Source organism: Clostridium pacaense, assembly GCF_020709765.2.
Lineage (GTDB): Bacteria > Bacillota > Clostridia > Lachnospirales > Lachnospiraceae > Enterocloster > Enterocloster hominis.
The window spans coordinates 57,672-115,342 of sequence record NZ_JAJFEB020000012.1 but is presented as its reverse complement, the minus strand read 5'-3'; the positions used below and the strand labels follow the sequence as shown (position 1 = coordinate 115,342).

General features: G+C 52.2%; 49 protein-coding genes and 3 pseudogenes (2 of these 52 cut by a window edge). 6 read left to right on the top strand and 46 right to left on the bottom strand.

Annotated elements, in window-relative coordinates; translation table 11 throughout:
- Together LK536_RS48460 and LK536_RS48455 are read left to right on the top strand one after the other, a co-directional pair.
- Positions 1 to 3,423 carry the 3' portion of a leucine-rich repeat domain-containing protein gene (locus LK536_RS48460; RefSeq protein WP_506092191.1) on the top strand. 672 nt of this gene lie to the left of the window's left edge, so 3,423 of the gene's 4,095 nt are visible here — the last part of the coding sequence; its start codon lies off the left edge, out of view; the stop codon is at positions 3,421 to 3,423.
- A 412-nt stretch (positions 3,424 to 3,835) separates the two neighbouring features.
- The gene (locus LK536_RS48455; RefSeq protein ID WP_227796407.1) at positions 3,836 to 4,705 is read left to right on the top strand and encodes a helix-turn-helix domain-containing protein; all 870 of its coding nucleotides are present in this window, start codon (positions 3,836 to 3,838) and stop codon (positions 4,703 to 4,705) included.
- A 17-nt stretch (positions 4,706 to 4,722) separates the two neighbouring features.
- On the opposite strand, the gene LK536_RS48450 is transcribed toward LK536_RS48455, so the two are convergent.
- From LK536_RS48450 to LK536_RS48385, 14 genes are all read right to left on the bottom strand, one after another.
- The gene (locus LK536_RS48450) at positions 4,723 to 5,577 is read right to left on the bottom strand and encodes a PhzF family protein (RefSeq protein ID WP_025482612.1); all 855 of its coding nucleotides are present in this window, start codon (positions 5,575 to 5,577) and stop codon (positions 4,723 to 4,725) included.
- A gap of 203 nt (positions 5,578 to 5,780) precedes the next feature.
- A complete protein-coding gene (locus tag LK536_RS48445) occupies positions 5,781 to 7,157 on the bottom strand; it encodes an RNA polymerase factor sigma-54 (protein ID WP_227796408.1) in 1,377 nt (458 codons plus the stop codon).
- A gap of 43 nt (positions 7,158 to 7,200) precedes the next feature.
- Positions 7,201 to 7,389, bottom strand: coding sequence for a hypothetical protein (locus LK536_RS48440; protein WP_227796464.1), 189 nt, complete (start codon positions 7,387 to 7,389; stop codon positions 7,201 to 7,203).
- On the bottom strand, positions 7,379 to 9,304 hold the full coding sequence (locus tag LK536_RS48435; protein ID WP_227796409.1) for an oxidoreductase: 1,926 nt from the start codon (positions 9,302 to 9,304) through the stop codon (positions 7,379 to 7,381). Before LK536_RS48435 ends, LK536_RS48440 begins: the two co-directional genes overlap by 11 nt.
- A 21-nt stretch (positions 9,305 to 9,325) precedes the next feature.
- Complete coding sequence (locus LK536_RS48430) at positions 9,326 to 10,333, bottom strand: electron transfer flavoprotein subunit alpha/FixB family protein (RefSeq protein ID WP_008722883.1); 1,008 nt, start codon at positions 10,331 to 10,333, stop codon at positions 9,326 to 9,328.
- A 14-nt stretch (positions 10,334 to 10,347) separates the two neighbouring features.
- The gene (locus tag LK536_RS48425; RefSeq protein WP_008722878.1) at positions 10,348 to 11,151 is read right to left on the bottom strand and encodes an electron transfer flavoprotein subunit beta/FixA family protein; all 804 of its coding nucleotides are present in this window, start codon (positions 11,149 to 11,151) and stop codon (positions 10,348 to 10,350) included.
- Between the two features lie 29 nt (positions 11,152 to 11,180).
- The gene (locus tag LK536_RS48420; RefSeq protein ID WP_227796410.1) at positions 11,181 to 12,080 is read right to left on the bottom strand and encodes an MBL fold metallo-hydrolase; all 900 of its coding nucleotides are present in this window, start codon (positions 12,078 to 12,080) and stop codon (positions 11,181 to 11,183) included.
- Complete coding sequence (locus LK536_RS48415; RefSeq protein WP_227796411.1) at positions 12,067 to 13,725, bottom strand: class I adenylate-forming enzyme family protein; 1,659 nt, start codon at positions 13,723 to 13,725, stop codon at positions 12,067 to 12,069. Before LK536_RS48415 ends, LK536_RS48420 begins: the two co-directional genes overlap by 14 nt.
- Positions 13,726 to 13,757: 32 nt before the next feature.
- Positions 13,758 to 15,029: a GntP family permease gene (locus LK536_RS48410; RefSeq protein WP_227796412.1), complete on the bottom strand. Its 1,272-nt coding sequence runs from the start codon at positions 15,027 to 15,029 to the stop codon at positions 13,758 to 13,760.
- A 62-nt stretch (positions 15,030 to 15,091) separates the two neighbouring features.
- Positions 15,092 to 16,306: an L-lactate MFS transporter gene (locus tag LK536_RS48405; RefSeq protein ID WP_227796413.1), complete on the bottom strand. Its 1,215-nt coding sequence runs from the start codon at positions 16,304 to 16,306 to the stop codon at positions 15,092 to 15,094.
- A gap of 14 nt (positions 16,307 to 16,320) precedes the next feature.
- The gene (locus tag LK536_RS48400; protein ID WP_227796414.1) at positions 16,321 to 17,619 is read right to left on the bottom strand and encodes an acetyl-CoA hydrolase/transferase family protein; all 1,299 of its coding nucleotides are present in this window, start codon (positions 17,617 to 17,619) and stop codon (positions 16,321 to 16,323) included.
- 20 nt (positions 17,620 to 17,639) lie between these two features.
- Positions 17,640 to 18,392 (bottom strand): SDR family NAD(P)-dependent oxidoreductase, encoded by a 753-nt coding sequence (locus tag LK536_RS48395; RefSeq protein ID WP_227796415.1) that lies wholly within the window; start codon positions 18,390 to 18,392, stop codon positions 17,640 to 17,642.
- 13 nt (positions 18,393 to 18,405) lie between these two features.
- Positions 18,406 to 18,873: a MaoC/PaaZ C-terminal domain-containing protein gene (locus LK536_RS48390; RefSeq protein ID WP_008722851.1), complete on the bottom strand. Its 468-nt coding sequence runs from the start codon at positions 18,871 to 18,873 to the stop codon at positions 18,406 to 18,408.
- Between the two features lie 44 nt (positions 18,874 to 18,917).
- Positions 18,918 to 20,069 (bottom strand): acyl-CoA dehydrogenase family protein, encoded by a 1,152-nt coding sequence (locus LK536_RS48385; protein ID WP_008722849.1) that lies wholly within the window; start codon positions 20,067 to 20,069, stop codon positions 18,918 to 18,920.
- 520 nt (positions 20,070 to 20,589) lie between these two features.
- Here LK536_RS48385 and LK536_RS48380 point away from each other — a divergent pair.
- Positions 20,590 to 21,999, top strand: coding sequence for a sigma 54-interacting transcriptional regulator (locus LK536_RS48380; RefSeq protein ID WP_025482623.1), 1,410 nt, complete (start codon positions 20,590 to 20,592; stop codon positions 21,997 to 21,999).
- Positions 22,000 to 22,036: 37 nt separating this feature from the next.
- On the opposite strand, the pseudogene LK536_RS48375 reads toward LK536_RS48380, so the two are convergent.
- Positions 22,037 to 22,126, bottom strand: a pseudogene (locus LK536_RS48375) (DUF6783 domain-containing protein); the annotation flags it as partial.
- Here LK536_RS48375 and LK536_RS48370 point away from each other — a divergent pair.
- Positions 22,118 to 23,080, top strand: coding sequence for a sigma-54 interaction domain-containing protein (locus LK536_RS48370; protein ID WP_227796416.1), 963 nt, complete (start codon positions 22,118 to 22,120; stop codon positions 23,078 to 23,080). The pseudogene LK536_RS48375 and the gene LK536_RS48370 sit on opposite strands and share 9 nt — an antisense overlap.
- Before the next feature lie 133 nt (positions 23,081 to 23,213).
- Here the strand turns inward: LK536_RS48370 and htpG are convergent, their stop codons facing one another.
- The 15 genes and pseudogenes from htpG to LK536_RS48295 all read right to left on the bottom strand — a co-directional run bounded on the left by htpG (position 23,214) and on the right by LK536_RS48295 (position 38,123).
- A complete protein-coding gene (gene htpG, locus LK536_RS48365) occupies positions 23,214 to 25,226 on the bottom strand; it encodes a molecular chaperone HtpG (protein WP_025482625.1) in 2,013 nt (670 codons plus the stop codon).
- A gap of 173 nt (positions 25,227 to 25,399) precedes the next feature.
- The gene (locus LK536_RS48360) at positions 25,400 to 26,629 is read right to left on the bottom strand and encodes a sigma-70 family RNA polymerase sigma factor (RefSeq protein WP_008722836.1); all 1,230 of its coding nucleotides are present in this window, start codon (positions 26,627 to 26,629) and stop codon (positions 25,400 to 25,402) included.
- 37 nt (positions 26,630 to 26,666) lie between these two features.
- Positions 26,667 to 27,158: a DUF5721 family protein gene (locus tag LK536_RS48355; RefSeq protein WP_025482628.1), complete on the bottom strand. Its 492-nt coding sequence runs from the start codon at positions 27,156 to 27,158 to the stop codon at positions 26,667 to 26,669.
- Positions 27,159 to 27,317: 159 nt separating this feature from the next.
- On the bottom strand, positions 27,318 to 28,202 hold the full coding sequence (locus LK536_RS48350; RefSeq protein ID WP_227796417.1) for an Rpn family recombination-promoting nuclease/putative transposase: 885 nt from the start codon (positions 28,200 to 28,202) through the stop codon (positions 27,318 to 27,320).
- Between the two features lie 274 nt (positions 28,203 to 28,476).
- Complete coding sequence (locus tag LK536_RS48345) at positions 28,477 to 29,421, bottom strand: ROK family protein (RefSeq protein WP_227796418.1); 945 nt, start codon at positions 29,419 to 29,421, stop codon at positions 28,477 to 28,479.
- Positions 29,414 to 29,878, bottom strand: coding sequence for a ribose 5-phosphate isomerase B (gene rpiB / locus LK536_RS48340; protein ID WP_120058522.1), 465 nt, complete (start codon positions 29,876 to 29,878; stop codon positions 29,414 to 29,416). The genes LK536_RS48345 and rpiB overlap by 8 nt, the downstream gene beginning before the upstream one ends.
- Before the next feature lie 85 nt (positions 29,879 to 29,963).
- Positions 29,964 to 31,034 carry a D-allose transporter substrate-binding protein gene (alsB, locus tag LK536_RS48335; protein ID WP_025482633.1) on the bottom strand — a complete coding sequence of 357 codons (1,071 nt, stop codon included), beginning with the start codon at positions 31,032 to 31,034 and terminating at the stop codon, positions 29,964 to 29,966.
- Between the two features lie 109 nt (positions 31,035 to 31,143).
- Positions 31,144 to 32,055: an allose kinase gene (gene alsK / locus LK536_RS48330; protein WP_025482634.1), complete on the bottom strand. Its 912-nt coding sequence runs from the start codon at positions 32,053 to 32,055 to the stop codon at positions 31,144 to 31,146.
- Positions 32,056 to 32,067: 12 nt separating this feature from the next.
- The gene (gene alsE / locus LK536_RS48325; RefSeq protein ID WP_008722827.1) at positions 32,068 to 32,745 is read right to left on the bottom strand and encodes a D-allulose 6-phosphate 3-epimerase; all 678 of its coding nucleotides are present in this window, start codon (positions 32,743 to 32,745) and stop codon (positions 32,068 to 32,070) included.
- Between the two features lie 16 nt (positions 32,746 to 32,761).
- Complete coding sequence (alsC, locus tag LK536_RS48320) at positions 32,762 to 33,730, bottom strand: D-allose ABC transporter permease (RefSeq protein WP_008722826.1); 969 nt, start codon at positions 33,728 to 33,730, stop codon at positions 32,762 to 32,764.
- Positions 33,731 to 33,747: 17 nt separating this feature from the next.
- Entirely contained in the window at positions 33,748 to 35,268 is a 1,521-nt protein-coding gene (locus tag LK536_RS48315; RefSeq protein WP_008722825.1) for a sugar ABC transporter ATP-binding protein, read from the bottom strand.
- 84 nt (positions 35,269 to 35,352) lie between these two features.
- Positions 35,353 to 36,351, bottom strand: a complete 999-nt coding sequence (locus tag LK536_RS48310; RefSeq protein WP_008722824.1) for a LacI family DNA-binding transcriptional regulator — start codon at positions 36,349 to 36,351, stop codon at positions 35,353 to 35,355.
- A gap of 297 nt (positions 36,352 to 36,648) precedes the next feature.
- Positions 36,649 to 37,647, bottom strand: a complete 999-nt coding sequence (locus LK536_RS48305; protein ID WP_008722823.1) for a LacI family DNA-binding transcriptional regulator — start codon at positions 37,645 to 37,647, stop codon at positions 36,649 to 36,651.
- A 109-nt stretch (positions 37,648 to 37,756) separates the two neighbouring features.
- A complete protein-coding gene (locus LK536_RS48300) occupies positions 37,757 to 37,963 on the bottom strand; it encodes a hypothetical protein (protein WP_040381563.1) in 207 nt (68 codons plus the stop codon).
- Positions 37,964 to 37,976: 13 nt separating this feature from the next.
- Positions 37,977 to 38,123, bottom strand: a pseudogene (locus LK536_RS48295) (DUF6783 domain-containing protein).
- On the opposite strand from LK536_RS48295, the pseudogene LK536_RS48290 reads away from it, so the two are divergent.
- Positions 38,061 to 38,219, top strand: a pseudogene (locus LK536_RS48290) (DUF6783 domain-containing protein); the annotation flags it as partial. The pseudogenes LK536_RS48295 and LK536_RS48290 sit on opposite strands and share 63 nt — an antisense overlap.
- Here LK536_RS48290 and LK536_RS48285 read toward each other — a convergent pair.
- Together LK536_RS48285 and gltB are read right to left on the bottom strand one after the other, a co-directional pair.
- Positions 38,152 to 39,639: a glutamate synthase subunit beta gene (locus LK536_RS48285; protein ID WP_025482638.1), complete on the bottom strand. Its 1,488-nt coding sequence runs from the start codon at positions 39,637 to 39,639 to the stop codon at positions 38,152 to 38,154. The pseudogene LK536_RS48290 and the gene LK536_RS48285 overlap by 68 nt on opposite strands.
- A gap of 14 nt (positions 39,640 to 39,653) precedes the next feature.
- Positions 39,654 to 44,195, bottom strand: coding sequence for a glutamate synthase large subunit (gene gltB, locus LK536_RS48280; RefSeq protein WP_227796419.1), 4,542 nt, complete (start codon positions 44,193 to 44,195; stop codon positions 39,654 to 39,656).
- A 367-nt stretch (positions 44,196 to 44,562) separates the two neighbouring features.
- On the opposite strand from gltB, the gene LK536_RS48275 reads away from it, so the two are divergent.
- Positions 44,563 to 45,108: an AAA family ATPase gene (locus LK536_RS48275; RefSeq protein ID WP_227796420.1), complete on the top strand. Its 546-nt coding sequence runs from the start codon at positions 44,563 to 44,565 to the stop codon at positions 45,106 to 45,108.
- A gap of 91 nt (positions 45,109 to 45,199) precedes the next feature.
- Here LK536_RS48275 and LK536_RS48270 read toward each other — a convergent pair whose 3' ends face one another.
- The 14 genes from LK536_RS48270 to LK536_RS48205 all read right to left on the bottom strand — a co-directional run.
- Positions 45,200 to 46,318, bottom strand: coding sequence for a mandelate racemase/muconate lactonizing enzyme family protein (locus LK536_RS48270; protein ID WP_227796421.1), 1,119 nt, complete (start codon positions 46,316 to 46,318; stop codon positions 45,200 to 45,202).
- Positions 46,319 to 46,357: 39 nt separating this feature from the next.
- Positions 46,358 to 47,317, bottom strand: coding sequence for a tripartite tricarboxylate transporter substrate binding protein (locus LK536_RS48265; protein ID WP_227796422.1), 960 nt, complete (start codon positions 47,315 to 47,317; stop codon positions 46,358 to 46,360).
- A 28-nt stretch (positions 47,318 to 47,345) separates the two neighbouring features.
- Positions 47,346 to 48,836 (bottom strand): tripartite tricarboxylate transporter permease, encoded by a 1,491-nt coding sequence (locus tag LK536_RS48260; RefSeq protein WP_227796462.1) that lies wholly within the window; start codon positions 48,834 to 48,836, stop codon positions 47,346 to 47,348.
- Positions 48,837 to 48,853: 17 nt separating this feature from the next.
- Positions 48,854 to 49,366 (bottom strand): tripartite tricarboxylate transporter TctB family protein, encoded by a 513-nt coding sequence (locus tag LK536_RS48255; protein ID WP_227796423.1) that lies wholly within the window; start codon positions 49,364 to 49,366, stop codon positions 48,854 to 48,856.
- A 210-nt stretch (positions 49,367 to 49,576) separates the two neighbouring features.
- Entirely contained in the window at positions 49,577 to 50,299 is a 723-nt protein-coding gene (locus tag LK536_RS48250; protein WP_227796424.1) for a GntR family transcriptional regulator, read from the bottom strand.
- A 157-nt stretch (positions 50,300 to 50,456) separates the two neighbouring features.
- The gene (locus LK536_RS48245; protein ID WP_008722810.1) at positions 50,457 to 50,723 is read right to left on the bottom strand and encodes an HPr family phosphocarrier protein; all 267 of its coding nucleotides are present in this window, start codon (positions 50,721 to 50,723) and stop codon (positions 50,457 to 50,459) included.
- Positions 50,724 to 50,928: 205 nt separating this feature from the next.
- On the bottom strand, positions 50,929 to 51,594 hold the full coding sequence (locus tag LK536_RS48240; RefSeq protein WP_227796425.1) for an epoxyqueuosine reductase QueH: 666 nt from the start codon (positions 51,592 to 51,594) through the stop codon (positions 50,929 to 50,931).
- A 130-nt stretch (positions 51,595 to 51,724) separates the two neighbouring features.
- Complete coding sequence (gene rpoD / locus LK536_RS48235; RefSeq protein ID WP_007870074.1) at positions 51,725 to 52,870, bottom strand: RNA polymerase sigma factor RpoD; 1,146 nt, start codon at positions 52,868 to 52,870, stop codon at positions 51,725 to 51,727.
- Positions 52,871 to 52,969: 99 nt separating this feature from the next.
- The gene (locus LK536_RS48230) at positions 52,970 to 53,860 is read right to left on the bottom strand and encodes a diacylglycerol/lipid kinase family protein (RefSeq protein ID WP_008722807.1); all 891 of its coding nucleotides are present in this window, start codon (positions 53,858 to 53,860) and stop codon (positions 52,970 to 52,972) included.
- Between the two features lie 40 nt (positions 53,861 to 53,900).
- On the bottom strand, positions 53,901 to 55,076 hold the full coding sequence (gene mutY, locus LK536_RS48225; RefSeq protein WP_227796426.1) for an A/G-specific adenine glycosylase: 1,176 nt from the start codon (positions 55,074 to 55,076) through the stop codon (positions 53,901 to 53,903).
- A complete protein-coding gene (locus LK536_RS48220; RefSeq protein ID WP_227796427.1) occupies positions 55,063 to 56,043 on the bottom strand; it encodes a biotin--[acetyl-CoA-carboxylase] ligase in 981 nt (326 codons plus the stop codon). The genes mutY and LK536_RS48220 overlap by 14 nt, the downstream gene beginning before the upstream one ends.
- Positions 56,044 to 56,081: 38 nt before the next feature.
- The gene (locus LK536_RS48215; RefSeq protein ID WP_008722804.1) at positions 56,082 to 56,384 is read right to left on the bottom strand and encodes a DUF6637 family protein; all 303 of its coding nucleotides are present in this window, start codon (positions 56,382 to 56,384) and stop codon (positions 56,082 to 56,084) included.
- A gap of 5 nt (positions 56,385 to 56,389) precedes the next feature.
- Positions 56,390 to 57,379, bottom strand: a complete 990-nt coding sequence (gene argF, locus LK536_RS48210) for an ornithine carbamoyltransferase (protein ID WP_227796428.1) — start codon at positions 57,377 to 57,379, stop codon at positions 56,390 to 56,392.
- 72 nt (positions 57,380 to 57,451) lie between these two features.
- Positions 57,452 to 57,671, bottom strand: the 3' end of a protein-coding gene (locus tag LK536_RS48205; RefSeq protein WP_040381556.1) for a patatin-like phospholipase family protein. 1,004 nt of this gene lie beyond the right edge of the window; only the last 220 of its 1,224 coding nucleotides appear in the window; its start codon lies off the right edge, out of view; its stop codon occupies positions 57,452 to 57,454.

Below are 57,671 nucleotides of genomic sequence, written 5' to 3'. Positions count from 1 at the left end.
GGCTATACCTTCACCCCTGTTCTTCCAGCCGGTTACACCTGCGCGGGGGACATGGCGCTGCCGGAAATCTATGTGCGGATTGGGGCGGCAAACGTCACTTTGGCAAATGATAGTAACGACTACAATACCGGCGACATGGCGGCTTTTCAGGCTATCCTTGTTGCGCACCCCTCTTTAGTGAGTGGCGACGTAAAAAAAGAGGACCCGGCCAGCTGGACGGGGCTGGTGATATGGGACGAAAACAGCACCCCAAAAAGAATTACCCGCCTTGAATTGTCCAGCAAGGGCCTTTCCGGGAAGCTGGACGTATCCGGCCTGACGGCCCTGGCCTATCTGGACTGCTCCCTTAACCAGCTAACGGAGCTGAACGTGACCGGGACGGCCCTGGCCTCTCTGTACTGCTTCAAGAACCAGCTGAAAACGCTTCCCAAGCTGGACGGCCTGACGAAACTGGTCACTCTGAACTGCGCCAAGAACCAGCTAACGGCGCTGAACGTGGCCGGGACGGCCCTGACCCATCTGAACTGCCAAGGGAACAATCTGGAAACGCTGGACGGGCTGGGCAGCCTGACGAAACTGGTCACTCTGAACTGCTCCGAGAACCAGCTAACGGCGCTGAACGTGGGCAACCTGACGGGGCTGACCTATCTGGACTGCTTTGATAACCAGCTGACGGCGCTGGACGTGTCAAAGAATACGAGCCTGACCTATCTGTACTGCTACGATAACCCCTTCGCCTCATTCAAGACAAAGGCCGGCTATACCCTGACCGTCAACCAGACGGCGGGCGGCACGGTTTGGACGACTGCATTTGATTCCAGCAACAACGCAATAACCTTGATGGCAAAGCCCGGCACCGGCTATTCCTTTCAGTCATGGACAACCCCTCCCGCCGGAGCTTCACAGAGCGGATATGAGATTAGCTTTGATCTGACCAGCGACACGACCATACAAGCGGCCTTTGTTAACAACAATGACGTGAACAACGACGGCTACCATGACGGCGACGTGGCGGCGATTAACGCCATCATTAAAAACAACGGCCTGTCGTCGATCTCCAAGGACGACCCGGCAAACTGGACTGGCAAGGGAATAGTATGGGACACCAGCAGCCCGAAAAGAATTATCAAACTGACCATAAACAGCAAGGGCCTTTCCGGGAAGCTGGACGTGTCCGCCCTGACGGGGCTGACCTCTCTGAACTGCGCCAATAACAATCTGACGGGGACGCTGGATGTGGGCAACCTGACGCTACTGACCTTTCTGTCCTGCTCCGGGAACCAGCTGACGGGGACGCTGGACGTGGGCAATCTAACGCTACTGACCCATCTGGACTGCTTTGATAACCAGCTGACGGGGACGCTGGACGTGGGCAACCTGACGGGGCTGACCTCTCTGTCCTGCTTTGATAACCAGCTGACGGGGACGCTGGACGTGGGTAATCTAACGCTACTGACCTATCTGGACTGCTCCGGGAACCAGCTGACGGGGACGCTGGACGTGGGCAACCTGACACGACTGATCTCTCTGTACTGCTTTGATAACCAGCTGATGGCGCTGGACTTGTCTGGCCTGACAAGCTTGACCTATCTGTACTGCGGCAACACGCCGCTCAGCTCTTTTACCGCCCCGGACGGAAAAACGCTGACCATTCAACCCGCCAGCGGCGGCAAAGTCATATTCGGAAGCAACGACCCCAATGTCTATCCTAATCCGGGCTATGATCTTGCCACAAAGCAAACGACCCTGACCGCCGTTCCAGACAGCGGCAAGCAGCTGGACGGCTGGACGCGCGACGGCGCGGGCGCGGGCAGCGCCAACCCGCTTGTGTTTGCGCTTTCGGGAGACGGCACGGTAACAGCTGCCTTTAAGGACAGCGGCAGCGCGCCCAGCGGCGGGGGCGATCATTCAAACTCCGACGACAGCCGTTCCTCTGTGACGATCACGACCCCGCAGCCGCCCCAGCCGGACAGCCCCGTGCTGGCCGTGGTGGAAACGCCCGTCACCGTGAAAGACGGCACGGCCACCGGGACGGCAAACGACGGCAGCACGTCGGAGGCGATTACCAAGGCCCTGAACGCCGCCAAGCAAAAGGGCCGGGAGAAATACGGTATCGCCGTCCAGTACGACGCGACCACGGCGGTGGCCTACGACGGCTTTTCCATCACCGTCAGGCGGGCAACCCTCGACCGCCTCCTTGGCCCGAATAACGGCGTGAAATACCTGACCCTCCATACGTCCATTGTGGATATGACGTTCGGGCCGGCCGAGCTGACCGAGATTGCCCGCCAGACCAGCGGCGACGTGACTTTCACGGCGGCCAAAGCGCCCGGCCTGACCGGTGACGCGCTTTCCGCTATCGGCACCCGCCCGGCCTACGACCTGAAAATCAGCTACCAGAAAGACGGCAAGCCGGTCTACCTGTCCAGCGTGGGCAGCGTGTCCGTGGGCCTTGTCTACACCCCCGCCGAAACTGAGCAGGCCGGGGGCCTCTACCTCGTCTACGCGGACGGCAAGGGCGGCGCACAATGGCTCTACCGTTCCAGCTACGACGGCAGCGGCAGCGTGATCGGCTCTGTGGAGCATTTCAGCGTCTACGGCGTGGGCTACAAGCCCGCCCCGGTTTTCACGGACACAGTGAACCATTGGGCGAAAAGCGATATTGATTTTGTCGCCAGCCGGGGCCTGCTGACCGGCACCAGCGACGCCACCTTTAGCCCAAACAGCACCATCACACGGGGCATGTTCGTGACGGCGCTGGGGCGGTTGGCCGGTATCGACCCGGCGGCCTATGCTTCTTCCAGCCGGTTTTCCGACGTTCCCGCCACGGCCTACTACGCCCCCTTCGTGGAGTGGGCGGCCTCCAAGGGCATTGTCAACGGCACCGGCGCGAATACCTTTGAACCCGACCGGCCCGTGACCCGAGAGGAAATGGCGGCCATCATGCAGAGGTACGCCGAAAAGCTGGGGTACGTCCTGCCGAAAGAGCGGGAAGCGGAAATATTCGTGGACGACAACCAAATCACCGGCAGCATGAAAGACGCGGTACAGGCCATGCAGCAGGCGGGCGTGATGAACGGCAGGGGCGGCCACCTGTTCGCCCCGAAAGACACCGCCACTCGCGCCGAGGCCGCCGCCGTCCTGCGGCGTTTCGTGGAGGTCGTGATTGACCGTGATACCGCCGAGGGCTGGACGCAAAACGAGGCCGGGGGCCGGTCATACTACGAGAACCACAAGCCCGTCACCGGCTGGAAACAGATTGACGGCAAGTGGTACTACTTTGACGCTGCGGGCCTCATGCAAGCGGACGGCTGGCGGCAGATTGGCGGCAGCTGGTATTACTTCTACCCGGACGGCGGCATGGCGGCCAATACCACAATCGGCGGCTATGAAGTCGGGCCGGACGGCAAACGAAAAGAATAAGCAATAAGCAAGGAAGCAGCAAAGCGGGGAGCGAATGATCTAACGTCATTCGCTCCCCGCTTTGCCATAGTGATGGCTTATAACCGCACAACCCCTTGCAGCTTTTTATAGCCGTCCGTGGAATGTGGGCGGCATGTGGGCGGCATTTCACTAATTTTTACAGAAAAAAACAAGCGAAACGCCGGGCTGAAATAGCCCGCAAACCTAGTATTCATGCGGCTTTCCGGCGCTCCACCGATTGCATAAATCCTTTTAAGGCTGGCTCATAAGTTACTATTTTTTATTATATCGTATCGAATGAGCCTGATAAGGTTGAAAGGGCAAGGATATGACAGACCCAGCACAAAATGTGAAACATAACCATTCCGGATGTATTATAATAATATCATCGAATCATACAGGAGGATGAAGTATGAAAACGAATATACAGATCATCCAGGAAGTGGTTGATTACATTGACAGCCATCTGGAGGACAGGCTGGACTCAGAAAGCATTTCCCGGCAAGCCGGGTATTCCAGATACCATCTTAGCCGGATGTTCACATCCATTACCGGGCTTTCCCTGCACACCTATATCCAGAGGCGGCGGCTGACCGAGGCTGCAAGGCAGCTGGTGTTCACGGACCGGCCTGTCATGGACATCGCCCTGTCCGCAGGGTATGGCAGCCAGCAAGCTTTTACAGTGGGGTTCAGGGCGCTGTTCAGAACCAGTCCCAGGGCATTCAGGAAAAAGGGGGACTTCCATCCCCTGCAGCTTAAGTTTACCGCAGACGGGACAGATGCACTGAGGGGAGACAGGATAATGGATATACACACAATGGAAAGCGGCCCCATATACCTGGCTGGATATAAGAAAAACACACGCCTTGGCTTCTTTGTCATAGGACAGTGCTGGCGCAGGCTCCACGCCGCAAAGCACACAATCCCCAACCGGAAGGATCCTGATTTCCTGGTTGGCCTTAATGATTACACGAAATGGGATGCGGATGCGGACAGACAGCCTGCCTTTGACTACTATGCCGCATCAGAACAGACTCAGCCCGGCAGGCTTCCCCCGGGAATGGAGGCAAAGGAACTTCCTGCCGGAAAATATGTCATCTTCCGTTTCAGGGCCAGGAGCACGGACAGCTTACAGCCGGTGGCAGATTATATCTACAAGACATGGTTTCCACAGTCCACCTGCCGTCTGAACGGGCATGCGCCATATGATTTCGCACGATATGGCGAGGAGATGGACGCGGATGGGAAAAGCCTGATTGAATATTGGCTTCCTATTATATAGGGATTCCGCCGTTGTCCCTAAACCTCAACGTTCTTCCTGCCATCCACATATCCGTATCCGCCCACACGGACTCCTGAGACAGCATGGCTGTCACCTTCCACATGGACATATATCCTGGAAATGCTGTTTAAATTATGTCCTTGTTCAAACACATACCGGGACTGCCTCAAACCGTATTGGTACAGGTAGCAGGCCAGGGCACAGTTGGAGGTGCCGGTTGCGGATTCCTCATTGATTCCATAGAGAGGGGCAAAATTCCTGCATACCGCGGTCAACTCCCCCGCCTCCTTCATAAGCGAAAAGGCATGGACACCCACGCAGTCCTTTTCCCGGCTCAGCCTGGAAACCTCCGCAAAATCAGGGATCATATCCCCTAAAGCCGCCGGACTGCTTATGGGGACCAGTATATCCTTTAATCCGGTAGAGACAATCTGGACAGGCATGTCATCCGCAATGATGTCCGGACAGAAGCACCTTTGTAAATCAACCTTATCCAGCGTTTCATAAAAACGCGGGGCATTCTGTTCCATGAGGATCAGGCCGTCCTCACCGGCAGTGACCCGCAGGATGCCTGATTTCGTCTCGATGGTGTAACACGGTTTATCTAACATATGTAAATGCCTCAGCACAACAAACGTGCCCACGGTTGCATGACCGCACAAGGGGACTTCCCCTGTGGGTGTAAAATATTCCAGTTTCAGGTCAGCACGCCCTGACTCCGACACAAAGGCTGTCTCCGGATACCCTAACTGATATGCTATCCCGGTTTTTTCCGCCTCATTCAGATCCGGCCCCGCAAGCACCACGCCTGCGCGGTTTCCACCCATATCATCTTTACTGAATGCACTTGCAACATAAACATTTACGTTCATAATCATATCCTCTCCCACTGCCCGGTTCTCATGGATGTCTGTGATAATCCGGGGTCCGCCTATCCTTTTTCACATTTCATCATTTTCTCATGCGGTTAATATAATGTCAAGGATATCTTATATGGCATATGCTCCACCCAAAATCAGCCCACGCAAAAAGCGGGAAAACCATAAACCAGTTTTTCCCGCCCTTCTATCCTTCCCTACACCTTCCGCTCATACACGCTCCGTATCCCGGCTTCCTCCCGGTAATTGGAAACGGTCCTCCTGGAAATCCTCAGGCCATATTCCTTTTTGAGCATATCAGCCAGCTTCCCGTCACTGTAGGGCCTGTCTCCCGGTTCCTTTTCAATGAGGAATGCAATCAGTTCCCTGACACTGGATTTCCCCATGGTGCCTGTGACGCGGCCCTGACCATCCACCACGTCCACGCCCTTGCTGAAGAAATACTTAAGGGGCAGGATGCCCTGGGGACATGACACATATTTGTTGGAAACAATGCGGCATACCGTGGATTCATGGACTTCCAGTTCATCCGCAAACATCTTATATGTCATCCCGGTAAGGAATCCGCCTCTGAAAAAGCTGCCCTGGACCTTCAGCAGGTATTCCCCCATCCTGCAGATGGTCCGGTTGCGCCTGCTCACTGCCAGATATATCTGCCTGGCCCTCAATAGCTTCCTGTCCATATATTCCTGCAGTTCTTCATTATCCTCATCCTTCATGGTCCTGCGGTAAAAATCGCTGACACAGTACTGGCGCATGTAATAATCATTAACCCTGACCTCCAGTCCACCGCCCCTGGGTACGACCAATATATCGGGAATCACGGTTTCCACAGCACAGCCTTCCCCGGAATCCCGGATTGGATACGGCTTAAGCGTACCCAGGACCCGTACCCACCGCTTGACCTCCTGAAAGGAGGCGTGGATCATATGCGCAATCTGGACAAAGGTCATCTCTGTTATATCTTCCAGATGGTTCATGCAGAGGTCCCGGAAGGCGTCCGGCACATGGATTCCTTTTTTCATAAGCTGGAACAGGAAATACTCCCCCATGGAAACGCATCCGATTCCCTCAGGCTCCAGCTCCATCAGCTGTTTCCTGAGAACGCGGTACTGCTTGACCGGTATCTTTAACAGCCTGCTTCCTTCCCGCTCAGAAAAGGCCAGGAAGCCATGGTCATCCAGAAGAAGGATCATCTGTTCCAACAGGCGCCGCCGGTTCTCCGGTGTGCGGCCATCATAAAGCTGTTCCTTGATATCCATCCTCCAGTCGCACCCGGATGTACCATACTCCTTTCCACTGTCCCCGTCCGCATCCCCGGCTTCCGGTCCGCTGCCATTCCCTGGAATTGTCCTGGTTTCCTTTACATTGGCCTTATAATATTCCAGCCACTGGTACTCTTCTCCCGAGAACCCCTCCCTCTGTTCAATGAAGGGATTCTCCAGATATTCTTTTTTCAGCAGTTCGCCTACCTGGGCATTGCCCAGATGAAGGATATGAAGGGACTGGTACTGGTACGCGGACAGCGTCTGCTTCTGTTTCAGTTCCTGGCTCATGACCAGACCATTTTCCACGCAACCCCCTCCTCTTATTAACAGAAGCCATATCCACAGGAATTCATGCCATACACCGGAACCCATGCCGTACACCGGAACCATGCCGTACACCGGAACCCATGCTGCACACCGGAACCCATGCCGCACACCGGAACCCACGCCGCACACCGGAACCCATGCCGCACACCGGAACCCATGCCGTACACCGGGCCTCAATGGGACACTGCCATCCGGCAGGTTCAGATATCACAGGCTGCCGCAAATGCCTCCTGCACATTGGAAAACCCGTTTTTCACCGAGGCCGCATCCCCGATGGGCCTTACCTCCAGCCCCGTGTCAGCCAGCATTTCCCTAAGTCCCTGTGATGGACGCATCCCCACTGCCAGGATGATCTGGTCAATGCCTTCCACACGCATTTCCCTGCCATCCTTTTCCAGGACAACGGTTGTTCCTTCCACACGCTTCACGGTTGTCATGGTGTACATGGACACGCCCAGCTCCCTCAATGCCTTCAGAAGGAAATACTTCGGGCCAGGCTCGCAGTCAATGGCAATGGCCTCCCGCATCTCCACCAGCTCCACCGGAACCTGATAGCCTGCAATGAACTCCGCGGTTTCCGCACCCGCAAGCCCTCCGCCTATGATCAGCGGATGATTGCCGAACGGTTTCTTCCCTGTAAGGACTTCCTGGGCAAATGCAGTTCCCGCGGTTTCGATTCCGGGAACAGGCACCATCACAGGCGTGCTTCCCGTTGCGTCAAGCACCAGATCCGGCGCCATCTTAAGAAGGAACTCCCGGTCCGCTTCCTGGTTCAGAAGCACGGTCACTCCCAGGCGTAAAAGCATATGCTTCTGCCAGCTCACAAAGGAAGGAAAATCCGCCTTGCTGCATGGGATGCCGGCCGCAATCCACTGGCCTCCCAGCCGTGCTTCCCGCTCCGCCAGGATTACCTGATGGCCCCGCATGGCCGCCACAATGGCTGCCTCACAGCCGCTGATGCCGCCTCCGGCAACCACTATCTTCTTAATATGTCCTGCCCTGTCCTCCGGCGAATATGTGGTTTCCTTGCCTGCAAATGGATTCACAAGGCAGGTAAGTGTCTTTTTCCTTAACGTGCTCCCAAGGCATCCCTGGCAGCATCCGATGCAGGTGAGTATGGACTGCGTATCCCCTGATTGGAGCTTAGCGGGCAGGTACGGGTCTGCCACGGAAGCCCGCCCCATGGCCACCAGGTCTGCCTTGCCGGACAGGATTACCTCCTCCGCCAGCTGCGGGCTGTTAATCCTCCCCACCGTTGCAACCGGGATGCCCACAACCTTCCTTATCTCATCTGCCAGTTCCACAAACGCGCCGCTTTGCACATAGAAGCTGGGAACCGTATTGTAAAATGTGGCCGGCCCTGACTGGGAACAGTTGATGGCATCCGCCCCGGCCTGTTCCACCAGCCGGCAGATGGCCTTTGCCTGCTCCACATTCATGCCCTGGTCAATGAACTCCGTGGCTGAAATCCGCAGCAGCACAGGATAATCCCATCCCGCCCTTTCCTTCACCGCCTTCACTGTCTCCACTGCAAACCTGGCACGGTTCTCCAGCGTGCCTCCGTACTCATCCACCCTCCGGTTGGAGAACGGGGACAGGAACTGGGCAATCAGGTATCCATGGGCGCCGTGAAGCTCCACTGCGTCAAATCCGGCCTTCCTGGCCCGCAGCGCCGCATCCGCGAATTTTTCCTCAATAGCCTTAATTTCCCCAACCGTCAGTTCATGGGGCACCTCCCGGTTGGAAGGGTCGCAGATGGGGGACGGACCCACGTTATGGATGCCTGTGATGCCGCTGTGCGTATTCCTTCCCGCATGGTAAATCTGGGCGCAGATTTTCCCGCCTGCAGCGTGGATCCGGTCCGTGCACTTCTTATAACCTTCAATCTGCCCGTCATCCCAAAGTCCCGGCAGTTCCTTCTTAACGCCCACTCCCTCGTCAATCAGGAAATCTTCCGTGATGATCAGCGCCCAGCCGCCCTTTGCCCTGGTTTCATGGTAGGCAATGAACTGCTCCGTGGCCCTGCCGTCCTCCCCCACAAAACGGGTGGACATGGCCGGCACAATCAGGCGGTTCTTCAGCTTCATGGTGCCAATGTGGTTTTCTTCAAATAAACATTCATACATGGGAAAATGACTTCCTTTCGTCTAAGCGCGGCTCTTCTTGATTTCCTGGATCAGTACGGGGATTACCAGCTTTAAATCCCCTACCACGCTGTAATCAGCAATATGAAAGATTGGGGCTTCCGGATCCTTGTTGATTGCTATGATGGTGCCGGAACCGCTCATTCCTGCCACATGCTGGATGGCCCCGGATATGCCGCAGGCAATATACACCTTGGGTCCAACGGTCTTGCCGGTCTGTCCCACCTGATGGGCATGGGCAATCCAGCCGGAATCCACTGCGGCACGGGACGCCCCCACAACACCGCCTACCAGGTCAGCCAGTTCCTTTAAGGGTGCAAAGCCTTCAGGCCCTCCAACCCCGCGGCCGCCGGACACGATGATTTCAGCGCCCTCCAGATCCACGTTCTCAGCCCCCATCTCATGGATGACCTCCACCAGGCGGGTGCGTATCCTGTCAGCCGTGATGTGGATATCCTCATGGATGACCTCTGCCTGCCTTGCATCATCCCTTTCACCCTTTTTGAACACGCCCGGACGGACCGTGCCAATCTGTGGGCGGTGGTTGGGGCAGAGGATGGTTGCCATCAGGTTTCCTCCAAAGGCAGGACGTGTCCATGCCATGTTGCCGCTCTCCTCATCAATATCAAGGCCCGTACAGTCCGCTGTCAGTCCTGTCCTCAGACGGCAGGAAATACGCGGCCCCATGTCCCGGCCCTCATTGGTTGCGCCGATCAGCATGGTGGTAGGCCCGTATTTTTCAACCAGGGCGCAGACCGCGTCCGTGTAAGCGTCGGTGGTGTAATGTTTATATTCTTCCCCGTCCACGGCGATTACCTTGTCAGCCCCGTATGCAACGGCTGCCTTCACAGCCTCCCCGATGCCGCATCCGATTACCACGCCTATCAGTTCCCCGCCCTGCTTATCAGCCAGGCGCCTTCCCGGATTCAGAAGCTCCAGGCCCACGTTCCTGGCCTTTCCTTCCTCATCCGTTTCTATAAATACCCATAAATCCTTATTCTTAGCCTCCATGTCAGTTCCTCCCTCTATCCAATGATATTTGCATCGCTTAACATGGCGAATAACTTCCTGGCCGATGCCTCGCTGCTGTCCTCAGAAATCTTGATCCCACCCTGCTTCTGGGGAGGAGTAAAGCTTTTCTTAACCTTGGTAGGGGAACCTTTTAAACCGATGCTTTCCCTGTCCACAGGCAGGTCGTCCGCTGTCAGGGTCGGTATCTGCGCACGCCCTGCTGCCAGCTTGGACTTGATGGTAGGGAACCTTGGGTCAAAGTAGGGCTTTGTAACCGTGACAACACACGGCATGCTGGCTGCCAGCACCTCAAAGCCGTCCCCTGTCTCACGTTTTACCAGGACCTCCCCGCCTTCCACCCTGGCTTCCACCGCGTAGGTGACCTGGGGATAATCAAGATGCTCCGCAATCTCAGGTCCGACCTGGGCCGTATCGCCGTCAATGGCCTGTTTGCCGCAGAAAATGATATCAAATTTACCTTCCGTCTCCTCCAGCTTTTCAATGGCTGTCTTAAGGGTATAGCTGGTAGCCAGGGTATCGGCTCCGCCAAAGGCCCTGTCGCTGACCAGGTACGCCTTGTCACCGCCCACGGCCAGGCACTCCTTTAAAGCCGCCTTGGCCTGCTCCGGTCCCATGGATAAAAGCGTTATCTTTGTTCCTGGTGTCACATCCTTAATCCGGGCGGCAATCTCCAGAGCATATGCGTCAAAGGGATTGACGATGCTTGGAACGCCTGCACGGATCAATGTATTGGTTACCGGATCGATTTTAATTTCGGTTGTATCCGGTACCTGTTTGATACAAACTAATATATTCATATATCATCCACCTCTTATTTTCATTGTTGTCAGTGTGTCCGGGTATATACAATCACACCGTCCTTTATCCCTATATCCAGTCCGCCTGTCTCAGCCATATATTCCAGGATGGAACGCACCACCCGCTCCATGAGCCGGGCCTTGGGCAGGCTCTTTACCAGGATTCCCATATGCCCTATCATCCCTTTCACCATGTCCTCCAGATAAAACTCCTCCGGCATGATGTCCCGGATGCGCCCTTCCATCTCTTCAAATGCCTGGATATTGGCTTCCAGCACAGGCTTCATGTCCCTGTATACCCCATAATGGGACAGGATGCAGGGAGAGCCGTCAAAACGCCCTGCCGCCATCCTCATGGTATCAAGTGCTGTCTTCCAGTTGAGCATATAGATTACCTTTTCCTGCCGGGCCTCAGAAGGTCCCAGCAGGCAGTCGCCCAGATACGCCACCTGATCCGGCGTCACGAACCCCACCTGGCTGGCCGCATGGCCCGGCAGCCCAATTACCTTAAACCGGACGCCGGACACCAGGATTTCCTTTGCCCCGTCTTCTATCAGCCTGTCAGCCCTGCACACCATATCAGAAAAATTCTTCCTGATTTCCGTTTCCGTGCAGGAATAAAAACAGGACTTTAAGGCCACCGTGTCATGGAGCGCCCCTGCGTCAAAGGCCGTCATAACACATTCACATCCGAACATTTCCTGAAGCACGGCATGGTTCCCCACATGGTCATAATGGGCATGGCTGGTGAGCACTGCTTTTATATTGATTGTATGTTCCTTCAGATAATGGATTAACTCATCCCGGTCAAAGCGTGAGCCGGAATCCATGATGATCCATTCCTTTTCGGTCATGCAGTACACAGGGATACAGTTTCCCTTAAGACTCAGGCAGCCCGTGTTGCCCGCCACATGTTCAAACCTGGCCATCCTCTTCCTCCATCCGTTTCCTTGCAATCTCCCGAAGCTTGAATTTCTGTACCTTGCCAGTGGTTGTGTGGGGCCAGGTACAGCTGTCCGTAAAGAAAAAATATCTGGGCACCTGGTATGGCGCCAGGTTGGCTTTACAGTAATCCACAATGGATTCCTTTGTCTCCTGGTCCGGGTTGTCCGCATCCACGAACGCAGCGCCGATATACCCCAGCTTCTCATCCGGCACGCCTACCGTCTCCACCGTTACCACGTGTTCACACTTGGATATGATTTTATCCAGGTACTGGGGCGAGACATTTTCCCCGTTAATCTTATACATATCATTGCAGCGGCCCAGGAACTTGAGGTACCCCTTTTCATCAAAATACCCCACATCCCCTGTTTTCAGCCATCCTTCCTGATCCACGGCCAGGGCGGTTGCCTCCCCGTCCCGGTAATATCCCCTGGTCACGATCGGTCCCCTGCACAGCAGCTGGCCGCAGCCTCCTAAAGGCAGTTCCTCACCGTTTTCGTCAATCACCTTGTACTCGATTATATTTCCATTCAGGCGCTCATCCCCTGCCGGGCCTCCATAGAGGATTTTCCCAACACGTCCGGCCAGGACCTCATCATCATCCTCAGGATCTGTCTGCATGGATGCCCCGCACACCTCGGTCATCCCGTATCCTGTGATCACTTCCTGTACCCTGAGTCTTTCCCGTATCGCCTTCCACACCCATCTTGGACAGATGGAGGCGGAACAGTAGACTGCGTGGAGTTCCTTCAGCGGGTATTGTCCCAGCTCAGGATATTGGAGCAGTTTCATCATGATGGACGGCACGCTTAAGATATCATTGGCACCGCAGCGTTCCATGGCATCCAGTGCCTTTTTCACGTCAAATTTGCCTCTGGTGATCAGGATGCTCCCGCCTACCAGGATTGCCGCCAGCAGCCCTTCCACATAACCGTATACATGGAACAGGGGAAGGGGTACATATATCCTGCGCCCCGTCTCATATCCCCTGTTCACGCAGCTGGCAAATGCGCTGCGCCACAGCATGTCATGTGAAAGCATCACTCCTTTCGGCCGCCCTGTGCTTCCCGAAGTATAAATGATGTCGGAAATGCTGTCCGCATCCGGCCAGGGCATCTCCATGGCCGGGGCCTTCCCCTTTTCCAGAAATTCCTCCCATGAAAGGTACCGCCCGCCCACCCCTGCGGTGCCATCCAGGCAGATGATATGGCACAATCCGGGACAGGCAGACTTATCTTCAGCCTCCACAGGTCTTTCCGTAATCAGGAACCTGGCCCCGGTCTGTTCCAGGATATACTCCATTTCCCTCAGGCTTGCATTGCGGTTCACAGGCACCTTCACCGCCCCGGCTTTCGCCAGGGCAAATGTGACCGTGACAAATTCAATCCGGTTACTCAGGGCAACGGCCACACAGCCGCCCTTTGTAAGTCCCATGGACCATAAGGCCGCGCTTATGCGGTCCGCCTCCCCAAGGACTTCCCCGTAGGTAAATTCCCTTCCCTCTACCAGCAAAAACACACGCTCCGGACCTTCGGCCGCCTTTGACGCCAGACCTTGGTAAAGCGTCATTTTCTTCCATACAGGAAAACGGGCCAGCAGGTCCTTCCGGCGTTCCTCTAAAGATTTCATGTCATCTTCCTTTTTGAAAGGTATTTTTATGATTAATACAACATAAGGCCAAGGCCAACACACAGGCAAAGGTTAACAAAGGCCAGCACAACCGTAATCATGAACAGGTGCTTATATGCTTCCTTATGGGTCAGGTCACAGGCCGCCATGGTTGTAATCATTACACCATTCCACGGCAGGGAGTCCAGGACGATACATGCACAGCTTGCAATACGGTGCAGGATTTCAGGATTAACACCCATGGCCAGATACTTATCTGCCAGTGTGGAACATGCCAGTGCCACGCCTCCCGAACCGGAACCGCAGGCGCCGGATATGACGGTTACTGCCACTGCCCAGGAAACCAGCGGTGATCCGCTGAAGTTGGATACCCAGTTCACCAGGCTGGTAAATGTTGATGTAATCTTCGCCACACCGCCGATACCAACAGCCGTTGATGTGTTCATGATGGAGCCGATTGCGTTCTGGGCGCCCACCACCAGGGTGTCCATCTTGTCATTGATATTTTTCCAAAACAGGATATAGCCTGCAATCACGCCGCATAACATGGCGATATTCACATCCATGTTGAACCCGTTCAGGACAATGATGATAACTGCAATGGGGACCAGGCCTACAACCGGGTTGATGGCCTTCTTCTCAGCACTTTCCTTTAAAAGCTTAGAAATCTTCTCTGTCGGTATGAAGCACTCTCCCTTTTTCTGTATACGCCTGTTCTCATAAATCAGGTAGGCATTGGCGCTGAGATAGAAGAAAATGGAGCAGATAACGCTTACAAGGGGAGCTGCCTTAACCGTGGTGCCCAGGTATGTAGTAGGGATGACATTACAAAGTCCAGGTGAACCCCATAAAATATTGGGGGCGGTAAATGCCCCTGCCGCAATTGCCCCTGGAATCAGCTTACGGCTGATGTTCGCTTCCTTGAACAGCACCAATGCAATCGGATAGATTGCGAATACAAGCACGAAACAGGATACGCCGCCATAGGTCAGCACAAAGGCTGCAACGCTTACGCCCCAGATTGCATATCTCGCCCCCAGCCGGGATCCCAGCCAGTTGCCAATGGAATACGCTGCGCCGGATACGTCCATGATACGTCCGAAAATCGCACATATTAAGAACAGTATGAAGTAAGATTTGATAAATCCGACCATGGCATCCATATAATCCCCGGTCAGCGTACTTAACACATTAAGCCCGGACAGAAGCGCCATCAATGCCGCGCACACCGGCGCCGCAACAAGAATCGGAACCTTTTTATACATTAATATTACAAGAAGAGCAAACGCTAACAATACACCCATATTATTTCTCCCTCTGCTATTTTACAGTACTCATCCACAACTATCATCACCGCGGACTTTCCTTACTTTTTCTTAGCCATACGATAGATTACGAATACCAGCACAAATGCCGCCGCCGCAAATATCCCCGCTATGATGAATGCCATGTTATAGGAACCGCTGGAATTCTTGACCGCGGATGCCGTCATGGGACCAATCAGGGCTGCGATTCCATAGGCAGTGAACACGATTCCGTAATTGATTCCCATGTTCTTAAGCCCAAAGTTCTCAGACACGATATTGGGGAACACGCTCAGCACGCCGCCAAAGCAGACGCACAGCAGGATAAGCGCTGTTACGAATATCCCGAATCCCTTTGCCTGGGACAACACGACCATTCCCACGGTACTGGCTGCCAGGGATATGAGGATTGTCTGGTAGCGGCCGATTTTATCGGACAGGGCGCCCATCAGCATACGGCCCAAGAAATTGGCCACTGCCATGATTCCCACCAGGAGCGCTGCTTCGCCGCTGCTTATGCCGGCAACCTCTTTTCCGATGGTGGATGCGTGCCCAATCAGCATAAGGCCGGACACGCAGCCCCCTAAAAATGCCAGCCATATCAGGTAAAAACGCCTGTCCCCAAACATTTCCTTCCATGTGAAATCCTTTACCGTGCTGGCGCCCGATGTCTTTCCCCCGGCGTCACAGCCTTCTGGCGCCCATCCAGGTTCAGGTGTATCCGTCAAAAGGCTTGCGCAGAACATGAGGAGCAGGAATGCAGCCCCCACAATCCGGAATGCCACGGATACATTATACCGCTCCAACAGCATATTCGCCACCGGGGCAACCACCAGCGAGGACAGGCCCGTGGCTCCCGTTATAAGCCCTGAGGCAAAGCCCTTTTTGTCCGGATACCACCGGACCGCTGTGGTGATGCTGGGATTGTACGCCAGGCCGGACCCCACTGCCGTCATGATGCCAAACACCAGATAGAGCTGCCAGAGCTGTCCCACGCATCCTGTCAGGAACCACCCTCCGCCCCACATGACGCTGGCCGCAAGCATCAGCTTTTTAGGCCCGAACCGGTCCAGTATCTTGCCGCCCGCAATCCCGAAAAACGAGAGCATCAGCGACATCAGCGAATATGCCAGCGTCACCTGGCCGTAGTCCCAGTTACGGTACTCTGCCAGGGAACCGGAGAACACGCTCCACGCATACACGCCTCCGCAGCAGAATGCATTGACAAACAGCGCGCTCAGGATGATACGCCTGTTCTTTTGTTTTGTTATGGTCATTGCACATCTCCTAATTACAGAATTCCCATTTCCGCTGCCTTAAACTTAAGCTCGTCGCGGAACTTGGGATGGGCGATGGATATAAGGGCAAGGGCCCTCTGGCGCTCTGTTTTGTACTTAAGGTCCGCAACGCCATATTCCGTCACGATGTAGTGGACATCATACCTGGATATGGTGGTTACATTCCCCGGCGCAAAATATGGCACGATTTTGGAAATAGTGTCCTGCCTGGCCGTGGAGTTAAGGGCCAGGATGGACTTGCCGCCCTCTGACAGCTGGGCGCCCCGCACGTGGTCCAGCTGTCCGCCGATGCCGCTGTACTGGCGTCCGCCCACGGTCTCGGAATTCACCTGTCCTTTCAGGTCCACCTCCATGCAGGAGTTGATGGAGGTCTGCTTATAGTTCTGCCCCACCACATATGGGTCGTTGACGTAATCCACCGGATATACGGCAAACAGCGGATGGTGGTCAATGAACTCATAGAACTTCTCGGAACCGGCTGCCTGGGCGCCTATGCATATGCCCGGGTTCAGGGTCTTTTTACTATTGTTGATGACCCCGGCCTGCACCAGTTCCATCATGGCTTCGGTCAGCGTTTCAGAGTGTACGCCCAAGTCCTTCTTGCCCATCAGGTTCCTTGCAATGGCATCCGGCAATGCCCCGATCCCCAGCTGTATGGTGGCCCCGTCCTCCACCAGTTCCGCCACATAATCGGCAATGGTCTGGGTCCTGGCATCTATCTCCGCCCGTCCTATGGTATAAAGACCGGATTCAGCCGGTACAATATAATCAATCTTATCCAGGGAAATCTTCTTTCCCCCCAGCGTAGGCATCTTGGGATTAATCTGCGCAATGATGCGGTCCGCCGTCCTGGCGGCAGGTTCCGAGAAGCAGCACGCATTGCCAAAGCTGCACATCCCCTCCTCATCCGGTTCTGAAACCTGGATGAACGCCCAGTGTGGATTTAAGTCCGGGTTCTTTGCGAACAGGTCCGGCCAGCGGCTGAAGGTGGTGCCGCCGATGTAATCAATCCGTTTCTCCGCATAGGCTTTCCTGGTCTTAGGTCCGATGAACAGGGACGTGTGATGGAAAATACCCTCGTATTCCGGAGCCACATAAGCATTGGGTCCCGGGCTCATTCCGTGTATGATTTCCACTCCGTTAAGTTCATCCGCCCGGTTTACCAGCGCTTCCACCAATGCGGGCGGCTCGCTGACCCAGTCCCCAAAGATGATCTTTTCCCCTGATTTAACATGGGAGACCGCTTCTGCCGCCGTATAAATCTTATCTGCATATTTTTCTTTCCAACTCATATCCATATCTCAACCTTTCCCTAGAATAGTGAGAACCCGCCGTCCTCCAGCAATGTGACGCCAGTGATGTAGCTGGCATCCTCGCTGCCCAGATACAGGGCTGCCGCCGCTGCCTCCTCAGGCTCCCCATACCGGCCCATAGGTATATTGCGCAGGAATTTCTCATTCCTCTCCGGGTTAAAACGCGTGCCCTCGGTTATCCTGGTAACGCTGGTTCCCGGCCCGATTGCATTGACGCGGATTCCGTGAGGCGCCATCTCAAGGGCAGCCCATTTGGTAAACTGGGTAACCCCTCCCTTGCTGGCGCTGTAGGCGCCTGTGTTGGTGGATACGGTTGCGGAGGCAATGGAGCTGGTATTGACCACTGCTCCTTTTATTCCTTTTTCCACCATGGAGCGCAGCACTGCCTGGTTCACGAAGAACATGCCGTTTAAGTTGATGTCAATTACCTTGCGCCATGTCTCCTCGGTCGTATCCAGAAGGCTCTGGCGCCCGATGATCCCCGCATTGCTGAACAGCACGTCAATCCTTCCATAGTGCCCTAACACCTTTGCGATGGCCTCGTCCACGCTCTTTTTTTCCGATACGTCACAGTAAACCTTAAAAATGTCTTCCTCCTGGCCCGCATATTCCTTTTCCATTGTTTCGGTATCAATATCCAGGGCAGCCACCCTGGCCCCCTCTTCCACCAGCCGCTTTACCATGCTAAGCCCGATTCCATTGGCAGCGCCCGTTACAACCGCGATTTTTTCATCATATCTTCTGATTTCCATATGTAATTCCTCCTCATTCCTTTTCTTTTGGCGGCGCCCAGTACAGCATGGTTGCCATGCTTCCCACCTGGCAGACCTGATTGTCCTGGTTCAGGATGGTATACTGGATATTCAGCACGCCCCGGTCCGGCTTGGATTTAGATTGCTTGGCTTCCAGCACCTCCACCTCACAGTGGATGGTATCCCCTATCTTGATGGCGCCTACGAACTTCCACTCCGTGCTCAGCGCCGCAATGGCGGAACCGTCCACCAGGCCCATGCGGCCCCACAGGCCGGTGGCAATGCCTGCGCCCAGAAGGCCATGGGCAATCCTGCTCTTAAACGGCAGGCTTTCCGCATAAGTCCTGTCCGTGTGGATTGGGTTGTTATCCCCCGTTATCCCCGCAAACAGCACCACATCCGTCTCCGTGACGGTTCTTGACAGCGTGGTGAACGTATCACCCACATGGAACTCACTCAGGTACAAAAATGAACGTTTCATCTAAAACCCCTCCTGTATCCCGGATCCTGTCCGGTTATTGATTTTTAGTATTCCTTCAGCACATGCCTTCCGACCACCATGCGGCAGATTTCAGACGTCCCTTCCCCAATGGTCAGAAGCTTTGCATCCCGGTAGAAACGCTCCACCTCATACTCATTGCACAGGCCATAGCCGCCCATGATCTGAAGGCCCATATCACATACCCTCACGCACATCTCGGAGCAGAACATCTTACACATGGTTGCTTCCTTGCTGAAGGGAACCCCGTTGTCGCTCATGCGTGCCGTGTTGTACAGCATGGCCCTTGCCACCTCAATCTCAGTTGCCATCTCGGCCAGCTTGAACGCAATGGCCTGGTTCTCACAGATGGGATGGCCAAAGGTCACACGCTCCTTGGAATATTTGGCCGCACGCTCCAGGACTCCCTGTGCCATGCCCACCGCCACTGCGGAGATTGCCACACGGCCGTCATCCACACACTTCATGAAGATTGGGAACCCGCGGTTCAGCTCACCTACCAGGTTCTCCTTCGGGATGCGCACATCGGTAAAGGACAATGGGCAGGAATAGGAACTGCGGTTACTCATCTTCTCCTCAGGCTTGCCCACCTCAAATCCCGGAAGGCCTGCAGGAACAATGAAAATGGAAATACCGCGGCTGCCCTTTGCCTCCAGATCTGTTTTTGCAGCCACCAGGAATGTGGATGCATAAGTACTGTTGGTGATGAATGCCTTGGAGCCGTTGATTACCCACTCATCCCCGTCCAGGACAGCGGTCGTACGGATCTGGGCCGCATCAGAACCTGACTGCGGTTCGGTCAGTGCAAAGGCGCACAGTGTCTCCCCGGTTGCTGCCGGAGCCAGATATTTCTGTTTCTGCTCTTCAGAACCCGCCATGAGGATAGGCATGCTTCCAAGGGATGCATGGGCATCGATGATGGAGGCCAGGGAAGAGGAATGGCGCGCAAGCTGTTCCATGACCAGGACGTCACTTAAATGGTCCAGTCCTGCGCCGCCGTACTCTTCCGGCACACAGACCCCTAAAAATCCCATCTCCGCGCACTGTTTCACCTCTGCCATTGGGAATTCATGCTTCTCGTCCAGTTCCGTTACCGTTGCCGCCACTACCTCGTCGGCAAACTTTTTTGCCAGTTCCTGAATCATCAGCTGGTCCTCAGTTAAAAAATATTTGTTCATAAGCCCCTCCTTAAAATAAGTCTTTGATTTGTAAAAAAATTAACAATCCATGGTTGAAATGACTCTGGTGTTATTTTTTTACCCTCTGCCCTGATATATAGCAATTTTCTTTCCTGTTTTTTTGGATATCGGCTTTTTTGCACTGATAAAAAGAGGGAACAGACAAAAGAAATGTAGAAAATACCTTGTAAATACAGTGATAATAAAAAACAAAAAAAAATATTATTTATTTTTTTGCTTGAATTAAAACTATTGTCGGAAAAAATAAATCAACTAAGATGTTGATTTTTTTCAAAATTCCTGCTATGTTTTTAACATGGATTATGATTTTTTTCAAGATCAGGCACCGACATATTGCACAAATATCATTCTTGTTTTTATCGTTGTCAGGAATAATCATCCAAACAGTGTTTGACAAAAAATTAATGATGTTCTATTCTTAATAACAGGAGCTGGCCGCTGAACAGGGCATTGCTTAATCGGGTTACCATCAGTGATGATAAGAGAATGGAGATTGACCGTGGAGAACAGTGAAACAAAAGAACTTGATATTCAGACATTGTACTGCCTTTTAGACCATTGCAAGCTGGGAATCATCATTGCGGACGCAAAGGGTATGATATTATGGGGCAATGATTACTACAGCGCCATGGCGGGCTTTAACGTAAAAGATTTTATCGGCCAGGATATACGGATCATATCCCGCAGGAACCTGGTCACTTTGTCCGGTCCCGTAATGGCGGACCAGGTGCTGGAAACAGGCGAGGAGCTCACCGACATCGTAACCTATCCCAATGAGGACTTCATTGCCACGACCCTGACCCCTGTGCGGGACAGCGGCGGTGTTATCAGGTACCTGATTTACTCGGTCACCAACTGCAGCGAATCCATCCGCATGCAGTCAGAGTTAAACCAGTTAAATGCCAGGAACCTGGCCCTGGAATCCCAGTTGAATGAGCTGCTGACCTCCTCCCTTTTATCCAAGGACATCATTGTCTCAGATATACGGATGAAGCAGATTTATAAAATAGCCACCAGGCTTGCCTCAGTCACCACCTCGGTGATGATCCTGGGCGAGTCCGGGGTGGGCAAGGATGTGTATGCCAAATTCATCCACTCCATCAGCAACCGTAAAAACAGGAATTTCATCCATGTTAACCTTGGGGCCATTCCAAAAAGCCTGTTTGAAAGCGAGCTGTTCGGATACGAGGCCGGAGCATTTACAGGTGCATCCAAGACCGGTAAGACCGGCCTTATTGAACTGGCCGACGGGGGCACCCTGTTCTTAGATGAAATCGGTGAGCTTGGCCTCGACATACAGGCAAAGCTCTTACAGGTGGTCCAGGAGCGGAGCGTACGGCGTATCGGGTCGGCCAGGACCGTGCCTTTGGATATCCGCATCATCGCCGCCACCAACCGCAATCTGGAACAGATGGTTAAGGACGGACAATTCCGTCTGGATTTATATTACAGGCTGAACGTTGTGACAGTGGAGATTCCGCCGCTGCGTGAGCGGACAGTGGAAATCCCCCTTTTAGTAAATGCATTCCTGAACCGCTTCAACAAAAAATACTCCACCCACAAAACCATGGGCGCTTCCGCCATGGATGTCCTTATGCGCCATGACTGGCCGGGCAATATCCGTGAACTGATGCACATAATCGAAAGCCTGGTGGTAATCGGCACCAATGACGTGATTACCCCTGCAGAGCTTCCATCCTCCCTTACGGTACCGGGAGGGGAAAGTATCCTTGGAATGATTTCAGACCTGGATTCCCCGGACCTGAACCTTAAGGATGCCACCGTCCTTTTGGAAAAACGTCTGATCTGTGAAGCCCTGAAACGCCACAAGACCACCACCGCGGCAGCGGAAGCCATGGGGGTGGATATTTCCACACTTTCCAAAAAGCGCAAGAAATACGGCATTTAAAACACACATAAAACATGGAAATGCCCTGCACTGACACGATGGCGCCAGGACGTGTTTGAAAATTCATTTCCGCCATCTGCACATCCCAGGGGGGCAACAGCCGAGGTAAGATACCGATATGGAACATTTTAGTGACAATCTTTTAAATGAGGGGATTGTGGCCAGGGACAGCAGCATGGTAAAGCTGTATTCCGATGCGCTGAGCATCGCCCCCACTGACGCCAACATACTGATTACAGGCGCTTCCGGCACCGGGAAGGACTGCCTTGCAAAATTCATCCACCGCCACAGCCCCAGGGCCGGGGCGCCCTTCATCCACATTAACTGCAGCGCCATCCCGTCTGAACTGTTTGAATCCGAGTTCTTCGGCTACGAGTCAGGCGCGTTTACCGGAAGCAGCGGTTCCGGCCGCCAGGGGCTGGTTGCCCAGGCAGCAGGAGGAACCTTGTTCCTGGATGAAATCGGCGAGCTGGACCTGGATTTACAGACAAAACTTCTTCAGGTGGTCCAGGAGCACAGCATGAGGAGCATCGGTTCCACTGAGGACACATCCGTCAACATCCGCATCATTGCCGCCACCAACCGCAGCCTTCCCAAGATGATAAAGGCCGGGGACTTCCGGCTGGATTTATATTACCGCCTCAACGTGGTGTCCTTTGATATCCCTCCCTTATCCAGACGCAGGCAGGACATACGCGCCCTGATAGAATACCTTTCCCTGCGGTTCGGACAGATTTATGGCTGCCAGAAAACATTTTCACCGGAAGCCATGGACTTCCTGATGGATCAGGAGTGGCTGGGCAATATCCGGGAGATACAGAATTTCATGGAAAAGCTTTACGTACTGGAGGATGCGTCCGAGATAACAGGTCCCCTTCTGAAAGAGAACTACCGTTTTTCCCACAGCCCGGCCCCCCGGATATCCCAGGAACCGGAGTTCAAGTCCTTAAAACAGGCGGTTGCCGAGTTTGAAAAAACGTATATCACGGAGGTCCTGCGTCATACCCAGGATATGGATGAGGCTGCGCGGATCCTTGGCATGGACCGGGCAGCCCTGAACCATAGGCTAAAGGATATATGATGCAGGCCAGATCCTCCTCACCATAAAACAGGAATGCCTGAGGTTCCGGACAGCGGTCCGGACCTACAGGCATTCCTGTTATGTCATCTATATTACATTTGCTAAGATTACCGGTTCAGCCGAAATCCCATAATCATGATTCTTTCTTCTCCCCAGCCATGATCAGCATGATTTCATTGCTGCGGTTCACGAATTTAGTCATACGCTCCGGCGCCAGCGGCCCGTGGCCCAGACTTGCCAGGTCATAAAGCTGCTCGCAGATCTTACCTGTGTTTTCGCCTTCCTTGTTGTTCAGCACATACTGTACCAGGGGATGGTTGGCGTTGAGCACCAGTGTCTCTCCCGTGCCGCCGAACATGCCCATGTCCATGCCTCCCATGCTGTACATCTTCATCATATCCTGCATACGGCGGGTTTCCTCGGACACGGTAATCATGGAAGCCACGCCTGCGTTCTTCATCTTTTCTACCTTGATGTCCAGCTTGTCATTGCCAAGGGCTTTCTTAAACAGTTCCGTCAGTTCATCGGAAGTCTTCTTGAATTCTTCGTCATCCTCCTTGACCTCTTCCTTGAACGCAGCGTTCAGGTCCGTATCAATGCGCAGGAACTTAAGCCCTTCCTTCTTCTGCTCCACATGGCTGATGAAAGGATTGTCAATGGCAGCAGGCATGATGACAGCGTCAATGCCTTCCTCCCTGAACATGTTGATATACTGGCTCTGTTCCTTTTCATTGGTCACATAGAACACCGTATTCTCATGCTTTTCCTTGTTCTCATCCAGGCAGTCCTGAAGGGTAAGGTATTTGCCCTCAAGATTCTTATAAAGGATATAATCCCCCATTTTCTCAGAGAACTTTTCATCCTTGATATAACCGAACTTGATGAATGGCGCGATATCATCCCAGTACTTCTCATAGTTCTCGCGGTCCGTCTTGCACATGCCGGAAAGCTTGTCAGCCACCTTCTTGGTAATGTAATCAGAAATCTTCTTTACAAAACCATCGTTCTGCAGCGCGCTTCTGGATACGTTAAGGGGCAGGTCCGGACAGTCGATGACGCCCTTTAACAGCATCAGGAACTCAGGAATCACTTCCTTGATATTGTCCGCAATGAATACCTGGCTGTTGTAAAGCTTGATGGTTCCCTCCAGGCTGTCATATTCCATGTTAATCTTGGGGAAATACAGGATTCCCTTTAAGTTGAACGGATAATCCATGTTCAGGTGGATCCAGAACAGCGGTTCCTTGTAATCCCTGAATACCTTGCGGTAGAAATCCTTATAATCGTCCTCGCTGCACTCATTGGGATGCTTGTTCCACAGCGGGTTTGTATCATTTAACGCCACCGGGCGCTTTAAGATCTTATATTTTTCCCTGGAAGGCTCTATCTCAACGGTTTCCTTGGTGCCGTCCTCATTCTCCTTCTCCTCGGTCTTTGCCGGCTCAATCACGGTCTCCACAACCGTATCCTTGTCCTTAAGCTCATCCTTCTCAATGGTCTCATACTGAGGTTCTGCCGTCTCATTGTCCAGGAAGATATTCACCGGCATGAACGCACAGTACTTTTCAATCACTTCCCTTGCCCTGTATTCATTACAGAACTCGGTGCTGTCCTCATTGAGGTAAAGGGTGATGGTGGTACCCACCTCAGCCTTGTCCCCTTCGCCCATCTCGAACTCAATGCCGCCCTCTGATTCCCAGTGCACGGGCTTTGCATCCTTTGCGTAGGAAAGGGAGTCAATGGACACCTTGTCTGAAACCATGAACGCGGAATAGAAGCCCAGACCAAAATGGCCGATGATCTGGTCCTCATTTGCCTTGTCCTTATACTTCTCCATGAAGTCCTGGACACCGGAAAACGCAATCTGGTTAATATACTTGTCAATCTCATCCTCAGTCATGCCCAGACCGTTATCCGTAATCTTAATGGTCTTGTCCGTCGGATTGACACTTACCTGGATCTTGTACTCCACATCCTCGGGTCTCTCATATTCACCCATCAGTTCCAGCTTCTTAAGCTTGGTAATCGCATCAGAACCATTGCTGATAAGCTCCCTGTAAAAAATATCATGGTCAGAATACAGCCATTTCTTGATTACCGGGAAAATGTTCTCGCTTGTAATTGATAAACTGCCTTTCTTTGCCATCTCGTATCCGCCTCTTTCTTTCTATCATTGTGTTTCTTCTTAAATTTACATGTTTACTCACAAACTACATTTTAGTACCTGCAGGGGAAAATGTCAATAAAAAAATTAGCACTCATTTTTATTGAGTGCTAATAATTCTGTGGAAATGTATATCACATCAGCCTTTTCCCCTGTCATCCCGGCAGGAAATCCCTGATTTTCCTGCTCTTGGACGGGTTGCGCAGCTTCCTTAAGGCCGCTGTCTCTATCTGGCGGATTCTCTCCCTGGTCACGTTAAAGCGCCTGCCCACCTCCTCCAGCGTAAGGGGATGGCCTGTCTCCAGTCCGAACCGCAGGATGATGACCTCCCGTTCCCTTGGATTAAGCCCCTGCAGCATGGCGTCAATCTCTTCCCGAAGCAGGAAGCTCTCCGCCTTGTCTTCCGTGGAGGCATTGGCATCATCCGCCACAAAATCCCCCAGGTTGGAGCCCTCCTCATCTCCCACCGGAGTCTCCAGGGATACCGTGTCCCCGGATGCCTGTATCAGCTCCGTAACCCGCTTTTCCGGCATTCCTACTTCTTCTGCGATTTCCTCCGTGGATGGTTCCCGTCCCAGCCTTACGGAGAGACTGCGCTGGGCCCTCCGGATCTTGTTCACCGCCTCAACCATATGGACCGGAAGCCGTATGGTCCTGGACTGGTCTGCCAGGGACCTGGTAATGGACTGTTTCACCCACCAGGTTGCGTAGGTGCTGAGACGGTATCCCTTGGAATAATCAAACTTCTCCACTGCCTTCATAAGTCCCAGGTTGCCCTCCTGGACCAGATCTAAAAAGCCCATTCCACGTCCCGTATACCGCTTTGCAATGCTCACCACCAGACGCAGGTTGGCCTCTACCAGCTGCCGTCCCGCCTCTGCGTCCCCCTCGGACTTGCGCCTTGCCAGGTCCGTCTCTTCTTCCGGGGTCAGAAGGGAAATGGATCCGATTTCCTTCAGATATTCCCGAATCGGGTCAGCGGTGGAAACCCCGTCCAGGATCCGCTCTGACCGGTATTCATCCAGTTCCTCCTCCCCGCTTTCCTCACTGCCTCCAAGGCCCCCTAAACCGCCCTCATCCAAATCATCCGAATCACTGTCCCTGAACTTCCAGCGGAAGTCCTCCTTGACCATCCCCCCGTCCTCCAGGGCCAGGTCATCCTCCAGGATCAGGTCGCTGTCAGGCAGGGTTTCCTCCCCCTCCTCCGGCACCTGAATCTGGACGCCTTTCCGTTCCAGCTTGCGGTAAACGTCCTCCATCTCCTCCGGCGTCACCTGAAGTTCTTTAAATGCATCCAGCACCTCCGTCATCTCCAGGCGGTTTTCCCTGGATGCGGCCAATGCAGCCAGCTGTTCCAGCTTACGAGACAATTCCATTTTATCCATACGTTGCCCTCCCCCCTCATATGGGACCTGCCTTACCTCAAGTGCACACTATCTCATGGGAACGCATAAAGGCCTTTACCGCATTATCCCACTCTGTTTCCAGTGTCTTGTCCAGGGTAAAAAAGTTCAGCGAAGTTCCCGTTATACAATATAATGCTCCGTCTTCGTAACGGATATTCAGATACAATCCCTGAATCTGGCTGCCATCTATTCCCGTGCCCAGGGAGGATGCAAACTTTTCCACATCCCGCGGGGCAAGGGATAACACGATATGGAAGCTTCCGGGAAGTTTTTTTCCTTTAATCAGGGAAAAGCAGAGAGGCTTTAACATTTTCCAGGAGGAAAAATCCTCAATCCGGTTCTCCTCCAGCTCCTCCTGGGTATAATATCCCTGTCTGACATGACCGTCAATCGTAAAACTGTTATAGGTGATAATGTTGATTTCCTTTACAAGAAACCGGTCAAAGTCCTCTTTTACAAACAGCTTGGATGTAAATGACCTGACATCTTCTACTTTTAATGCAACCATAGCCCTCTCCCGCACCGCAGCCAACCGCAGTTTTCCAAATTCTTACTCAATTATACAGTTTTTGCCTATTTCCGTCAAATAAAAACTGATGTGGCATTTATCAAAAAAACAGCTCCTCATGAGCCTTTTCATGAAAAGCTGTCTTGGGGTCTGTTATTGTCATAAACCGAATTCATCAAATAATTTTTCCTGAAGTCCTTTATCATGAATCATTCTGCCTATATCATCGGAACGGCAGTTTTCAAGCAGGATCTGTATCAGCCGGTTTACCCTCTGTTCTCCTTTTTGAATATAATAGTTCCGTATCGTAGTCTCATCACTGGCCGCCTTCTCCCGCATCAGATACCAGTACCTTAACTCCTTATCGGCGTTAATCCTCTCCATCTCCTCCACAGCCGCGTTCATATATTCATCACTCCCTGCCATCCGCTTCAACTCCTCCCAGCCGCGGACCGATATCAACCTGGCCCACTTGTAGACATCTGTCTGCTTTTCTTCCTCAGTGGCATTTTCTATCTGCTTTAAGTATAGCACACGAAGGCTCAGTTTACTACTGTAAACACGGCAGTTCCTGTCGTCCATGAGCCGGATTACGCTGAAAAGCCTCCCCTCCTGTTTTAAATCAAAACCTAGTATGCTGATATGTATGCATTCCTTAAGGGATGAGTAATCCTCGCCCTTACAAAAATCTTCCGTATACATCTTTGCCAGGTAAAACAGGGAGCGCTCTTCCCAGAACGGATAGGTATGCATCTGGATTTCTATATTAATATGCTTCCGATGATTCAGGACCAGCCGGATATCCAGGATTCCCTCATGGTCCTCCACATAGTCCCCGTGAAGGAACGTGTCGGGAAACCCAATATCCGTAATCTGTCCGGCTGGGATATCCAGAAGACAGCTTAACAGTCCGGTAAGTGCTTTTTTGTTACGGAATGTTTTCTTGAAGGCAAAATCATTGGTCAGGGAAATGTCCAGCGGGCAATCGCTGTCCGCCAGGGTTTTGAGATACGGATCAGGCAGGTACGCGGCAGGATGGTTCACGATATTCCTCCTTACAGATAGGCAGATATGATGACATGGAATGACGCTTGATGATGATACTCCATAAAACATGAAATGTGGAATGATACATAGGAATGATAAACAGAAATAAGAAAAACAATGCAGACAGATATCCAGATTTAATTGATAAGGGCCGCCCCTTCAGTGAACATATATTAACATAAATGGCCTGCGTTGAATAGAGTCTTGATATAGACTATATGCAGGCACATGCGCCGCAGCATGATGTGCGGCGCATACAGCGCTTCCGGTTTCATCCCCACTGCGCCAGCCCGGGATTCCCTGCCGTCAGGAGGCCCCCGGCCAGGACGGCATCATCCATGAGCCTGCTTTCCACAATCCCATAATGTCCGGCATCGGCCACAAAGGCATACTCCTTTGTATACCTGCGGATGCGTGAAAACAGGAGGTCCCCCATCTTGGCCACGCCTCCGCCCACAACAATCCGGTCAGGCGCGGCAATTGCCAGCACATTGGCCAGCCCCAGGGAAAACGTCCGTGCAACCCGGTCCAGTTCCTGGCAGCAGAACAAATCCCCTGCCCCTGCCCCCTCTGCCAGGTCCGCGCAGGACACCCACCCGTTTCCTGGTTCCAGGCAGGATTCCCCTGCCACATATCCCGGCGTGTTCAGCCGCTTCTCAATGCTTTTCCCGGAGCAGATAAGCTCCAGCCTTGTCATTGCCCCCGGCCTGCTGTCCCTCCAGTCAGGAACCCATGTATTGCCCAGATAACAGGCACCGTATCCGCAGCCGTCATAGTATCTGCCGTCCAGATACAGGCCGCCTCCAATCCCGGTGCCTATGTTGGTATAGAAAAAGCGGCTGCTCCCTGCGCCATTGCCAAGAACCAGCTCCCCAATCCCGCCCAGGACCGTGTCATTGACAATGACGGCAGGCACCCCGAACTGTTCCTCAAACCACTCCTTCAGCCTGAAATCCATCCATCCCGGCACCTGAAGGGAACACAGGACCCGGCCCGTCTTAAACTCCAGCGGGCCTCCGAACCCCACGCCGATTCCGCCGATTTCCCACCGCTCCTGGATTTCCAGGATATTGTCCTTCAGCCACATAAGGATATCCCCGGCGCTGGTCTTATCCCCCAGCCTGACCGTCCTCCTGTCCAGGATTTCCCCCTGGGCCGTGCCTACCGCAATCTGCTGCTTTGTGCCGCCGATTTCAACGCCCACCAGCCTATTCATGCCACTTCGCCCCATATTTCGCTTCAATTGCAGATATCATGTCCACGCGCACCGCATGTCTTCCGCCTTCAAATTCAGCGCCAAAGAATTCGTCCACAATCATCTTAGCCAGTTCAGGTCCAACCACCCTTGCGCCCATGGCTATGATATTGGCGTTGTTGTGCTCCACCGTAAGCTTTGCGGAATAAGGCTCGGAACACACGGCCGCGCGGATGCCGGGCACCTTGTTGGCTGCCAGGGAAATACCGATTCCCGTACCGCAGATCAATACTCCCTTGTCTATCTCCCCCCGCATGAGCGCTTCCGCCACCAGGCGTCCGGGCTCCGGATAATTCACCTTGTCCGCCGGGTCCGTGGGGCCGAAATCAATGCATTCATATCCCTTATCCCTAAGATGTCCCATCAAAATGTTTTTAAGTTCAATTGCAACATGGTCATTACCAAATCCAACTCTCATATCCTGTCTCCTATCCTCTGTCCATTCGGTCCGTACATACGCGCAGGGCCGCAGTTACCACTGCAGCCCTGCCAGTCTCACATCATTATTGGAAATCAGCTGCATTTTCAGCAGTAACCAGAACAGACTCCACCGGTGTCTTTTCCGGGAATGTCCCAACCTCACCCTTCTTACCGCTTTCAACCGCCTCAATCAGAAGATCCAGGCTGGTTGCGCCAATCTGAGCCGGGTCCTGTGCAACCGTGGCGCTGAGCTCATTGTTGGCAATGGAGGACACTGCTTCCGCATCGCCGTCCGTACCCACAATCATGATTTCCCCCAGCTTGTTGGCATTGATGACAGCCTGTACAGCGCCAAGTGCCATGCCGTCGTTACAGCAGTAGATGCCTTTTAAGTCAGGGTTCTGCTGAATCAGCGTGGAGGCGATATCCATGGCCTTCTGGCGGTCCCAGTCAGCCGCCTGGCTGCTGATGATATCCATCTTGCCATCTGTAAATGCCTGCTTTGCCCCCTGGGTCCTGTCCTCGGAAGACTGGTTGCCTGACTTACCCTCGATGATAGCCACCTTTGCGCCCTCGCCTGCCGTATCAACAATGTACTGTGCGCCCTTGGCTCCTACCGCCACATTATCCGTTGCAACGAATGCCACGCATGCGCCGCCCTGGTTTGCCAGCTCTGTCTCGTCAAACTTCTCATCCACATCCACGATGGTGATGCCCTTTGCCGTCGCTTCCCCGATACCAGGCAGCACGTTCACGCCTGAGAGGGGGGCAATGGCGATTCCGTCATATCCCTGCTGGATACAGCTCTCCAGGATGGTAAGCTGTCCTTCCAGGTCATCCTCGCTCTGGGCGGAATACAAATCCACCTTCACGCCCTTTACAGCGGTTTCCGCCTCCACGCCCTTCCACATCTTTACCCAGAAGTCGGTGGCCTGGGTCTTTAAGATGACCGCATACTTCTTATCGCTGACACCTGCCGCGGCTTCCTTGGCCTCCGCTTCCGTCTTGGCCTCCTCTGTCTTGGCTTCCTCTGTTTTTGCCGCCTCCGTCTTGGCCTCCGGGGCAGCCGTGGTGGCATTCCCGCCTGATGTGCATGCTGACAGGCCTACTGCCATTACCACTGAAAGTGCTGCTGCTAACATTCTTTTCTTCATTTTTACCTCTCCTTTATACATATGTTTTTTTATTTTCCCGTCCTTGCATGGAAGCAGTACCAGCCTCCTGCACAGACGTGGATTTGCTGTTTTCACTGTCTTAAAACCTTTAACGCCGCCGCTTCATGGCGTCAAATGCAGCCAGTCCGCCTCCGGCCACCCCGCTTGTCTGGGTGTGCTCCGGGAATATGAATTCCAGGTTCTCCGACGGATATGGATGGCGCGTCCTTTTTTTCACCTGCTCAATCAGATATTCCATGGGGAAATCCTTCATAATCATGACGCCGCCCCCCATGACCACATAATCCGGGTCCAGGATGGTCACTTCCGTGCTGATTGGGTATGCCAGCCCCTCCACAAACTCAAGTATGGCCGGCTCATCCCCATGTTTTGTGAAAATGTCCCCGATTTCCGTGTCCGGATAATACTGGTTGCGTATCCTCTGCAGATGGGCGCCGGAGCAGCGCAGTTCCACGCAGCCCACATTTCCGCAGGGACATGTTTCCTTCAGATGGAAGAACGGGATATGTCCCAGCTCCCCCGCAACCCCGTTCTTCCCTGCGTGGAAACGTCCGTTGACATAGATTGCATTGCCGAATCCGGTTCCGAGATACATGCCCAGTATGGTCTTATCCCGCTCCGGGTCCAGGTTGTATTTCTTGATGTCATGGCACAGAAGATAATTCACATCCCTGTCCACGAACACCCTGATTCCCAGTTTTTCCTCCAGAAGATGCCCAAGGTCGATATTCTCAAGCCCCTTCAGGTTGGGTGTGGAATACACAAAGCTTTTGTCCTTGCTGACCGCAGACGGGACCCCAACTGAGACAGCGTCTATACAGCCGTTGAGGAAATGCCGTTCCATGTAGTCCCCGATTTCCCCGCACAGGACATCCACCGCGCCTTCCTTTAGCATGGGTGCGCTTGATTTCCTTTCAAAATGCTCCAGCTGCCCGTCTGCCGACACACAACCAAGACGGAGATTCGTCCCTCCGATGTCAATTCCTATTACCTGTCCCATAATGTCCCCACCTTACCGATCCACAGCTTTATTAAAATTATCCATCATCTTATCCCAGGCAGCTGCCAGGTCCTTATCCAGGTTGAAAAGCCCGGATGTGCCAACGATAAATACCTCCGTCCCCGCCTTTGCCAGGTCCCCGAAGGTCCTTTCATTGCAGGAGCCGTCCACTTCAATGAGGTAGCCGTACCCTTTTTCCTCCTTCAGGGCCTTCAGCTCACTGATTTTGTCCAGCATCTCACGGATGAACGGCTGTCCGGCAAAGCCGGGATCCACGGTCATGACCGTTACTTTGTCCAGCAGATGGATATAATGCTGGATATAGGACACCGGGGTAGCCGGATTTAAGACAACCCCCACCTTGCATCCAAGGGAATGGATCTTATTCACGATGCGGAACGCGTCCGCGTTAATGGTCTCTGCATGAGGACATATGTAACCCACTCCTGCCTTTGCCAGCGGTTCAATAAAATCATCAGGCGTCGTCACCATCAGGTGGCAGTCCAGGGGAATCTCACACACAGGGCGGATGGCCTTGCAGAAATCCGGTGACAATGTGATGTTCTTTACATAATGGCCGTCCATGATATCCACATGGTAGAAATCAGCCCTTGTATTCAGTATCTGAAGCTGTTCCTTGATGTTAAGCAGGTCCATGCACATCAGGGAAGGGTTAAACATTGGTTTCATAATCTTGTCCTCCTGTTTAGTTCTTTGCCTTGGCAACAAAATGGTCAATGGCAACCGAGATGATGATCAGGGCGCCCATCACTATCTTCTGGTAACTGCTGGGAATCATCAGGGCCGTCATGCCATAGTTGATGATACCGATAATCATGCCCCCGATCACAACCCCCAGTATCTTACCCTTGCCGCCCATGAAGCTGGTGCCGCCGATAATGGTTGCCGCAATGGCGTATGTCTCGTATCCGGTTCCTGCGGTGGGTGCCGCAGCGCCCACACGGCCCAGAAGCACGATTCCGGCAATACCGGAACAGGTTCCGGAAATCATGAACACCAGAAGCCTGTGAAGATTCACATTGACGCCTGAATACCAGGCCGCCTCCATATTGCCTCCAAGGGCGTATATATTGCGGCCCGCCTTGCACTTTGTGGTAAAGAAGGCGCAGACGGCTGCCACAATCAAGGCAATGATGACAGGCACCGGTATGTAGAGGATGCTGGCGCTCATGGTCTTTGTAAAGGATGCCGGGAACCCGTAAATGTTCCTGGAATCCGAGATGACCAGCATCAGGCCCTGGAATATGGACTGGGTGCCCAGTGTGATGATGAAGGGATGAAGCCCTGTCTTATTCACCAGCATCCCATTACAGAAACCGATCATGGTGCCAATGAGGATTCCCAGCAGGAGCGCTGGGATTACCGGAATCCCGTTCACCATCAGCATGGCTGTCAGCATTCCCACCAGCCCTGCAACCGCGCCCACGGACAGGTCGATACCGGCAATGAGGATGGCAAAGAATTCGCCCAGGGCCAGCAGGATGTTCACCGCGCTCTGCTTCAGTATCTGCGGGATACTGTCAGGGTTGAAGATGCTGGACGGCTTTGCAATGGTAAGCACTGCCAGCAGCAGCAGGAATATGCCCATGGTGCCGTATTTCTGCCAAAGCACCCCGAAACTTGGTTTTGTCTTTACTTCCGTCTGATTATTCATGGTTCTTCCCCTCCTGATCACTCTTCACCGGTTGATGATTTCAATATTTTTTCTTCTGTTGCTTCCCTGACCGCGTAGGTCATGCGTATCTCGCCGTCCCTGAACACGCAGATGGTATCGCATACGGACAGCAGCTCCGGCATCTCCGAGGACACCATGATGACCCCCTTTCCCTGGCTGGCCAGCCTGCGCATCAGCACGTATATCTCACTTTTGCTTCCAACGTCAATCCCCTTTGTGGGTTCATCAAAGATAATGACGCTGGATTCAGCCGCCATCCATTTCCCCAGTATAACCTTCTGCTGGTTGCCTCCTGACAGTTCCGTTATGTTCTGCTCCACGTCCCGGCACTTGATGTTCATGTCCGTTTTCTGTTTTGCCGCATATTCTTCTTCCGCCTTGTTATCCAGCAGGCCGATCAACCCGTTTCCCCTGGATGTCTTGAGGAAGGGGACAATGGAAATGTTCTGTTTGATGCTGAAATTATTCAGGAAACCTGTCTCCCTGCGGTTTTCCGTCACCATGGCCAGCCCGTTCTTGATGGCCTCATAAGGCGAGCGTATGGTCACCTCCCGGCCCCCGATGAAAACCTGTCCCGAAAGCTTTGGTTCAGCCCCGAACAGGGCGTTCATAAGCTCGCTGCGCCCCGCCCCCACAAGTCCTGCAAAGCCCACAATCTCGCCCTTCCTCACCTGAAAGGACACATCCCGCACCTTGCCGTCCTTCCGGTTGATGTTCCTGGCTTCAAAGATGACCGGCTCTTTGCTGAAATCCTCTATCTCCTCATTGTGGTAGGTCCCCTTGATCTCGCGTCCCACCATCATCTTTATCACATCATCCAGCGTTATCTCCTTGACATTCCTGGTCCCCACATAAGTACCGTCCTTAAGCACGGTAATCACATCGCCGATTTCCTTAATCTCATCCATCTTATGGGATATATACACAATTCCCTTGCCCTCTGCCTTCAGCTGGCGGATGATATCGAACAGGTGGGCTGTCTCAGAAGTTGTCAGGGAAGAGGTCGGTTCATCCATGATGATGACGTCCGCATTGGATATGAGGGCCTTGGCAATCTCGCACTGCTGCTTTTCGGATATGCTGATTTCCTCCACCAGCTGGCTGGGCCTGCGTTTTAACCCCACCTTGTCAAGGACCTCCTGGGCCCTGCCCGTCATCCCCTTATAGTCCACCACCCGGATGCCTCCCACCCGCCTGGTGGGAAGCTTTCCCACAAACAGGTTCTCCAGGATGGACAGCTCATTGATGACGCTCAGTTCCTGGTAGATGATGCTGATGCCGCATTCATAGGAATCCTTCGGGGTCAGGTGTGTGAATTCCTTTCCCTTTACCGTAATCTTACCTGAGGTGGGCTGGTATACGCCGCTGAGTATCTTCATCAGGGTGGATTTCCCTGCCCCGTTTTCCCCCATGAGCACATGCACCTCTCCTGCCTTGATTTCAAATGAAATGTTATCCAAGGCCCTAACTCCGGGAAACACCTTCGTGACTCCTTCCATTTTTACTAATGTCTCCATAAATCCTCCTCTTTTCCCCTTATGTTGTACCGGGAACCGCAGAACCGGTTGATAGACCAGTACCGGCAGTCCGCACACGGACTATCAGGTAGTCCCCCTCACCTCCAGCTTCACCGGGATGATGGTCCGCTTCTCGCTGATTTCCTTTTTCTGTATCATCCTCAGTATGGTCCTGCCGGCCGCAATTGCCATCTGTCTCGTATCCTGTGTAATGGTGGTTATCTGAGGGCTGGTGAACCTGGTGACGGAAACATTGTCATATCCCACCACCTTAACCTGCTCCGGTATCTTAATCCCTGCTTCCATCAGCACATTGATACAGGCCAGGGCCATCATGTCATTGGTGGCAAATATGCCGTCAAAGTAACAGCCGCCGGAGCGGACCAGCCGATCCATCACCTTCCTTGCCTCCGCATAATCCGGGAAGCAGCTGACCTCCAGTTCCTCCCTGTAGGGGATGCCGTTTTCTTTCAAAGCCCTTATGTATCCCTCTTTGCGGTACCGGATGGTCGAGGCGCACCGGACGTCCCGAAGCAGGAGGATCCGTCTGCAGCCCTTATCAATCATCTCCTTAGTGGCCAGGTAGCCTCCCTCCTGGTTATCCGACAGGATCAGCATCCTGGCATTGAGCGGGGCGCGGTCAATGTAGACCACGGGTATATGCTTGATTTCATTGATGTTCTTGATTTCATTCTGTCCTGATATGTATACAATCCCGTCAATGTGTTTTTCTATCAGCCCCTTGATGTGCATGTTTTCCAGCTCATAATCCTCATTGGAATTGCAGATCAGAAGAGAATACCCATGCTTCAGCAGATAGAAATCCAGCTCCTGGATGATCTTGGCAAAAAACTCATTGGTCACATCCGGCACAATCACCCCGATGCATCTGCTCTTGTTGGTCCTTAAGCCGATGGCATTGGCATTGGGGGTGAACCCGCACTCCTCAATGGTCCGGCGCACCTTTTCTTCCGTCTCCCTGGAGTATCCCCCGTTATGGTTGATGACCCGTGAAACCGTTGCGGTTGAAACCCCTGCACGTTTTGCCACGTCCACAATAGAGAGCTTCGCATTACCATCCATGGCAGGCCTCCTCGCTTTACGTAAAGGTTTTCGTATCTCGTGACTGTATAGTAAACCTTTACGTATAAAAAGTCAAGTATAAATGTTTATTTCTGCTATTTTAACGATTTTTTACTATATTTTTTGTGCATATTTTATATTATAATTGGTAAACGTTTACTCTTTACGTAAAATAAAAAACCCTTTCACCGTAATGAAAAGGTTTTCCAATCCTCACCACTATTTCCTAGCCGCCATATCCCAGCTACCTTGTCCCAACCGCTATGTCCCAGCCGCCTTGTCCCAGCCGCACTTCCGTCAGGTTGTTTCCCTCACAACCAGCCTGACCGGTATGATTGTCCTCTTCTGCTTTATCTCCTCATCCTCTATCATCTTCAAAATGGTATCCGCCGCATGGATGGCCAGCTCCTTTGTGTCCTGGGCAACCGTGGTTATCTGGGGGCTTGTGAACTGGGTCAGGGAAATGTTATCAAACCCCACCACCTTAACCTGGCCCGGCACCTTAATCTGATTCTCCGTCAGGACATTGACACAGGCCAGGGCCATCATGTCATTGGTTGCGAATATGCCGTCAAAAAAGCATCCCTTTTCCTTGAGAAGCCGTTCCAGCACAACCCTGGCCTCTGCATATTCAGGGAAACAGCTCATCTCCAGCTCTTCGCTGAAGGCCATTCCCTTTTCCTGAAGCGCCCTCACAAATCCTTCCTTACGGCTGCGCACAGTGGAGGCGTAACGGATATCCCTCAGGAACAGGATCCGCCTGCATCCCTTCTGTATCAGTTCACGGCCCGCCAGGTATCCCCCGGTCTCATTATCCGACAGGATCAGCACCTCCGCATTCTTAGGCGCCCTGTCTATATACACGATGGGCAGGCCCTTAATCTCATTCATCTTCTTGATTTCATTCTGACCGGATATATATATGATCCCGTCCACATGCTTTTCCGCCAGACCCTTAATATGCATGTTCTCCAACATATAATCCTCATTGGAATTGCACACCAGGAGGGAATAGCGCCTGCTGAGCAGGAATGCATCCAGTTCCCGTATGATCCTGGCAAAAAACTCATTGGTGATATCAGGTACGATCACGCCTATGCTGTTGCTGCGGTTGGTCCTCAGACCAATGGCATTGACGTTGGGAGTAAAGCCGCATTCCTCTATGGTCCTCCTGACCCGCTCCTCCGTCTCCTTGGAATACCCACCGTTCCTGTTAATGACTCTTGAGACAGTTGCTATGGAAACCCCTGCCTTTTTTGCCACATCTATAATGGATACCCGTTTATTGCCTTCCATACTTCCCTCACATTCCTACACACTCAGCGTACTTTACTTTCTCCTATTAATTATAATGCGGTTTCAAGACATGTCAAGTCAAGTTCCCGCTCCCGCGCCGGAACATCTGTCAGGGCAGCCGTTCTTCCCTGCATATGACAGAATGAAAAGCCGGGGATATTAAGAACCCCGGATTCACTGGATACCGGATGAGAAGATACCGGACAAAGGATACCGGACAAAGGATATCGGACAGGAAAACGCCCGGCGGCAAGGAACCATCCCCGCCATTTCCATGACGCAGATAATCCCCGCCGCCGGGCGCCAACCAATTCATCTGAATACCACTGTCAGGGCCACATCCCAGGGCGTGTTTTAAAATCCAGTCCCGCCATCTGCGTGCCCCACTTCGCGGCATATTTGGCCCAAATTCAGGTTACATAGCCCGCTATGCGCCCTTCATTTGTGCCAAATCTCCCACAAAGTGGGACGCACAGCTGACGGAAAGCAATTTCCAAACACACCCTAAGCCAGGTTGGAATACCCCATCAGGCTCTTATCCACGGCCTTCGCCACCTCGCGCCCTTCCCTGATGGCCCATACCACCAGGGACTGGCCCCGGTGCATGTCGCCCGCCGCAAACACCCGGTCCACATTGGTCTGGTAAGAACCGTCTTTCACAGCCACATTGGAACGCCCATCCAGCTCCACGCCAAATGCGTCCGCCACATATGTCTCGCTTCCCAGGAACCCGGCAGCAATAAGCACCAGGTCCGCAGGGATTTCCCGCTCGCTGCCATCCACCGGTGCCATGAAGGTCCGGCCGCTCCCCTCATCCTTTCTCGGCACAAGGTCACAGATAACAGCCTTGCACACCCGGCCCTCTGCATCCTTCACAAACTCCTTCACCGTTGTCTGGTAAACCCTTGGGTCATCGCCGAACACACAGATTGCCTCTTCCTGTCCGTAGTCAGTCTTAAGGACCTTAGGCCACTCCGGCCATGTGTTGTCATCCGCCCGTTTCACAGGGGGCTTTGGCATCATTTCCAGCTGGGTCACGGATGCGCAGCCGTGGCGGATGGAGGTACCCACACAGTCATTGCCCGTGTCCCCGCCGCCGATGACAACCACATGCTTATCCCTGGCCGTGATATAGTTCCCGTCCTCCAGGTGTGAATCCATGAGGCTCCTGGTGGTGGCCTTCAGGAAGTCCACCGCATAATAAATCCCCTGGGCGTCCCTTCCCGGCACGTCAATATCCCTGGGATTGGATGCCCCGCAGGCCAGGATGACACGGTCATATTCCTTCATGATCCGGTTCACCTTATAATTCTTTCCCACATTTGCCCCGGTGATGAAGGTAATGCCTTCCGCCCTCATCACCTCCACCTTGCGCTCAATCACCCATTTTTCCAGCTTCATATTGGGGATTCCATACATCATAAGGCCTCCCACCCGGTCGCTGCGTTCAAACACGGTCACCGAGTGGCCCCTTTTATTCAGCTGGTCGGCAGCTGCCAGCCCGGCCGGACCGGAGCCGATCACAGCAACCTTCTTACCGGTGCGGATGGAGGGCGGCTTTGGCAGGGCATACCCCATATCGTAGGCCTTCTCAATGATGGCCCGTTCATTTTCCTTTACCGTCACCGGGTCCCCGTTCAGGCCGCAGGTACAGGCGGCTTCGCAGGGGGCCGGGCAGACCCTGGACGTGAATTCCGGGAAACTGTTGGTCTTTTTAAGCCTGTTAAATGCCTCCTGCCAGTTGCCCGTATAGACCAGGTCATTCCACTCAGGAATCAGGTTGTTAAGCGGGCATCCGCTTACCATCCCCTTCATCATGACGCCAGACTGGCAGAAGGGAACGCCGCATTCCATACACCGCGCGCCCTGTTTCCTCTGTTCCTCCTCGCTTAATGGAATATGGAACTCATTCCAGTTTTTTATCCTGTCCCTGGCAGCTTCTTCAGCGCTTACTTCCCGTTCATAATCTAAAAATCCTGTCATCTTTCCCATGATGTCCCACCTCCTTATCCTCTGACATTGGCATAAAATGCCTCAATCTGCGCCTGTTCACTGTTTAACCCCTTTTCTTCCATCTGCACGATTGCATTCATCATGCGGCGGTAATCATGGGGAACAATCCGTTTGAACCTGGGGAGGTATTCGCTGAAATGGTCCAGTATACGCTTGCCCTTCTCTGAATTGGTATACGCCACATGCTCCTGGATCAGTCCCTTAAGTTCCAGTACATCGTATTTATTCGTCACTTCCTCAAAAGATACAAGCTCCTTGTTTAACCGTTTATACAGGCTGCGCTCCTCATCTAACACATAGGCGATCCCGCCGCTCATGCCGGCTGCAAAGTTCTTGCCCGTGGTCCCAAGCACCACCACGCATCCGCCTGTCATATACTCACAGCCATGGTCCCCCACGCCTTCCACCACAGCGGTGGCCCCGGAATTGCGCACGCAGAACCGTTCGCCTGCAATCCCGTTAATGAACGCCTTGCCGCTGGTTGCCCCGTACAGGGCCACATTTCCAATGATGATGTTGTCCTCGGCCCTGAACTGGACGCCGGTCGGCGGGTACACCACCAGCTTGCCGCCGGACAGCCCCTTTCCGAAGTAATCGTTGGAATCCCCCACCAGCTCCAGGGTAAGCCCCTTCGGTATGAAGGCTCCAAAACTCTGTCCGCCGCTTCCGTTGCAGCTGATGGTAAATGTATCCTCATCAAGCCCTTCCGGGTACTTCCTGGTGATTTCCGAGCCAAAAATGGTCCCAAGGGTACGGTTCACATTGGAGACATCCACCTGGACGCTCTTTTTCTGCCCGCTGCCAAGGGCGCTTTTCAGCTTTTTCAAGAAAACCTGTTCATCAATGGTGTCCTCCAGCTTAAAGTCAAAGGCCTGCTTCTCATGGTATCCTGCCACCTTCTGCCCTGCATAAGGATTATCCAGGATACGGCTTAAGTCCACCTTCCTGCCGCGGCCGCAGGGCGTCCCATCCTTGGTGCACAGAAGGTCCGTGCGTCCCACCAGCTCATCCACGGTGCGCACACCCAGGGCAGCCATGTATTCCCGCAGTTCCTCTGCAATGAACTTCATGAAATGGATGACATACTCCGGTTTACCTTTAAAACGCTTACGCAGCTCCGGGTTCTGGGTCGCAATCCCCATGGGGCAGGTATCCAGGTTGCACACGCGCATCATCACGCAGCCCATGGTCACAAGGGGAGCCGTGGCAAAACCGAACTCCTCCGCGCCCAGCATACAGGCAATGGCAACGTCCCTGCCTGTCATCAGCTTACCGTCCGTCTCAAGGATTACCTTATCGCGCAGGCCGTTCATGATCAGGGACTGGTGTGCTTCCGCCACGCCCAGTTCCCATGGAAGGCCTGCATTATAGATGGAGTTCCTGGGGGCCGCCCCGGTCCCTCCGTCATAAGAGGAAATCAGGATGACCTGAGCCCCTGCCTTGGCCACGCCCGCGGCCACTGTCCCAACCCCTGCCTCAGACACCAGCTTGACGGATATCCTGGCCTTTGTATTGGAATTCTTCAAATCATATATCAGCTGGGCCAGATCCTCTATGGAATATATATCATGATGGGGCGGCGGCGATATCAGGCTGACGCCCGTGGTTGAATGCCTTGTCTTTGCCACCCACGGATACACCTTCTTGCCGGGCAGCTGCCCGCCCTCGCCCGGCTTGGCGCCCTGGGCCATCTTAATCTGGATTTCCTGCGCGCTCACCAGGTACCGGCTGGTGACCCCGAACCGTCCCGAAGCCACCTGTTTGATGGCGGAACATCTGTTATTCTTTCCCTGGCCAGACGCCAGACGCTCCAGGCTCTCTCCGCCCTCGCCCGTGTTGGACTTGCCGTGGATCCGGTTCATGGCAACCGCCAGGCACTCATGGGCCTCCTGGGAAATGGAGCCATAGGACATGGCGCCTGTCTTAAAACGGGTCACAATGGAGTCCACGCCCTCCACCTCGTCCAGGGGAATCCCCCCGTCCCCGGGAAACTTAAAATCCATCAGGGAGCGCAGATGGTATGTCTTGTCATCCCTGTCCACCTCAGCCGTATATTCCTTAAAGGTGTCATAACTTCCGGTCCTGGCGGCTTCCTGGAGCAGATGGATGGTAAGGGGATTATACAGATGCTCCTCCTGGCCTGAACGCGACTTGTGGCTTCCCACGCTGTCCAGGGTCAGGTCCACATCCAGTCCCAGTGGGTCAAATGCAGATGAATGAAGGGTATCCACATCGCTTGCAATATCCTCCAGGGTAATGCCGCCCACGCGGCTGACCGTGTTGGTGAAATATTTGTCCACCACTTCCCTGGAAATGCCGATGGCCTCAAAAATCTGGGCGCCCTGATAGGACTGGATGGTGGAAATCCCCATCTTGGAAGCAATCTTCACGATACCGTGAAGCACCGCCATATCATAGTCCATAACCGCCGCATAATAGTCCTTATCAAGCATTCCCGATTGGATCAGGGAGCGGATGGATTCATGGGCAAGATAAGGGTTGATGGCGCATGCGCCGTATCCCAGAAGGGTTGCAAAATGATGGACCTCCCTTGGCTCCCCGCTCTCCAGTATAAGGGCAACACTGGTGCGCTTCTTGGTCCTTACCAGGTACTGCTGGAGGGCTGATACCGCAAGAAGGGAGGGGATGGGCACGTGGTTCTCATCAATATCCCGGTCGGACAGGATGATGATGTTGGCCCCGTCCTTATGGGCCCGGTCCACCTCCAGGAACAGGCGGTCAATGGCCCTTTCCAGGGACGTGTTCTTGTAGTAGGTGATGGGGATTTCCTCTACCTTGAAGCCGGGCTTTTTCATGTTCTTAATCTTAAGCAGGTCTGTTTCCGTGAGGATGGGGTTCTCCACCTTGAGGATCTTGCAGTTCTCAGGCGCTTCCTCCAGGATATTGCCCTCCTCGCCCACATACACGGTGGTGGAGGTCACGATTTCCTCCCGGATTGCATCAATGGGCGGATTGGTAACCTGGGCAAACAGCTGTTTAAAGTAATTAAAGAGAGGCTGGTGCTTGGCTGACAGGACTGCCAGGGGACTGTCCACACCCATGGCCGACACTGCCTCCGCCCCGTTGAGCGCCATGGGCAGGATCATGGTCTTATACTGCTCATATGTGTAGCCATAGGTTTTCTGCAGCTTCAGGCGCTGTTCCTCCTCCATGGCAGGCACGCCCTTATTGGGCACGGACAGCTCCTTAATGTCAATCAGGTTGGAATCCAGCCACTCGCCGTAAGGCTTGCGGGACGCATAATAATGCTTCAGGTGTTCGTCATCCACCAGCTCGCCCTTTTTTGTGTCCACCAGAAGCATTTTCCCTGGACGGAGGCGGTCCTTCCTCACCACCTTTGTCTGGTCAATGTCAATGGCCCCCACCTCAGAGGCAAGGATCATATATCCGTCCTCCGTAATATAATACCTGGAAGGACGCAGGCCGTTCCGGTCAAGCACCGCGCCCAGCACATCCCCGTCCGTAAACAGGATGGAGGCCGGGCCGTCCCATGGTTCCATCATGGTGGCGTAGTAGCGGTAAAAATCCTTAATCTCGCCGTCCATGTACTTGTCATACTCCCAGGGTGCCGGAATGGTAACCATCACGGCCAGGGCCAGGTCCATGCCGCTCATCACCATGAATTCCAGCGCATTGTCAAGCATGGCTGAGTCAGAACCTTCCTGGCTGATGATGGGCAGCACCTTGTGCATGTCATACTTAAAATACTCCGACTCCATGTTTTCCTCACGTGCAGCCATCTTATCCGCATTGCCCCGGATGGTGTTGATTTCACCGTTATGCACGATAAATCGGTATGGATGGGCGCGCATCCAGCTGGGGTTTGTATTGGTGCTGAACCTGGAATGGACAATGGCAATGGCAGACCTGTAATCCTCATCCTGAAGGTCCGCGAAAAACCGTCTTAACTCTCCCACCAGGAACATTCCCTTATACACAATGGTACGGCTGCTCAGGGAAACCACATATGTATCCTCGTTGCTCTGTTCAAATACCCGGCGCACCACATACAGCTTCCTGTCAAAATCCAGGCCAGGCTTTACCTGGGCGGGTTTGGCCACAAAGCCCTGGGCAATATATGGCATCACTTCCACGGCCCTCTCGCCCAGGATATCCGGGGTAGTGGGGACTACCCTCCATCCCAGGAAAGCAAGGCCTTCCTTCTTCACGATGATTTCAAACATCTTCATCGCCTGGTTGCGGGCAAGCTCATCCTGGGGAAAGAAGAACATACCCACGCCATACTCCCTCTCGCCTCCGATACGGATGCCCAGAGGCTGTGTCACCTTTTCAAAAAAGCGGTGGGAAATCTGAAGCATGATGCCAACGCCGTCGCCGGTCTTACCCTCGGCGTCCTTGCCTGCCCTGTGCTCCAGATTCTCCACGATGTGGAGTGCCTGATTGACTGTCTCATGGGTCTTGATGCCTTTGATATTGGCAACCGCCCCGATTCCGCAGTTGTCATGCTCAAAACGCGGGTCGTACAGTCCTGGTTGTTTCTGTTTGGAATCCATAAGCATACTTCCTTTCTTTTGGCGGAAGGGAGTGTCTGGGGGGACATATCCTGGGGGAACTTCCGCCTGTTTTTTTATAGTGGTGATGATACTACATTTTTTTCCTTTTGTAAACAGGTTTTTATTTTTAATTGTCAGATAATTTGATAATTTGATAGTTTTATTTTATATTATCTGTTATATTATATTTTTAAAATATAATTACCGCTTTTATACATACATATCCATCATTTCATTTTCCATGCATTTTCTGAGCATTTACCATGTTCCTTCCATCCATTTCCCACCCATCTGTGATATAATTAATGCACTACGTACATACAGAAACCTGAAATCTTGAGCATCCGTACCACAGAAAGAGGGACATATGAAAAAGCACATCCACATATTCGGCGCCTCCGGTTCAGGTACCACTACGATTGCAGAAAAAGTATGTGAACACACAGGCTACAGCCATTTTGACTCGGACAGCTATTTCTGGCTGCCCACCCAGGACCCTTTTACAGTCTCGCGCAGATATGAGGATTACGCGGCCCTGATGGACCGAGATTTAAACAGCAGCCCCCATTGGGTGCTCAGCGGTTCCGTGACCGGGTGGTATGATGAACTGGCATCTGCATTTGACCTGGTTGTATTTGTACACGTTCCCGCGGACATACGGATAGAACGGCTAAAAAGACGGGAAGCAGAGCGGTACGGCGATGCAATCCTGCCCGGAAACAGCAGGCACCAGGCCTCTGCCGAATTCATAGAGTGGGCATCCTCCTACGATTCAGGAAGCAGGTCCGGAAGAAGCCTGGCCAAACATGAGGCGTGGCTAAAAACAGTCACATGTCCTGTGCTTCGGATAGAAAACCTGGATTTGGACAGAAGCGTGGAATCCATACTTCAGGCAATGAAATGTAACTGGTAGTCAGTATCTTCCTGCATATAAAAGAGGATATCCCTGACGTTCCGACCGCGTCCAGGATATCCTCTCCTGCCTTCTTCACCCGTTAAGGAAATCAATACGGATGGAAAACATATTTCCTTATTTCTTCTTCACACAGTGAAACACCAAGACCTGGTCCCTTTGGGACTTTTACCCTGCCATTTACTACCGGATAAGTCCCCATAACGCAAGTATCCTTCATAGGATTGGCTGCATGATCATATTCCATCATAAGGGATCCGGAAGCATTCATCACCTGCATCGTTGCCGCATATCCAATTCCATTTGCCAGGAAATGCGGCGCCACATCCACACCATACTGATGCGCAAGCTGGGCAGCTTTCAGGAATTCCGTAATACCTCCGCATTTTGTCACATCCGGCTGACAGACTTTCAGCAATCCTTTTGCCAGATGACGCTCAAAGTCCAAGCCATAAAGATTTTCGCCACCAGCAATCCGCATCCCGGTTTTCCTCACCAGAACCTCCAGATCCTCCATATGATCTGCCATAAGAGGTTCCTCTACCCAGTAAAGATTAAAGGGTTCTAACAGCGGAGCCATCTCTAATGCAGTATTTAGATCCCAGCCCTGATTGACGTCCACCATCAGCAGGCAGTCAGGTCCAATCGTCTGACGCAGTAAAGCCAGGTTTCGAAGATCCTGTTTTATATCCATCCCGATTTTCAGCTTAAATGCGGTAACCCCCATTTCCAGAAAGTGTGCCGCCTGTTCCTTCACGCCTGCCGGGCCCAAGGCCGAGCAGTAAACAGAAACACTTTCGGCAGGTGATTCCAACAGCTCACAGATTGGCTTGCCTGCCACCTTGCCTTGTATATCCCAAAGGGCAATATCCAGACCGCTCAGAACCTGATGGGCAATTCCTAATCCTCCCCACTGAAGGCCGATTTGTTTGAATTTCCTGCCAATTGCCGCCCAGATTCCTTCTCGGTCCAAAGGGTCTGCACCAATCAGCATGGGCTTTAATCCCTGGTGGACCGATGCTTCTTTTTCATAATGGCTCCATTGTGGGAAATTACTGAAAATCTCCCCCAGCCCAGTGATTCCGGCATCCGTGTGCACTAAAAGGAACATTCCATTCCGATGATTCCACACACCAAGGGCGCTCTGCACGCGCTGATGACCGGTATAGGTAACACGCATACAGATAGTCTGTATATCTTTAATTTTCAACTTGTCCACTCCAATATTCTCATTTTGTATGATAAGGTATCAGTTTTCCAATATAGGCGCAATAATCTCTTCAAACCTCCCAAAGGTCTCCGCGGTCTGCTTTGCATCCAAAACCGTAGATGTGGCGCCGGTCTTTTCAACATTGTCCAGGAACTCTTGGCTGTTTGCTGCTTTCATCAGTGCATCCTGCAGGATTTTCACATCTTCTTCCTTCATGTCAGGAGGACCGAATACGCCACGAATCTGTTCTACATTAGCCTCCTCAATTCCCAATTCCGCAAACGTAGGTACATCTGGCCAGACAGATGCACGCTTATTACCCGTAACCCCCAATGGAATCAGATTTCCCGCGTCAATATGTGCCTGGCTTTCGGCAAAAGAACCGATTGCAAGGTTAGTATGGCCCCCTGCACACTGTGTACAGCAATCCGCACCCCCTCCGGTACCTGCAATGATATTAAACTTAATTCCAAGCGCATTGGCAACTGCATTAGCAATGATATTGGTCACACCTCCGGAGGAACTGGTGGCTATGGTAACCTCACCTGGATGTTCCTTGGCATAGGAAACCATTTCGTCAAAATTGGAAAAGTGTGCATTGGCAGACATTAAGATTGCTGATGCCTCTGTCTGATAAGTCATGATAGGGGTCATATCCCTAAATGAATGATCAATGGTGCCCATTAAGTTATGGGTCAGCAGCGTCAGCGTACCTTGTACAATGGTATATCCATCAGGGTCATATCCCATGATTTCCTTATAACTGACTGCTCCGGATGTCCCTGGCTTATTCAGGATATTAATTGATACACCAAGATTTTTTTCTGCTAAAGATGCCAACAGGCGCCCGGAAACATCCGCACCAGTGCCGGGGTCAAAACCAATCATGAACGTAATAGGTTTACTTGGGTAAGTATCCTGTTTCTTACAGCCTGCACAACAGCCTGCAATCAGAGCTGACATCAGGAACAATACAAACAATTTACTCTTCTTTTTCATAGTTGCCTCTCCTTTTGTATGATGAATATTATTTGTCCTGCAGTATCCTTTTTTTACACGTACTCATGCCATAACGGATTAAGGGCCAAAAGAGCATGATTACAGTGAGAAGTAAAATGGCAACTGCAATAGGTTTTGTAAAGATAAACATAAAACTTCCCTTACCTAATTGTACTGCTGAGCGGTAATTCCGCTCAATCAGGCCTCCGAGTACAGTTCCCAGTACGGTTGCAATCACAGGAAAACCGCGCTTATCAAAGATATATCCCAGAATCCCCATAAAAATCATGGTACCCACATCAAACAGACTACGTTTTACAGAATATGATCCAATAACGCAGAGCACGGCAATAATAGGAATCAGGACTTTCTGAGGTACCCTGATTACTTTCATGAATAGGCGTGCAGCCAGAAGTCCCAAAACAAGCATCAGAACTGCCGCAATCATATAGTTGGTGTATATGGAGTTTACCAAATCAGCATGATTTACAAACAGCATGGGCCCCGGAGTGATATTATTCATCATGAACGCCCCCAACATAACCGCAGTGGCGCCATCGCCAGGAACCCCAAGGGTCAGCAAAGGAACCAGTGCTCCCCCGTTTGTGCCATTGTTTGCGGATTCCGATGCTGCCACGCCACGTATATCGCCGCTTCCAAAGGTCTTATCCTTATCAACAAGCCTTTTTTCCGTATCATAAGCCACAAAACTGGCAATCGGCCCTCCTGCTCCTGGTAAAATACCAACAAAAGTCCCAATGATACCGCCACGGATTGTCGTAGGAAGAATCCTAAGCATCTGTCTTCGGGAGGGTAAAATCTTATTAACCTGTTTTACAACTTCATAGGATAAATGTGCGGACTCCGTCTGTTTCAGTACCTCACGAAAGCCAAAAAGGCCAACCAATACAGGAACCAGGGTCAGACCACCTGTCATGGAGACATTTCCAAAAGCATAACGTGCCACACCTGTCACCGGGTCGCTGCCCACAAGATTAAAACAAATCCCAATCAATCCCGCAGCCAAACCCTTGTATATGTTTTTGCCTACAATTCCGGCTATTAAGCTGAGTGAAAATACACCCACTGCAAAATATTCTGCCGGCCCGAACTCCAATGCAACAGAGCCCAGCCTGGGAGCTACAAAAATCAACACCAGCCCTGAAAGTACACCTCCAATAAAAGAGGAAATGGTTGCGATTCCCAAAGCCGTACCCGCTTCGCCTTTCTGCGCCATAGGATATCCATCCATTCCTGTCATCATGGAAGCTGGGGTCCCAGGAATATTAATCAGGATTGAGGAGATGGAACCGCCATATGTAGCCCCTACAAAAACGCCTAAAATGGCTGCCATACCCAAATCTGCCGGTAAAACATATGTAATGGGCAGAATCAGTGCAATGGACATGGTGGCTGTCAATCCTGGTATTGCACCGCAGATTATACCTAATATGGTACCACCGGTAATTATCAGGATATTCTGTATCTGAAAAGCTTCCTGCAGGCACCTATAAATCATTTCCATATCATCCCTCCCTATAGAAACATGTGCAGCGGACCGTCAGGTAAGGTCACCTTAAAGCCATAGGTAAAGACTACATAAACCACAGCCGTCACCCCCACCGAAATTACCACGGCCTTTTTAGCAGACGTCCCTAATGCATATAGCGTAATCCATAGAAATAGCGGCGTAATAATCAGGAATCCAACCGGCTTCCAAAAAAACTGATACGCAATCACCATAAGGACCATAAACAGTGAAGGTGGAATGACAGACGGTTTTGCAAACAGGCAATATCTTTTTTCTAAAAAGGTTTTTGGATATTCCGTTACAGATTCCGAAGCCTCCCTTTTCCTGCTAATTGTCCCAGTAAGAATCAACAGGATTCCCAACAAGGAAATACAGCCAGCCAAAAAATACGGAAATGCACGGGGCGAAATACCATCATTCCAATTTTTCAAACTAATGGTTCTCCCATCCACTACTAAAAAAAGAGAAAATACCAGAAGTCCAATCCCGTCCAGTATGGACGACTTACTCCATTTCATTTAACCCCCTCCTTACAATCCACTTATTAATAGACAAATGTCCTATTGTTAAATGTTGACATTTGCTGATTTGAATTCTTCCATCCATTTCACAATACCCTGAACCTGCCATCATATCACCAGCCCATAGAATCCTCCCCCTCCAATTGTTAAATGTTGACATTTGTATGTTAAAATAAATACCCCTCTGATATTTTTGTAAAAAAACATCTAACTGTTCCGGGTCACCTCCTGCATCTTATGGAAATTCATGCGGCCACTCTTATAATGTTTTTGCAGTCCTTGTTCCATTAGGGAAAGGTCCCCTGATTCAATTCCCTCCAAGATTCCCATGTGATCCCGGAAATAATTGTTCTTTACACTGCCTGCATATTTTATGTTTGTCTCCATAATGCTGCGCCGGAACCCTGAAATGGATTTCCATGCCCTTAGCAGCACAACACTCCCCGCCTTTTCCATCAGATTATCATGAAATGAATAATCATATTGATTGCTCATGATTTCAATGCCAGATTCAATACTGATGGCCAATTGCTCTAAATCATGTTTGGCAGCCGCCAGCCAGGAAGCAAATGTGGCATCATCCGGCGCATTTTTTATAATAATCCTGCAGGCCTGGGATTCTAAAAAGGTACGTAAATTTAAATAATCCTCAAAGTCGCTTTCATCAAATTTCAACACCTTAGTACGCCCGTTGCCTGGTCTGTAAACCAGACCATCTGCCTCCAGCTGGCTGATGGCTTCACGGATTGGCCCACGGCTTATATTCAGTTCCCTTGCCAGCTCAGGTTCATTCAAATGATATTCAGGAGGGTAAACACCCTCTATGATGGCTTTACGCAGATAGTTTGCCACATCATCACTTAATTTTGTTTTTATAAATTTACTTTGCACGTACTGATAACCTCTTTTGCACATTGTTAGTTTTAACAATTTTTTTATAATAATATCTTTATACTTAGTATATATTTATAAATGTAGAATGTCAACATTTTTTATTAATTATACTTTTCCTCAAAAGCCATCTACGAAAAAACAGACAGCATCCTCAAAAGATACTGTCTGCATTCTTATTCATAACATATATTAATTACATCTCACCCAGTCCGCTCTCAATTGCCTCGGTCAGGGTCTTCATAGCCTCTTCTTCGTCCTCGCCATCGCAGATCAGATTAATCTCAGTTCCGCTCTTGATACCGGCTGCCATAACATTCAGTACGCTCTTAGCGATGATTTTCTTCTCCCCACACTCAATCGTAATATCGCTCTTGAACTTCATGGCTGTCTGGGACAGGACTCCTGCTGGTCTTAAGTGTAAACCGGATGGATTAATAACTGTTAATGTTTTACTGATCATAATACACTCTCCTTATTCACTATTTTATACTCATTTGAAAGAATATCCCATGATACGGACATACTCCCAGGACACCGTCTTGCGCAATGTCTCCTATGAAAGATTCTATTACATCTGCCTGTCTATGTCAAGTTAATCGGGAAAATCCTAAGCAACTTTTTCACAATCCATAGGGTGCCTGTAACCTGCTTTCCATACGGGCGGATCAAGAACGGCCGGGCGCCTCTGCCGCCTCCCTGCGCGCCCTGGCCTCTGCCTGGGAATACACGCAGCCACAGTAATCCTGGCGGTAAAGGCCATATTCCCCTGACAGCTCCACGGAACGCTTGTATCCGTTTTTCTTCTTAAAATCAGATACCAGATATGGCACGCCATATAGGGCCGACATCCTCTGTCCGATTTCATTAAGCCTGGCTGCATTTTTCATGGGGCTGATGGAAAGGGTGGTGGTAAAATAGTCATAACCGCCTTCCTTTGCCATTACGGCAGCATGTTCCAGGCGCAGCTCAAAGCACTTAACACAGCGCTCCCCGCCCTCCGGCACCTTCTCATACCCTTTGACAGCCGCGTAAAAATCTTCCGGCACATATTCCCCTGCCATGAACCGGACCGGACCAGGAACCTTCATTTCCCCTATAAGGCGTTCCTGCTCCCTTACCCTTGCCTCATACTCCTTTTCCGGGGCAATGTTGGGATTATAGTAATACACCGTGATATCAAAGTATTGGGACAGGTATTCCAGGACATAGCTGCTGCACGGCGCACAGCAGCTGTGCAGCAGCAGGCTGGGCCTTTTCCCTTCCCGCTTAAATCCTTCCATCAGCCCTTCCATCTCTTTTTGATAATTCCGTTTCTGACCGTCCTGCGCCATCCCTGGCCTCCTTATGACTTAATCCGGTTCCGCTCCCCCGGAACACATCCAGACAAACCTGCAAAGTACGCGTACACCAGAAAAAGAGGCCGCCTGCCAAACGACCTCTCCACCCTGACCTACCTATCAATTACAGGAAATCCCTGATTCTCTTGCTTCTGACCGGATTGCGCAGCTTGCGCAATGCCTTGGCCTCAATCTGGCGGATACGCTCCCTGGTAACATTGAACTCCTTGCCCACTTCCTCCAGGGTACGGGGATGCCCGTCCTCCAGTCCGAACCTGAGTACAATGACCTGGCGCTCCCTCTCCTTAAGATCGCCCAGAAGTGCGTCGATATGCTCGCGGAGCATGACGGATTCCACGTTGCCTTCCGGCGTCACCACATTATTGTCAGCCACAAAATCGCCCAGGTTGGAATCATCCTCTTCACCAATCGGTGTCTCCAGTGATGCCGGTTCCCTGGCAATCTGCATGATTTCCATAACCTTGTCCTCGGTCATGTCCAGAGCCTCTGCCAGCTCTGTCACCGACGGCTCATAGCCAAGTTCCAGGGTAAGCTTCCTCTGCATCTTGGACATCTTATTAATCGTCTCAACCATATGCACCGGTACGCGGATGGTCCTCGCCTGATCTGCCAATGCCCTTGTAACCGACTGGCGGATCCACCATGTTGCATATGTACTTAGCTTATAACCTTTTGTATAGTCAAATTTTTCCACGCCCTTAATCAGGCCCAGATTGCCTTCCTGGACCAGATCCAGGAAACTCATCCCTCTGCCGGTATAACGCTTTGCAATGCTGACCACAAGACGTAAGTTGGCCTCGATAAGCCTCTCCTTGGCATAATCATCGCCGTCAGCCTTGCGCTGGGCCAGGTTTAATTCCTCGTCTGCCGTAAGAAGGGGCACTGTGCCGATTTCTTTGAGATACATGCGGACCGGGTCTTCTGTACCGATACCCTCCAACAGATCCACTGCATCCAGGTCGATTTCTTCCTCTTCTGCATCTTTAATGAAGCTGTCGTCGTCTAAATCCAGGTCTAAATCAATGTCATCAAGCAGAACAGTGTCCTCGGTAAGCATCGCTTCGTCCAGTACGGGAACAACGTCAATATTACGGTTCTCCAGGTAACTGTAAATTTGGTCCATCTGTTCCGGTGACAGGTTATCCCCGGTAAAAAAATCATTAATCTCCCCTGCATCCAGCGTGTTGTGCTTGGATTTTGCATGTTCGACCAGCTTTTCCAGCTTCTTTAAAAAATCGTCCTTTTCCACTGATAAACGTCCTTTCGCTTAAAGGTAAATGTGGAGACTCCCACAACTTATCATTATATACCACTCGCCACTGTATTTCAACATATTTCGACATTTTATTTATTTTTTAAGGAGTATCCGTATCCGTTCCTTTAAATTCCCAATATTTACCTCTGTCCTGGTGCCGCCGTACTCGCCGTCCAGTACCCAGTCAACGCCCCATTCCGAGGTCAGGCGGATGGACGCTGTCTTAAACTTATATACGTATTCATTGGGTTCTTCCTTCAGGAACATATAGGAAACAATATTGCTAAGGTCCACCGGGGTCCTGGGCATGCGGATGAGCAGGACCTCGAACATGCCGTCGTTAAGGGCCACGGACTGGTTCACCAGCCCCTTGAATCCCCCCACGCTCCTGGTGTTGGTCACCATCCCAAAAGCAAAGTCCTCCTCCAGCACCTGGTCATCCCATTCCACCTTCATGTGATAGGGCTTTATTCCGGCCAGGCTTTTAACCCCCTCCAGCATATAGGCCTGGTGTCCCAGCAGGTTCTTCCTGTCCTGGGAGGTAAGGTAGGACACTTCCGTAAATGCCCCAAAGGCCGCAATATACATGAAATACCTGTCATGGCAGAAGGTTCCGATATCAATGGCAAAGGGCATGCCCTCCACGATATCTGCCGCTGCCTGGGGCATCCTTTTGGGGATTTCCAGACTGGATGCAAAATCATTGGTGGAACCGGCAGGAATGTATCCCAGCATGGGGAGTTTCTTAAGCTTCATCATTCCGGTCACGGTCTCGTTCAAGGTGCCGTCCCCGCCGCTGCACACCACCACGTCCACGCGGTTGCCGTATCTGGCAACCACCTCCACCGCGTCAGACTGTTTCTGGGTCACATGGACGCGGATTTCATAGCCCGCCCTGGTGAAGATATCCAGGATTTCCATCAGATGACCTTTAATCTGCTCCTTGCCGGAACGGGGATTAAAAACAAACAGCATTTTTTTCATCCATCATTCCTCCTTTTCATTGTAACCAATTTTGACAAACTTATCCAACCAATGCCGTGTAGGCCTGAAATGCATTGGGAATGGCATAGGAGGAAGCCAGCTGTTCCCTGGAAACAAAGAACCAGTCCCCGACCGCAGCCTCATCCGCCGCACCTTTTCCCTCTTCCCGTCCACCGGGAAACACCGGATCCGCGGCAGCCTCATCCACCACCACCCTATATCCTGTCATATGCCATTCCACATGGGAAAACACATGCTTTGCAGCGGGAAGCGGGGTAACGGTCTTTATGCATCCGGGATTCATTCCCAATACCGCAGGTATCTCATCCGCATCCGGATGGCCGCAGGCATTGGGAAACTCATAAAGCCCTGCCAGAAGCCCGTTCATGGGACGCTTGTGGATTACCACCTTATCCTGATATTCTATGATGAAAACGATCCTTTCCTCGATTTTCCTCGCCTTGTTTGGAGATTTATAAGGGATTTCCTTCCACCATCCATTCCTGCGCGTCAGGCACACGGATGCCAGCGGACATTCACCGCACCTGGGTTCCCCTCCCGGGATACAGACCAAAGCCCCTATCTCAATCAGCCCCTGGTTATAGCGGCTGGCATCCCCGGAGGGCATGACGGCCTTCAGTTCCTGTTCCATCCCTGCCTTTACCGAAGCCTTCCTGATGTCCCCCCGGTCCCCCAGCACCCGCGAGATGACCCTGAGCACATTGCCGTCCACTGCCGGCATGGGAATCCCGAAGGCAATGGATGCAATAGCCCCTGCGGTGTAACTTCCGATTCCGGGAAGCTTTATCAGTTCCTCAAAGGATGCAGGAAGGCAGCCGCCGTATTCTTCCATCACCATCCGGGCCGCTGCCTTAAGGTTCCTGGCCCGGTTATAGTACCCAAGGCCTTCCCACATTTTCATAAGGTAATCATCCTCCGCTCCGGCCAGGTCCCGGACCTCAGGGAATGCTTTCATAAAACGCTCAAAATACGGCTTCACTGCCTCCACCCTGGTCTGCTGCAGCATGATTTCCGATATCCATACCCGGTAAGGCTTCGGGTCGTCCCTCCAGGGCAGGGAACGTGCCCTGCTGCCATACCAGGCCAGCAGCGGCTTTTCCATGGCCTTAAGACGTTCCTCCCTGCCAAGGGGGGCCTGCTCCCGCTCCATGACCTGGAGGCCGTCATACAAATGCGCTGTATCAAATATATCCATAAATACCTCTTACCGACACCTCCCCGGATATGACAGGCACCACCGTACCGTCCTTTTTCCTCACAAGAAGGCTTCCTTCATCGTCAATTCCCAGGGCCGTACCTTCATACTGTCCCCTGGGGTCCAACACCAGTACCTCCCGGCCCGTATTGGCCAGTTCCCTGTTATACTCCTCCTTCAGACGCGACATGTCACATGTCTCAAGGAAAATATCATAATAAGTCTCAAATGCCTCGGCCACCGCCCGGATTACAGGGCTGCGCCTGACGCTTTTTCCCAGTTCCATCTTTAAGGAAGTTGCCTTGTCACGGATTTCTTCGGGAAATTCATCAATATTGACATTAATCCCAATTCCGGTTATCACATAACGGATGGACTCATCCTCCGTGCTCATCTCCGTAAGGATCCCGCATATCTTCCTGCCTGCCAGCACGGCGTCATTGGGCCACTTAATCATAGCATCCAGCCCCGTGCTCTCCTTCACGCCCCGTACCACCGCCATTCCGGCAATCAGGGTGAGCATGGATGCATGGACAGGGGCAATGTCAGGACGCAGCACCATGCTCATCCATATTCCCACGCCCCTGGGTGATGTCCAGAGCCTGCCCCGGCGTCCTTTTCCCGAGGACTGGCTGTCAGCAACCACCAGGGTGCCGTGGGGCGCCCCTTCCTCGGCAAACTTCCTGGCCCTTGTATTGGTGGAATCCGTTTCATCAAAATATTCCAGCCTGTTCCCAATCCAGCCTGTTTTCAGTATGGATTTAAGCTCAGCCTGGGTAATCACATCCGCATCCTCCACAAGGCGGTATCCCCTGTTGCGGACAGCTTCAATTATATAACCTTCTTCCCTTAAATCATTGACGGCCTTCCACACGGCTGTGCGGGAGACCCCCAAATGCTCACATAGCTGCTGGCCGGAAAGGTAACCGCCCGTGGCCCTCAGCATGTTTAAAATCTCCGACTTCATCTGCCACCTCTTTTATGTGGGAAGGTCTGTTCCCGGTATTACGCCCAGATACTGATGGCGCTTAAGATGCCAAGGACAGCCAGTCCCACGGCCAGCGCCAGCTGCAATATGCCCTGGCGGCGTTTCTTCTTATCCCGTCCCCAGGTCTTACATTCAAATACACCGCTTACAGCGTTTAATAATGCTGCCAGCAAAAACACCAGAGGGAACAGCATATGGTTTCCCTCCGGGTTAATGAATGACAGCACGGCAAGGATTATAATCGCAATCCCCAGTATCAGGTGGGCCATGTCCAGGAATATCCCGGCATGGCGCTCACCCCTTCCTCTTTGCCCATGCATATGTGCTATTCTCCTAACGTTGCTAACATTACAGCCTTGATGGTATGCATCCTGTTCTCAGCCTCATCAAACACAACGGACTGGCTGGATTCAAATACCTCGTCTGTTACTTCCAGTTCCGATACGTTAAAGCGCGTTCCCATCTCATGGCCGATCTTGGTCTTCAGGTCATGGAAGGAAGGCAGGCAGTGGAGGAAAATGGCCTTGGGTCCGGCATTATCCATAACAGCCTTTGTCACCTTGTAGGGGGTCAGTTCCTCTATACGTTCTTCCCAAACCTCGTCCGGCTCTCCCATGGAAACCCACACGTCCGTATCTATCACATCCGCTCCCTTGGTTGCGGTCATCACATCCTCCGTCAGGGTGATGGAACCGCCGCTTTCCTTTGCAAATGCCTCACATTCCGCCACAAGTGCCTTGTCGGGGAAATACTTGGCCGGCGCACATGCAACAAAGTGCATACCCATCTTTGCGCAGGCAATCATCAGGGAGTTACCCATATTATAGCGCGCATCGCCCATATACACAAGCTTTACGCCTTTCAAATGTCCCAGGTGCTCGCGGATGGTGAGAAGGTCTGCCAGCATCTGGGTGGGATGGTCCTCATTGGTAAGGCCGTTCCACACAGGCACTCCTGCGTATTTCGCCAGCTCCTCCACAATCTCCTGGCCGAACCCGCGGTACTCAATCCCCTCATACATCCGTCCCAGGACCCTTGCGGTATCCGCGATGCTCTCCTTCTTGCCGATCTGGGAACCGGACGGGTCCAGATAGGTGGTACCCATGCCCAGGTCATGGGCCGCAACCTCAAATGCGCAACGGGTCCTGGTGCTGGTCTTCTCAAATATCAGGGCCACATTCTTTCCCTTAAGCATATCTGTCAGGACTCCCTTTTTCTTTTTCTCCTTCAATTCCGCTGAAAGGTCCAGCAGGTATGTAATCTCCTCCGGTGTATAATCTTTCAGCGTTAAAAAATGTCTTCCCTTTAAATTCATAATATCCTCCGTCTCCCACCACTGCATATGGCTGTATTTTATTAATATTTATGCATCTTTATGCATAATATACTACACCTGCGGGCTGCTGTCAAGAGTGGGAATCAATGCTTTCAGCGCAGCGCTCCCCGCTTTTCTGTGAATCAGGTTCAGAAGTTCATCCACCGTATAAATTTTAAAGCGGCTGATACGGTACTGTTTTGCCAAATCCTCCAGCAGGGAAAGATACAGTTCCCTGTAATCCCATCCGTCCTTAAGCTTCAGTTCCTTTGCCAGCTGCGGGAAAATCCTT

Excerpts from the sequence above, each read along its gene's own strand:
- mutY (WP_227796426.1), bottom strand. The coding sequence starts at position 55,076 with ATGGATATATTTGATACAGCGCATTTGTATGACGGCCTCCAGGTCATG.
- LK536_RS48245 (WP_008722810.1), bottom strand. The coding sequence starts at position 50,723 with ATGATCAGTAAAACATTAACAGTTATTAATCCATCCGGTTTACACTTA.
- rpiB (WP_120058522.1), bottom strand. The coding sequence starts at position 29,878 with ATGAGAGTTGGATTTGGTAATGACCATGTTGCAATTGAACTTAAAAAC.
- LK536_RS48430 (WP_008722883.1), bottom strand. The coding sequence starts at position 10,333 with ATGGAGGCTAAGAATAAGGATTTATGGGTATTTATAGAAACGGATGAG.
- LK536_RS48385 (WP_008722849.1), bottom strand. The coding sequence starts at position 20,069 with ATGAACAAATATTTTTTAACTGAGGACCAGCTGATGATTCAGGAACTG.
- LK536_RS48215 (WP_008722804.1), bottom strand. The coding sequence starts at position 56,384 with ATGCATGGGCAAAGAGGAAGGGGTGAGCGCCATGCCGGGATATTCCTG.
- LK536_RS48310 (WP_008722824.1), bottom strand. The coding sequence starts at position 36,351 with ATGGATGGTAATGCGAAGCTCTCTATTGTGGACGTGGCAAAACGTGCA.
- alsC (WP_008722826.1), bottom strand. The coding sequence starts at position 33,730 with ATGAATAATCAGACGGAAGTAAAGACAAAACCAAGTTTCGGGGTGCTT.
- argF (WP_227796428.1), bottom strand. The coding sequence starts at position 57,379 with ATGAATTTAAAGGGAAGACATTTTTTAACGCTGAAAGATTATACACCG.
- LK536_RS48255 (WP_227796423.1), bottom strand. The coding sequence starts at position 49,366 with ATGAAATGGAGTAAGTCGTCCATACTGGACGGGATTGGACTTCTGGTA.
- LK536_RS48435 (WP_227796409.1), bottom strand. The coding sequence starts at position 9,304 with ATGTATGAATGTTTATTTGAAGAAAACCACATTGGCACCATGAAGCTG.
- LK536_RS48360 (WP_008722836.1), bottom strand. The coding sequence starts at position 26,629 with ATGGATAAAATGGAATTGTCTCGTAAGCTGGAACAGCTGGCTGCATTG.
- alsB (WP_025482633.1), bottom strand. The coding sequence starts at position 31,034 with ATGAAGAAAAGAATGTTAGCAGCAGCACTTTCAGTGGTAATGGCAGTA.
- LK536_RS48370 (WP_227796416.1), top strand. The coding sequence starts at position 22,118 with ATGGAACATTTTAGTGACAATCTTTTAAATGAGGGGATTGTGGCCAGG.
- LK536_RS48240 (WP_227796425.1), bottom strand. The coding sequence starts at position 51,594 with ATGGCGCAGGACGGTCAGAAACGGAATTATCAAAAAGAGATGGAAGGG.
- LK536_RS48455 (WP_227796407.1), top strand. The coding sequence starts at position 3,836 with ATGAAAACGAATATACAGATCATCCAGGAAGTGGTTGATTACATTGAC.
- LK536_RS48300 (WP_040381563.1), bottom strand. The coding sequence starts at position 37,963 with ATGAATTGGTTGGCGCCCGGCGGCGGGGATTATCTGCGTCATGGAAAT.
- LK536_RS48405 (WP_227796413.1), bottom strand. The coding sequence starts at position 16,306 with ATGACCATAACAAAACAAAAGAACAGGCGTATCATCCTGAGCGCGCTG.
- LK536_RS48415 (WP_227796411.1), bottom strand. The coding sequence starts at position 13,725 with ATGAAATCTTTAGAGGAACGCCGGAAGGACCTGCTGGCCCGTTTTCCT.
- LK536_RS48265 (WP_227796422.1), bottom strand. The coding sequence starts at position 47,317 with ATGAAAAAGAAGAGTAAATTGTTTGTATTGTTCCTGATGTCAGCTCTG.
- LK536_RS48400 (WP_227796414.1), bottom strand. The coding sequence starts at position 17,619 with ATGAGTTGGAAAGAAAAATATGCAGATAAGATTTATACGGCGGCAGAA.
- LK536_RS48275 (WP_227796420.1), top strand. The coding sequence starts at position 44,563 with ATGAAAAAGCACATCCACATATTCGGCGCCTCCGGTTCAGGTACCACT.
- LK536_RS48345 (WP_227796418.1), bottom strand. The coding sequence starts at position 29,421 with ATGAATAGGCTGGTGGGCGTTGAAATCGGCGGCACAAAGCAGCAGATT.
- LK536_RS48355 (WP_025482628.1), bottom strand. The coding sequence starts at position 27,158 with ATGGTTGCATTAAAAGTAGAAGATGTCAGGTCATTTACATCCAAGCTG.
- LK536_RS48315 (WP_008722825.1), bottom strand. The coding sequence starts at position 35,268 with ATGGAGACATTAGTAAAAATGGAAGGAGTCACGAAGGTGTTTCCCGGA.
- LK536_RS48220 (WP_227796427.1), bottom strand. The coding sequence starts at position 56,043 with ATGAAGTCGGAGATTTTAAACATGCTGAGGGCCACGGGCGGTTACCTT.
- LK536_RS48395 (WP_227796415.1), bottom strand. The coding sequence starts at position 18,392 with ATGGAAATCAGAAGATATGATGAAAAAATCGCGGTTGTAACGGGCGCT.
- LK536_RS48390 (WP_008722851.1), bottom strand. The coding sequence starts at position 18,873 with ATGAAACGTTCATTTTTGTACCTGAGTGAGTTCCATGTGGGTGATACG.
- gltB (WP_227796419.1), bottom strand. The coding sequence starts at position 44,195 with ATGGATTCCAAACAGAAACAACCAGGACTGTACGACCCGCGTTTTGAG.
- LK536_RS48260 (WP_227796462.1), bottom strand. The coding sequence starts at position 48,836 with ATGATTTATAGGTGCCTGCAGGAAGCTTTTCAGATACAGAATATCCTG.
- LK536_RS48230 (WP_008722807.1), bottom strand. The coding sequence starts at position 53,860 with ATGAAAAAAATGCTGTTTGTTTTTAATCCCCGTTCCGGCAAGGAGCAG.
- LK536_RS48420 (WP_227796410.1), bottom strand. The coding sequence starts at position 12,080 with ATGGCCAGGTTTGAACATGTGGCGGGCAACACGGGCTGCCTGAGTCTT.
- alsE (WP_008722827.1), bottom strand. The coding sequence starts at position 32,745 with ATGAAACCAATGTTTAACCCTTCCCTGATGTGCATGGACCTGCTTAAC.
- LK536_RS48305 (WP_008722823.1), bottom strand. The coding sequence starts at position 37,647 with ATGGAAGGCAATAAACGGGTATCCATTATAGATGTGGCAAAAAAGGCA.
- LK536_RS48410 (WP_227796412.1), bottom strand. The coding sequence starts at position 15,029 with ATGGGTGTATTGTTAGCGTTTGCTCTTCTTGTAATATTAATGTATAAA.
- LK536_RS48450 (WP_025482612.1), bottom strand. The coding sequence starts at position 5,577 with ATGAACGTAAATGTTTATGTTGCAAGTGCATTCAGTAAAGATGATATG.
- LK536_RS48425 (WP_008722878.1), bottom strand. The coding sequence starts at position 11,151 with ATGAATATATTAGTTTGTATCAAACAGGTACCGGATACAACCGAAATT.
- htpG (WP_025482625.1), bottom strand. The coding sequence starts at position 25,226 with ATGGCAAAGAAAGGCAGTTTATCAATTACAAGCGAGAACATTTTCCCG.
- LK536_RS48285 (WP_025482638.1), bottom strand. The coding sequence starts at position 39,639 with ATGGGAAAGATGACAGGATTTTTAGATTATGAACGGGAAGTAAGCGCT.
- alsK (WP_025482634.1), bottom strand. The coding sequence starts at position 32,055 with ATGGGACAGGTAATAGGAATTGACATCGGAGGGACGAATCTCCGTCTT.